The organism is Streptomyces sp. NPDC047981, from assembly GCF_040653315.1.
Lineage (GTDB): Bacteria > Actinomycetota > Actinomycetes > Streptomycetales > Streptomycetaceae > Streptomyces.
Genome location: NZ_JBEZNQ010000025.1, coordinates 55,645 through 103,586, shown reverse-complemented (window position 1 = coordinate 103,586; position 47,942 = coordinate 55,645). Strand labels below are relative to the sequence as shown.

Below are 47,942 nucleotides of genomic sequence, written 5' to 3'. Positions count from 1 at the left end.
CTTCGGCGAGGACTACCGGACGTCGAACGCCCTCGGCCACACAGGCTCGCTCCCCGACTGGTGGAACGAGCTCGACGCCGAGGCCGTGTCCGCCCGCTGCCTGGCCACGGTGCTGCGCCAGGTCAGGGACACCGGCTGGACGCATCACATCCCACGGCTGATGGTGCTCGGGAGCTACGCCCTCCAGCGCGGCTGGGATCCCGCCGCCGTGACCGACTGGTTCCACCGCTGCTTCGTCGACGGTTACGACTGGGTCATGCTGCCCAACGTCGTGGGCATGTCGCAGTACGCCGACGGAGGCAGAATGACGACGAAGCCGTACACGTCCGGCGGGGCGTACATCCACCGCATGAGCGACCTGTGCGGCCCCTGCGTCCACCGCCCGGACCGCAGGGTCGGGGAAGACGCCTGCCCCTTCACTGCGGGCTACTGGAGTTTCCTGCACCGCCACCGCGCCAGGCTCGCACACAACGCCCGCATGACCAGGGCTCTGCACGGCCTCGACCGGCTCGACGACCTCCCCGCCCTCCTGGAGCAGGAACGCACCCGTGAAGAACGGTCGGGAGGCGCACGCAATGACTGAGGACATTGTCCGGTCCTCTCCACGACCGCCCGTGTCCTGCATCCACGGCAGGCGCCTGAGCCGAAACAGGTGCGAAGGAGCACAAGCAGGGTCCCTCCCCATCACGAGGTGACAGGAGTCCGCGCTCCTCGCGAGGCTCCCGTTCCTCCCTCTCCCCCACAGAGGTGAGCAGTGAGTGCACACGCCATCGCGGCAGACGCTCTGACGGAGACAGCCGGCGTCTGGCAGACAGGACTCGCGCAGGTGATCGGTGGGCTCGTCCTCGTCGCCGTCATCATCGGCGCCTTCGTCCTCGGCATGCGGGTCAGGGACAAGGAACTGCCGCCGCCCGACCCGGAGACCCAGCCGCACCGTCCTCGGACGGACCGTCTCCCCGGCGAGATGTCCGAGTACCGACGCCCCGCGGAAGTACCCCGAACCGACGGTGAGCACCGGCTCACTCCGCATCCGCTCAGGGGAGGCGGCACCACCGGCTCCGAAACCTCTCCCGAACCTCCCAGCGAGGAACGTCGCAAGTGGGGCGGTATCTCCAGCGGCGGCTTCGGCAGCGGTGGAGTCGGCCACGGAGACTGACTCGGCCATGAGCATGTCGTCGGGCCCGGCCGACGGTGAGCTGTGCGGTCTCGCATACTGTGATCGGTATGCCTCGAACCTCTCCCTCCGTCGCCCTCGACACCCTGCTCGCCGGCAACCGACGCTTCGTCGACGGCACCCAGGAGCACCCCAACCAGGACGCCGCCCGCCGCGCGGAACTCGCACCCGGTCAAGAACCGTTCGCAGTCATCCTGGGCTGCTCCGACTCACGCCTTGCCGCCGAGATCATCTTCGATCAGGGTCTCGGCGACCTGTTCGTCGTACGGACCGCCGGCCACGTCCTCGGTGCCGAGGTCCTGGGCAGCGTCGAGTACGCCACGAGCGTGCTCGGCTGCCGACTCGTCGTCGTCCTGGGCCATGACTCGTGCGGCGCGGTCGCCGCGGCCCGCGCGGCCGTGGAGGACGGGATGCCGGCGCCGGGGTTCGTGCGGGACGTCGTGGAGCGCGTCACGCCCAGCATCCTCGCCGCCCGTGCCGCCGGGCTCACGGAGAGCAGCGACATCATCGACACCCACATCCGACACACCGCGACCCTCCTCACCGAGCGCTCGCGCGTTCTGGCCGAGCAGGTGGCGACGGGCGAGGTCGCCGTCGTGGGACTGGGCTACGACCTCGCCGAGGGACACGCCAGGCTCGTGACGGCCCATGGTGTCGCGGCTCCGAAGTAGCGGAGGAAACGCGCGGTCCGCTCGCGCGAGATCGGAGGCGCCCGTCCCCCGCACACGGTGGGACGGGCGCCCTGGTGCCCCGGTGTGTCCCTTCACTGTTCGTCGTCCAGGCCGATGGCGCGGCGTAGTTCGTCGGCCGCTTCCTGGCTCGTACCCTCGCGCTGCTCCAGCAGTGCTGCGGCGATCGAGTCCAGCTTGCGCTGGAGCGCGTGGGTGTCGCGCCGTTCGGTGTTCTTCAGCAGGGCGAGCAGCAGGAGGTTGACGGACGCCATGACGTCTCCGGCGAAGATCAGCCAGGACAGCGGTGCGTGCGCGAAGTGCAGGGCGACCGTGCCGAGCACCAGGAGTACGCACAGTCCGTAGAACAGCGGGGAGCTGGTGACGTTCGACGCCCGATCCGAGAACGCGGCGAACCGGTCGCGTCCTGGACCGCCCCGCTCGGCGGGATGATCTGTGGCCATGTCTCCCATGTTCCCCGGCCATGACCGATCAGCTGCGGATCACGGGCCGACGGGCGCGCCCTGGACGCCAGGTGGCCGGGCCGCCGGCCCGGCTGGGGGCGAGGGTCAGACGTGACGGCGCCGCCCGCCGCTGAGGAGGCGGTAGAGGGCGAGCACGATCATCGAGCCGATGATGGCCGCGATCCAGGTCGAGAGGTCGAAGAAGCCGTCGATCGAGTCGACGCCGAGTATCACCTTGCCGAGCCAGCCGCCGAGCAGACCGCCCGCCACGCCGATGAGGATCGTGACGATGACCCCGCCGGGGTCCCTGCCCGGCGTCAGGGCCTTGGCGATCATGCCGGCCAGCAGGCCGATGAGGATCCACGCGATGATTCCCATGGTGCGCCTCCAGTTCGTGGTTCTCTCGTGGTTCAAGTGGGTCTTGATAGCCGCCTGTTCCGATCCGGCACCGCCAAACCCTCTGTCTCGGCTGACGGGCGTGGCGCTCGATCCCGAGCGCTCGTACGCCGTGTCCAAGCAGCGCGGTCTGCTCGACCGGCTGGGTGACCTCTTCTCGGACGGACCCCGCGAGCGAGCAGGCCGTGAACACCCTGGCCGCCCAGCGGATGGCTCCTCCTCGGCCTCGGCTTCGAGCGGGTGACGGTCACCTGCGCATGAAGCGGGCCGCCCGCCCTCGCCACCGCGGGAGCGGTGCGCGAGGCACGGGCGGCCCGTTCGGCCGTCCCTAAGGGCGGGACCGGGGCCGGTCGGCCCAGCGGGTCACCCGCCTGCCAGCAGGCCCGCGCGCAGGCGCTTCACACTGCGGGAGAGCAGACGCGAGACATGCATCTGGGAACAGCCGAGGTGGTCCCCGATCTCGGCCTGGGTGAGTTCCTCGACGAACCTCAGATGGATGATCCGGCGGTCACGCTCGTCGAGGTCGGCGATGAGCGGGGCCAGCGAGTGGAAGTCGACCACGAGTTCCATCGCGGGGTCCTCGGCGCCGATGACGTCGGCCAGCGACGCGCCGCCCTCCTCGTCCTCGCCGCTGAGGGCCGCGTCGAGCGACGAGGAGTTGTAACCGTTGGAGGCCAGCCGCGCCTCCGTGACCTCCTCCTCGGTGAGGCACATCAGCTCGGCGAGCTCCTTGACCGTCGGCGTCCGGCCGAGTCGGGTGCTCAGCTCATCGGTCGCCTTGGCCAGTTCCACCCGCGCTTCCTGAAGCCGACGGGGGACGTGCACCGCCCAGGAGGTGTCGCGGAAGAACCTCTTGATCTCGCCGACGATGTAGGGGACGGCGAACGTGGTGAACTCGACCTCGCGCGAGATCTCGAACCGGTCGATCGCCTTGATCAGGCCGATCATGCCCACCTGGACGATGTCTTCCATCTCGTCGGCACGGTGGCGGAAGCGCCCCGCGGCGTAGCGCACCAGGCTCATGTTCATCTCGATGAGGGTGTTGCGCGCGTACTGGTACTCGTGCGTCCCCTCTTCGAGTACCGCGAGTTCCCGGAAGAAGACCTTCGACAGGGTCCGTGCGTCCCTGGGTGCGATCGCCGACGTGTCCGGGATCCTCGGCAGCGTTTCCGCCCCGACCTCAACTCCTGTGGCCGACATCGTGGTGACCGTCACACCGTTCCCCTTTCACGTGTATCCCGAACCGGGATGCGTGGCCCTGTGTGGGCTCGCCTACCCGGAGTTCGCCTCTCCATACAGCCTTCCTTCGCCTCGGTCTCCGCGCGGCGATCCGGACTGCGGTGGCGCCGCGGCGAGTTCGTGTGCGGCACGTCGGCGCGTAAGGCCGGGCCGTCAGGTTCCTCCTCCGGTCGCCGGGCAGACGGTACGTACGAAGCCGTCGCCCGAAGACGAGTAAGGAGAGTGCGGAGAGTCATGACACGCGATCCCTCGATGAGAGCCGTCGGTTGGGCGAGATCGCTGCCCGTCGGCAGCAGTGTGAAGACCGCCAGGGACTGGACGCGCGAGCACCTGGAGACCCTGGGCTGGGAACGGAACGCGCCCGAGGTGGCGGACGCCGTGGTACTGGCCGTCTCCGAGTTGGTCACCAACGCCCACGTCCACGCCCACAGCGACGCGCAGCTCATCCTCACCTGGGACGAGGAGTGCCTGCACGTCACCGTGCACGACGCGTCGCCCCGGGTGCCCGAGCAGCGCAGCCCCGACGACGGCGCCCTGGGCGGGCGCGGCCTGCTCCTGGTCGGCGCCCTCGCGCACGAGGTGCGGACCCACCCCTGCCCGCGGGGCAAGGACGTGACCGCCTGCTTCCGGCCGGGCGGGGACGATGCGCCGTGAGAGGGCGGGGCGACACGGGGCTGGGACATGAGCTCCTCCGGCTGGGCGGGCATTCGGGGCGGAACGTGCGTGTACGTCTGTGACACGTCCCGTCTCTGTTACCCCTCGCATCGACGCGGCGGATGTGCCGGAGGTGTCGGGATTCCGTGAAGGCCGCGAGCGCGGCACGGGAGGCCGGGACGCCTTCTCCGACAAGGGCGTTTCGACGCCGTGTTCACGGTCGGCCGGAGGGCCGTACTCGGGCGCGCACGCCCGGGTTTCACGTACCGACGAGTGGTCAGGCGGACAGGAGGACGTATCCCTACTCATGTGCCAGGAGGCTCACATGAACAGCTGGCGTGCGGCCGCGGCCTGCCAGGAGGTGGACCCCGACCTGTTCTTCCCCATCGGGGTGGGATCCCCCGCTCTCGCTCAGGCCGAGGAGGCGAAGGAGGTCTGCAGGCGCTGCCCGGTACGACAGCAGTGCCTGCGCTCCGCGATGACACAGACCCAGCAGCCCGCGGGGGTGTGGGGCGGCCTCACCGAGGCTGAGCGACGAGACCTCCGACGACGGTCGGGACGCCGGGCGGCCACGCGGCGGTGAACGGTGAGGAGCCGCTCGACCGTCCGGTCCGCCCTCCCCGTACAGCCGCGCCTCAGCTCACGAGCCGGCCCGCCGGTTCCGCCGTGACGGTGTGGTGCGAGCGGAGCGAGAAGCGCGCACGGACCCTTTTCCCGCCCGGGTCGGGCTCCACGGCCAGGCTCTCGCAGACCGCGACGACGATCTCGACGCCGTGCTGCCCGATGCGACGGGGGTCGGGTCCGCGGGGCACCGGGGCGGCGGCCTCGGGGTCGAAGACGGAGATGTCCAAGGTGTCCCGGCGCAGCTCGAGGAGCAAACGGCAGGGGCCCGCCGTGTGCCGTACCGCGTTGGTCACCAACTCGCTGACCACCAACTGCGCCAGTTCGACGCGCTCGTCCGCGATTCGCTCGCCGCGCACGGACGGCGCGGCCGCGAGGAAGTCCGCCGTGAAGGCACGTGCGGAGGCGATCGCATCGCCACGGGCGTCTTCATAGACGACGGCGGCGGACAGCAGAGGCTCCGGTGTCGCTCGCTCCGCGGTGATCGCTTCCGTCATGGCGGTGGTACTCCCCTCGTCCGAGCGGGTCGGAACGGCTGGGCATCTCTTTCACCGCTTTTCCCCGCTTCATGGATCCCACACCGATCCCGCACGGGATCACACCGGGGCGCGCCACGGCCGCCGCGGAGTCCGGGGAAGGCGAACGGTGGCTGTGGGCCCGACATCACGGAAGGAGCGGGTTGCCGCGTGCGGGAGATGCGGTCTGCGGGGCCCGCGTCGTGCCCGGCCGCCATGAGAGCCTCGCTCGCGATTCCACACGTGTACGACGACGTCGGCGGGCAACACGGAGGGACAGACACCGGAGACCGGGGCACTCCCCCGGCGGCAGGAAGGGCATCCTGAAATGGCGCATGACATGTGGACCTACAGGGAGACCGCGTCCTCCGCAGCAAACCTGGACCTCACCGGCTACAGCGTCGAGGCGACCGACGGATTCGCCGGAACGGTCGACACGCACGAGCCGACGGCCGGGCGCGGCCACGTCGTCGTCGACACGAGCCCTTGGATTCCCGACCGTCGCGTCATCGTCCCCGCCGGCCTTGTCACCACCGTCGACCCCGGCACGAAGACGCTCCGCATCGGCTGCTCCCGCCGGCTGATCGAGCAGGCCCCACCGTTCGAACCCGGCCCCGACCTCGACCGGGACGACGACGACCAGCCGCACCGGATGAAGCTCGTCGACTACTACCTGGCGTTCGTCCGGTAGCCGAAGCCCGGCGGGCCGCGGCGCGGCGGACACCGCCCGCCGGGCTGCCGCCGATCCCCGCAGCGGCCCTCAGCGTTGGGCGTGTGCGCTCAGGAACCCGACCACGTGGAGGAACGCGTACGCGCCGATGACATAGAAGAGCACGCGCCAGGCGACGCCCTTCAGCTTCCATCGCTCGTTCGCACGGTCCATGGGGTGGTCCTCGCTGTTCGGGACCGTCTCCTTCCCCCTCCGGGACCGATCGACCACGTCACGCACGGGCATTTGACAGCTCCTCGCCGACCAACAGTACACTCGAATTCGATTCGACTTCGTATTCGGATTCTAGACCTGTCCGCCCCGCGCACACACCCCGGGAGCGATCGCGATGAGCACGGAAGCATGCGGCACCACGCGGCACGTACCCCTGGAGGGGTACTCCCGCCGGGCGCGCACCTGGCACAGGGCGAGCTGGAAGCGCGTGCTCCGCGAGGCGGCCGTCGGCAGCCTGATCATGCTCGTACCCGCCCTGCTCCTCGGCTTCTTCATCTCCTGGAAGATCGGCGCCGCCATCGTCGGCGCGACCGCCGCGACGGCCGTGCTCGCCGCCGTCTACTTCTCCCTCAGGGGGCACAGGTTCGGGTGCTCCGCCAAGAAGGGCCTCGTCCTGGCGCTGCGGTGGTGGGAGCAGATCTGAAGGGCGCCGCGCCGGGCAGGGCGCCCTTCAGCCGTTCTCCGCGGCGGCGATCCACTCGTCGTAGAACGGCGGCATCTCGGACGCGGGCCGAGTGAAGCGCGGGGCACGCTTCTCACGGAAGGCCGACACCCCCTCGACCCCGTCGCCGATGCTGGAGTAGAACATCGCCAGGGACTCCACCCGATGGGCGTCCTGCGGGCGTTCGAGGTTCGCGTTGCGGACGGTCATCTGACGGGTCAGCGCGGTCGCCACGCGCGAGCGGCCCAGCGTCCAGCGGTCCGCCAGCGCGCGGGCCTCCTTCAGAAGGCGGTCGGGCGCATGGACCGCGTTCGCGAGACCGGCGGCCGCCGCGGCCTCCGCGTCGAGGATCTCCGCGGAGTAGAGCAGGTCCAGGGCCCTGGGCAGGCCGACGAGGCGGGGCAGGAACCAGGTCGAGGCGGCCTCCGGCGTGATGCCGAGCCGACCGAAGACCAGGCCGAAGCGCGCGGTCGTCGACATCAGCCGTGCGTCCATCGCGAGCGTCAGGGTCGCGCCGATCCCGACGGCGGGACCGTTGATCGCGGCGATCACGGGCTTGCGGCAGGCGTGGATCGCCAGGGTGACCCGGCCTCCGGTGTCCCTGACCCGGCTGATGTCCGGGCTGTTGAGATCGTCCATGTCGGCGAGGGTGGGGGTGCGGGACTCGTCGAGCCCGAAGACGTTGCCGTCCGAGCCGAGGTCCATGCCCGCGCAGAACGCCTTGTCCGCGCCGGTGACGATGACGGCCCGTACGTCGTCGTTGTCGTTCACCTCGGCGAAGGTCCGTTCGAGTTCGCCGGCCATGGTCGGCGTGAAGGCGTTCAGGCGGTCCGGCCGGTCCAGGGTGACGGTGAGGACGCCGTCGTCGACGCGGTGATGGAGGGTGGTCCAGGTCATGAGGTGCTCGCTCCTGCGGGGCGGGTGAGGGCGGTGGGTGCGGCGGGGTTCATCCGCGGAGGTCGGCGAGCCGGCCGATGGCCTTCTCGGCGTCGGCCACGATGCCGCTGACGATCTCTCGGCAGGTGGCGACCGACTCGATGAGCCCCTGCGCCTGACCGGCCCACCACAGGCCGTCGTCCATGTGTCCCTGTTCGAGCACGCGGGTACGGCCCCGGACGCCCGAGGCCAGCTCGGCGATGTCCTCGAACGCGGCCCCGGGGCGCTTCGAGCGGGTGACGATCTCCTCGGAGATGGCGTTGCGCGCGACCCGGCCGGTGTTCCCGAACTCACGGAAGACCAGCTGGGTGGCTCGTTCGTCGTTCGCCACGATCTGGTCCTTGACGTTCCGATGCACCGGCGCTTCGGCGCTCGCGACGAAGCGGGTGCCCATGTTCACGGCACAGGCGCCGAGCGCGAGGGCCGCGGCGAGGCCGTCGCCGGTCGCGAAGCCGCCGCTGGCGATGACCGGGATCTCCAACCGCCGGACGGCGGCGGGGATGAGCACGAGGCCGGGGATGTCCTCCTCACCCGGGTGCCCCGCGCACTCGAAGCCGTCGATGCTGACCGCGTCGACCCCGAGCGTCTGCGCCTTGAGGGCGTGCCGCACGGCCACCGCCTTGTGGATCACCTTGACACCGTTGGCCTTGAAGTCGGCCACGTGCTCGACCGGGTTGCCGCCGGCCGTCTCCACGACCCGTATGCCGCTCTCGATGATCGCCGCCCGGTACTCCGCGTAGGGCACCGGCTTGAGGGTCGGCAGGACGGTCAGGTTCACGCCGAAGGGCCGGTCGGTCATCTCACGGCACCGCGCGATCTCCCTCGCCAGCGCCTCCGGCGTGGGCTGGGTGAGCGCCGTCAGGAACCCGAGGGCACCCGCCTCGGCCACGGCGGAGATGAGTTCCGCCGTGCCCACGCCGGTCATCCCGCCGCAGACGATCGGGTGGTCCACTGCGAACAGTTCGGTGAAGGTCGTCGAGATCATCATCGAGGCCGGCCAGGGCCCTCTCCGTTCTTCCGCCGTCGCCGTACGGGGATCCCACGGCGACCTCGTGTCGCGTCGGCGTGGCGGGCCGACGCGAGACTCGATTTCGAATCGAGTTTGAGTTTAGAGTCGTCCGGTGAGGAACTGTCAAGGTCCCGACGACCCCCCGGCCCACCCCGATCGACCGGCCCACCCTCCGCGTGTGGAGAAGCCGGGCCCGCCACCCGCCCCGCGCCCGTTGCTCGGACAGGCGGGCGACCGGGCCCTTGGATACGTTTCCTTCATGGAGAAGGACGTCTCCGCCTTCCTCGTCCGCCTGGCGCACGAACGGGGGCCGCGCTCGGACCAGTGGGTCGGCCTCGTGATGGAGCGGTTGCGCGAGGAGCTTCCCGGGCTCTGGCAGCACGAGGACCTCGCCCGGCGCGCGCTGGAGGAGACCTCCGCCCACGTCGCCGCCTTCCTCGACGCCCTGGAGCACGGTCGCGACGTCACCGAGGTCCAGGCGCCTCCCGCCGCCCTGGACGTCGCCCGCAGGTTCGCCGAGGCGGGCGTACCGCTCAGCACGCTGCTCCGCGCCTACCGCATCGGGCACGTCAACATGCTCCGGCTGCTCCAGGAAGAGGTCACACGGCTCACCGACGACCAGCAGCTGGCCAACACCGCGACGATCCGGCTGATCGAGACCGGATTCGCGTACGTCGACCACAACTCGGAACAGGTGGTCGCCGCCTACCAGGAGGTGCGCGACCGGCGGGTTCAGCACCGGCTCATGATCACCAGCGAGGCGAGCAGACGGATCGGGACCACCCTCGACACCACGCGCACCGCCGAGGAACTGGCGGAGGTCGGTGCCGACGGCTTCGCCGACCTCGTCACCGTCGACCTCCTCGGATCCCTCCTCCAGGGCGGCGAGCCCCACCCGCCGACGGAGCCGGCGGCGATGCGGCGCGTCGCCCAGCGGTCCACCCTGGACGGCTGCCCCGACTCCCCCGTCGCCACGGGTCAACAGCACGCCTACGCTCCGGGCTCGGCACCGGCCGAGGTGCTGGCCACCGGGCTGCCCCTGCTGCTGCGGGTCTCGGACTCGGACGTTCCTCCCTGGCTCGCACCGCCCGACCCACGCCGCTTCGGGTTCCACTCGGTCCTGCTGCTGCCCCTGTACGCGCGGGGAACCACCCTGGGCCTCGCGCAGTTCGTCCGCCATCGCACCCCCACCCCGTTCGACGACGACGACCTGCTGCTGGCCCAGGAGATCACCGCCAGAGCGGCGGTCCACCTCGACAACGCCCGCCGTTACACCCACGAGCGGACCACCGCGCTCGCGCTCCAGCACAGCCTGCTGCCCCAGCGCCCGGTGGAGCAGTCCGCCGTCGAGACCGCCGCCCACTACCTGCCGAGCGGCTCACGGGCCGGTGTGGGCGGGGACTGGTACGACGTGATCCCGCTGTCCGGCGGACGGGTCGCCCTCGTCGTGGGCGACGTCGTCGGCCGCGGGCTGCACGCGGCCGCCACCATGGGCCGGCTGCGGACCGCCGTACGCGCCTTCGCCGACATCGACCTGATGCCCGACGAGCTGCTCACCCACCTGGACGACGTGGTCATCCGCCTCCAGCGGGAGGAGGCCCACGAGGACGGCGAGATCAGCGCCACCTGCCTGTACGCGGTCTACGACCCCGCCACCCGCCTCTGCACCCTCGCCAGCGCCGGGCACGTACCTCCGGCCGTCGCGCCCCCTGCGGCCGGGGGTGGAACGGCCGGCACCGGGTCGACAAGCGGCAGTGGACCGGTTGCGGCCGGAGGTGGACCGGCCGGCACCGGGACGACGGCCGGCAGGGGACCGGCCGACGCGGGAGCGACGGCCGGGGGTAAACCGGCCGACACCGGAACCACGGCTGGGAGTGGACCGGCCGACGCGGGAACGACGGTCGGCGGTGGACCGGCCGACGCGGGAACGACGGTCGGAGCCGAGCCGCCCGGCCTGCCGGAACTGCCCATCGGCCCGCCGCTGGGACTCGGGGGCCTGCCGTTCGAGACCGTCCGCTGGGAGCTGCCCGAGGGGACGCTGTTGGCGCTGTACACGGACGGCCTCATCCAGAGCCGTACGCGCGATCTCGACGCCTCGCTGACGCTGCTGAGCGACACCCTCGCCCAGGCGTCACGGGCCTCGGCCTCACCGAACGAGTGCTGCGAACGGCTGCTCGCCAAGATGCTCCCGGCGCGCCCCGCCGACGACGTGGCCCTCCTGGTCGCGCGCACCCGGGCACTCGACCCCGGCCACGTCGCCACACTCGACCTCCCGTCCGACCCCGCCGCGGTGTCGGGGGCGCGCCGCTTCTGCGCCGACACACTGGGCACCTGGGGCCTCGACGAATTGTCCTTCACCACGGAACTCATCGTCAGCGAGCTGGTGACGAACGCGATCCGCTACGGCAAGCCCCCCATCCTCCTGCGGCTCGTCCTCGACTCGTCCCTGACCTGCGAGGTGTTCGACGGCAGCAGTACCGCGCCGCACATGCGCCGGGCCCGGACCTTCGACGAGGGCGGCCGCGGCCTGCTGCTCGTCGCCCAGTTCGCCGCGCGCTGGGGCACGCGGCCCGGCCGCGAGGGCAAGACCATCTGGGCCGAGCAGCCGCTCCCGTAGACCTACGGGCTCCGGCGGGCCCGGACCGGCTCCGGCGGCCCCCGGCTGGCAGTCGAGCCCCGCCGGGCCAGGGGGCGAGCAGGCCTCATCGAGGACAAGACCTTGACGGCACCTGACCGAGAGCTAAACTCGAACTCGATTCGACATCGAATCTCGCGCCTGCGGCTCTCCCTGCCGTCCGCGCCCAGGAGGTCGCCGCGCGTGCCCGGCGACGGCAACAGAACGGAGCGGGTCATGTCCCACTGCTACGACGTCACGGTGCTCACGGCCGGAGTCGTCGCATGACGGCGCGGCGGGTCGTCTTCATCGGCGCCGCGGGCGAGATGTGCAAGGTGGCCATCGAGCGCTTCGCCCGGGCGGGGGGCGACATCGAGCTCATCCTGTGCGACATCCGCCCCGAACTGCTGCACCCCCTGGTGAAGAAGCTCCCGTCCGGCCGGGCCAAGGCCCTCCGGCTCGACCTCTACGACCGGGACGCCCTCCTCGGAATCGTCGACGGCGCCGCCCTCGTCGTCCTGGGGGCGGGCCCCTACGTCCGCACCTCCGAGCCCGTGATCACGGCGTGCATCGAGCGGAAGGTGCCGTACCTCGACTTCGACGACGACGTCGAGAGCACCCAGCACGCGCTGAGCCTCGCCGACAGGGCCCAGGAGGCTGGCATTCCGCTCTACATCGGCTGCGGCGCCTCGCCCGGCATGAGCAATGTGCTGGCCGTGGACGCCGCGAGCGAGCTGGACACCGTCGAGGACATCGAGATGTTCTGGACGGTGGGCGACGAACGGCCGCACGTGGGCCGGGCCGTGCTCCAGCACCTCATGCACATCGCCGCGGGCGACTGCCTGACGTGGGAGAACGGCGGGCCGGTCACCCACCAGTCGTACGTCGAGACCGGATCGGCGCCGATGGGCGGCGGCCTGGGCGAGACCCTGCTGTACGAGACGGCCCACCCGGAGCCCGTCACCATGCCCCGCCGCTTTCCCGGGGCGCGGCGCATCCGCTGTCTGGGCGGCATGGACCCGGCGCCGGTCAACGGCCTCGTCAAGGGCCTCGGCCAGGCCATCGAGTCGGGCCGGATGACCTCGGACGAGGCGGTCGACTTCATGACGGCGATCGTCAAGAGCCGCTTCGGCTCCCCCGCGGGCTGGCGCCACGCCCTCGGCGGCATGATCGGCCAGGTCCGGCGCCGTGAGAGCGGGGCGGGCGAGCTGCTCGCCTTCCTCGGGGCTTCGGCCGTCCGTCGCCGCTACACGTGGCGGGGCGGCCTGCTGGCCCGCGTCAGCGGTACCCGGAACGGGCGCCCGGCCGTGGCCGTCCGTCGTACACCGGTCAGCGGGCCCGGGTCGTACCTCGTCGCCAGCATGGCGACGGTGACGGGGACCGCCTGCGCCGCGTTCATGGTCCTCGCACTCGACGAGGCCGGGAAACGCGCCGGCTCGTTCGCCCCGGAGGACTGGGCCGAGCCGGAGGCCTTCTACAACGCCCTGGAGCGCGTGGGGACTCCGCGCCACGAGATCGTCGAGTCGATGCGCTAGGGACGCTCCCGACTCGACCCTGATCAGGGCATCGCCGCGACCGCGTCCTCGGGAGGTCCCGGCGCGGCGATGCCCTGGTCGACCCCCTCACCCCTCGCGTGCGCCACGCGCCACGCCCTTGCCCTGGAGCCGCCGAGATGCCCCGCCCCCTCACTCCTGTCCCGCGTGCGCACAACCCCTTCCCCCAGGACGACCTGGTGAGGGACATGAACGGGCTCGCCCGATACCCCGACGCGCCCCCGACACTGCTCGACGCGCTCCGTACGCACGTCGAGCAGCGCCCCGAAGCCGAAGCGGTCGCCGAGCTCGGTGGGGAGCGGCTCACGTACGCGGAGCTGTGGCGGCGCGCGACGCGCGTGGCCGGAGGGCTGCGGGCCCGCGGCGTGACGGCCGGGGACCGGGTCTCCGTGCGGTACGAGGCGGGCACGGACTGGGCCCTCGCCTTCTGGGGCACCGTGCTGGCCGGGGGGATCGCCGTGGCGGTCAACACCCGGTCGGCGCCGCCCGAAGTGGAGGTGGTCCTCGCCGACGCGGGCGTGAAGGTCGACCTGCCGGAGGGCGCCCCGCTGCCGGACGGCGATCCGTTCGTCGCCCCGGATCCCGACCCCACCGACGTGGCCGCCCTCTTCTACACCTCGGGCACGACCGGGCGTCCCAAGGGGGTGCCGACCACGCACGAGGCGTTCGTGACCAACGCCGAGAACCTGATCCGCTGTCTCGGCATCCCCCGGGACGCCGGCCCCGAGCTGCGGACGCTGGTCTCCGTGCCGCTCTTCCATGTCACCGGCTGCAACGCGCAGTTCGTCGTCGCCGCCGTCCTCGGCGGTACGTCGGTGATCATGCCGACGCTCGATCTGCCGCGCCTCACGGCGGCGTTGGCGGAGGAACGGATCTCGTTCCTCGTGACGGTGCCCGCGGTGTACTCCCTGCTGCTGCGGCACCCGGCCTTCGCCGGCGCCGACGTCTCCGGGGTGCGCTGGCTGGCGTACGGCGGCGCCCCGATCGCGCCGTCACTCGTGCGCGCGCTGAAGGACGCCTTTCCGGCGGCCACGGTGATCAACGGCTACGGCATGACGGAGACGGCGTCGCTGATCACCGTCCTGCCGGACCGGGACGCCGCCGAGCACGCGGACTCCGTGGGCTACGCGGTGCCGTCGGTGGAGCTCGGCGTCGTCCCGATCGGCGACGACCCTTTCACGGGCGAGCTGGTGGTCCGCGGGGTCACGGTGACGACCGGCTACTGGCGCAGGCCGGAGGCGACGGCGGAGGCGCTCACCGGTGGATGGCTGCACACCGGGGACATCGTCCGGGTCGACGCGGCCGGGCGCGTGCACATCGTCGACCGGATCAAGGACATCATCAACCGCGGTGGCGAGAACATCTCGAGCGCCGAGGTCGAGGGGGTGCTGCTCTCCGCCCCCGGAGTCGCCGACGCCGCAGTCCTCGCCGTGCCCGACGAGGTCATGGGCGAGAAGGTCGGAGCCGTCCTCTTCGGCGACCGGGCGGAGCTGGACCTCGCCGCGGTGATCGCGCACTGCCGGGAGCGGCTCGCCGACTTCAAAGTTCCGCAGTACGCCACCGTCGTCGGCGAGGCGCTGCCGCGCAACGCAGGAGGGAAGCTGTTGAAGAACCGGCTGCGCGAGCAGGTGCGGTGGGGCGATCCGCTGCGTTAGCTTCCGCCGCCACGCCCCGCCCACACCCCGACCGTCACGCCACGCCACGCCCCACCCCGGCTGTCACACCCCGACCACGTGTCCGCCGACGAGCCGCACGCGCGCGTCCGGCCGCACACCCGCCGAGGCTCGTGCGCGCCGGTCGCGGTCACCCCGTCGCTTCGGAGCCGTAGGTCTCCAGGTACGCGGTGACCATGCGGCGCGCCTCGTCGATCGTGGCGTCGTCGCCGGCCGGCGAGCGCCGGAAGGCGCTGTCGAAGAGGCGGGTGCCCGCCTCGAAGGCGAGGAGCAGCGCGAGCAGGGGCGTGTCGGCCGACACGAGGCGCTGCTCGACGAGGTGGCGCCAGAGCCGTTCCGCCTGGGCCTCGTCGAACGCGCGCACCAGCTCGTCGAGCGTGGCGTGCTGGCGTCCCGCGAACCACAGCTCCGTGCAGCTGCGATGGCCGCGCATGTAGTCGAGGAGCAGGTCGATCATGACGTCGACGGCCTCGCGCAGCGTCTGCGCCCTGGGTTCGGCCAGGGCGAGGCCGATGAGCCGGTCCAGCTCGCCCAGGTGCCGCCGCAGCAGCTCGGCGTCCACCTGGTACCGGTCGGCGAAGTAGTGGTACATCGAGGCGATCGGGATGCCGGCCCGCTCGCCAGTCGCCTTCAGGGTGGCGGCTTCGTACCCCTGCTCGGCGAGCAGCGCCTCGGCGGCGTCGAGGATGGCCTTCCTGCGCTCCATCCCGCGGCGCTGGGCCGCCGGGCGGGCCGGGGTCCGGCTTGTCGCATTTTTATCGAACACGATTCGAGATCGTATCAGCCGCACGGCCCGACCTTCCCCTTCCGCGCGTATTGACACACCTCGGACACTCCCTAAACTCGAACTCGAATCGACATCTACTTTACCAATCGAGCAAGCGCGCCGAACGGAACGGAGAAGCCCATGGCCCACAGGTGGGACGTCGCGGCCGAGAGATTCGCGGGACGGACCGCGATCGTCACGGGCGCCAGCCGCGGCATCGGACTGGCCATCGCCGAACGGCTGGTGGCGGAGGGCGCGAAGGTGGTGATCACCGGGCGGAAACCGGACGCCCTGGCCGCGGCCGTCGCCGCGCTCGGCGGCTCCGACCACGCGCTCGGTGTCGCCGGCCACGCCGCTGACACCGCCCACCAGGACGAGGTGATCGCGAAGGCGGTCGACACCTTCGGCAGCGCCGACCTGCTGGTCAACAACGCGGGCGTCAACCCGGTGTACGGGCCGCTGATGGAGCTCGACCCCGACGTGGCCCGCTCCGTCGTCGAGGTCAACGCCCTCGCCGCGCTGTCGTGGGTCCAGAGGATGCACAAGGCGTGGCTGTCCGGCCACGGCGGTGCGGTCGTCAACGTGGCCTCGCTCAGCGGCGTGCGGCCGGAACCCGGCATCGGGATGTACGGCGCGAGCAAGGCGATGCTGATGCATCTCACCAAGGAGCTGGCGGTCGAGCTGAGCCCGCGCGTCCGGGTCAACGCGGTCGCGCCGGCCGTGGTGAGGACGAGGTTCGCCGCCGCCCTCTACGAGGGGCGGGAGGAGGCCGTCGCGGCGGAGTACCCGCTGGGGCGGCTCGGCGCCCCCGACGACGTCGCCGGCGCCGTGGCGTTCCTGCTCTCGGAGGACGCGGCGTGGATGACGGGGCGGACTCTCCTCGTCGACGGCGGTCTCGCCGCGGCGGGCGGTGCCTGATGGAGACGCACGAGGCCGGGGCGACTCCGGGGCTCGACCTCGCCCGGCTCCGGCCGTGGTTCGCCGAGGCCGTGCCGACGGCCCGGGTCGGCACGCTGTCGGCCACCCTGATCACCGGCGGCAAGTCCAATCTGACCTACCGCCTCACCGACGGCGCGTCCCACTGGATCCTTCGCCGGCCGCCCCTGGGCCATGTGCTGGCCACGGCCCACGACATGGGGCGCGAGTACGCGGTGACGGCGGCGCTCGCCGACACCCCGGTCCCGGTGCCGCGGCTGCACGGCCTCTGTCTCGACACCGGGGTCCTCGGCGCCACGTTCTACGTCATGGAGGCGGTCGACGGCCGGCCGTACCGGACGGCGGCGGACCTGGCGCCTCTCGGCCCCGCGCGGGTGCGACGGATCTCCGGCGCCCTGGTGGACACCCTCGCCGACCTCCACACGGTCGACCCGGAGGCCGTCGGTCTCGGCGGCTTCGGCCGCCCCGAGGGCTTCCTCGGCCGACAGGTGACGCGCTGGCGCAGGCAACTGGCCGCCTCGTACTCCCGCGACCTTCCGGCCGCCGTCACGCTCCACGCCGAACTGGAGGCCCGCGCACCCGCGATGGACGCCGTCGCCCGCCCGGGCATCGTCCACGGCGACTTCCGGCTCGACAACGTGCTCGTCGACGGCGACGACCGGATACGCGCCGTCATCGACTGGGAGATGGCCACCGTGGGCGACCCGTCCACCGACCTGGCGCTGATGCTCCTTTACACCCGGCTTGCCCGGCTGATCGGCCCGGAGGTCGCCCCGGACGCGGGCGACGCTCCGGGCTTCCTCAACGAGTCCGAGATCGTCTTCCGTTACGCCGCCCGCAGCGGGCGCGACCTCGGCGGCCTCGGCTTCCACCTCGGGCTCGCCGCCTTCAAACTCGCCACGATCCTCGAAGGCGTCCACTACCGCCACCTGGGCGGACAGACCGTCGGCCCCGGCTTCGACCGTGTCGGCGAAGCGGTCCACCCGCTGCTCGACGCCGGCCTCGCCGCACTCAAGGAACACTGATCATGCACTTCGCCTTCGACCCCCGCACCGAACTGCTGCGCGAGAACCTGCTGGATCTGATGTGGAGTCACATCCACCCTGCGGAGCCGGTGTTCGCGCGGCAGCTGGGTGCTCTCGACGACCGCTGGGCCTGGGACGCGGTCCCGGTGCTCGGCGAACTCCGGGCCGAGGCCCGCCGCCGTGGCCTGTGGAACCTGTTCCTCCCCGGCGAGGACGGCGCCGGCCTCTCCAACCTGCAGTACGCGCCCCTCGCCGAGATCACCGGCCGCTCGCCGGAACTCGCGCCCGCCGCCCTCAACTGCGCGGCGCCCGACACCGGCAACATGGAGGTGCTGTCCCTCTTCGGCACCCCGGCGCAGCGCAAGGAGTGGCTGGAGCCGCTCCTCGCCGGGGAGATCCGCTCGGCCTTCGCGATGACGGAACCCGAGGTCGCCTCCTCCGACGCCACCAACATCGCCACCTCGATCGTCCGCGACGGCGGCGACTACGTGATCAACGGCCGCAAGTGGTGGATCACCGGAGCGATGAACCCCAACGCCCAGGTGTTCGTCGTGATGGGCAGGACCGACCCCGACGCCGACCGGCACCGGCGCCAGTCGATGATTCTCGTACCGCGCGACACCCCCGGCCTGGAGATCAAGCGCGCCATGGAGGTCTTCGGGTACGACGACCACGACCACGGCGGTCACGCCGAGATGGTCTTCCACGACGTACGGGTCCCGGCCGCCAACCTCATCGGCCAGGAAGGCGACGGCTTCGCGATCGCCCAGGCCCGCCTGGGCCCCGGACGGATCCACCACTGCATGCGATTCATCGGGGTCGCCGAACGGGCCGTCGAGCTGATGTGCGCCCGCGCCGAGGAACGCGTGGCCTTCGGCAAGCCGCTCGCCCGCCAGGGCGTGATCCGCGACTGGATCGCGGAGTCCCGGGTGAGGATCGAGCAGCTGCGCCTCCTGGTGCTCAAGACCGCCTGGCTGATGGACACCTTCGGCAACAAGGGCGCCCACACCGAGATCCAGGCGATCAAGATCGCCACGCCCAGGACGGTCCAGTGGATCCTCGACAAGGCGATCCAGGTCCACGGAGCCGGCGGCCTCTCCCAGGACTTCCCCCTCGCCCGCGCCTATGCCGGCATCCGCTCCCTGCGCTTCGCCGACGGCCCCGACGAGGTGCACAAGAACGCCCTCGCGCGCGCCGAACTGAGCCGGCGGGCAGCGGCGGGCGACTGCCGGCCGGCAGGAGCCGACCCCGTACAGCCCCTCCCCACCGCGGCCAGGAGCCAACCGTGACAGAAACGACCACCGGCCGCACCGCGTCCACGGACGTCGACGTGCTGATCATCGGCGCCGGGATCTCGGGCATCGGTGCCGCCGCCCACCTCACGACCCGCCGACCCGGCACGTCCTTCGCGATCCTGGAGGGCCGTGAAGCGGTCGGCGGCACCTGGGACCTGTTCCGCTACCCCGGCATCCGGTCCGACTCCGACATGCCCACCTTCGGCTACGGCTTCAGGCCGTGGACCCACCGCAAGTCCATCGCCGACGGACATCTCATCCTCGACTACCTGCGGCAGACGGTCACCGAGCACGGACTCGCCCCCCACATCCGTCTCGGACACCGGGTCGTCGGCGCGGAGTTCTCCTCCGCGACGGGCCGGTGGACCGTCACCGCCGAGCGGCCCGGCAGCCGCACGAAGGCGCGGTACACCGCGCGCTTCCTGTTCCTCGGCACGGGCATGTACGACCACGAGGCGGGATTCACCCCGGAGTTCACCGGCATCGAGGACTTCGCGGGCACGGTGGTCCATCCGCAGCACTGGCCCGCCGACCTCGACCACCGGGGCAAGCGGGTCATCGTGATCGGCAGCGGCGCCACGGCCGTCACGCTCATCCCCTCGATGGCCCGCACGGCCGGTCACGTCACGATGCTGCAGCGCTCGCCGAGCTATGTGTTCTCGGTCCCGGCCCACGACGCCGTGGCCCACGCCCTGAGGAAGCTGGTCGGCCACCGACGCGCGCACCGGATCGTCCGGCGCAAGAACATCCTGTTCACCCGGGGCGTCTACAAGGCCAGCCGGCGCATGCCGCAACTGATGCGCAGGCTGCTCATCGCCGACGTACGCCGGCGACTGCCCCGTCACTTCGACGTCGACACCCACTTCACCCCGCGCTACGCCCCGTGGGACCAGCGGCTGTGCGTGGTGCCGGACGGGGATCTGTTCAAGGCGATCTCGGCCGGGCGCGCCTCGGTCGTGACCGACCACATCGACCGGTTCACCAAGGACGGCATCCGGTTGACGTCGGGCCAGGAACTGACCGGAGACATCGTCGTGACCGCGACCGGGCTCACCATGGCGCCCTTCGGCAGGATCCGGCTGCGCGTCGACGGCCGCGAGACGAAGCCCTCGGACACCATGGCGTACAAGGCGATGATGCTCTCCGGCGTGCCGAACCTCGCCTTCGCGCTCGGCTACACGAACCTCTCCTGGACGCTCAAGGTCGACCTGGTCTGCGAGCACTTCTGCCGCCTGCTCGACCACATGGACGCCCACGGCCACGACATCGTCGAGCCCGTCCTCGACGACCCGACCGTCGAGCGGGTGCAGTACATGAACCTGACCTCGAACTACGTCCTGCGGGGCATCGGCGCGTTCCCCCGGGCGGGGACGAGCGGCCCGTGGACGGTGGAGATGGCGTACGAGAAGGACGTCGAGCGGCTGCGTGAGGGGCCGGTCGAGGACGGCGCGCTCCGGTTCACCGCACGCGGCGCCACGCCCTCGGGTTCGCGGCCCCGCCCCGGGGCCGCCGGATGAGACGCGACATCACCTTCCTCAGCCAGGGTGTCCGCTGCGCCGCCTGGCACGTGCCCGCGACCCACGACGCCCTGGCCGGCCCCGGCGGACGGCCCTGCGTGGTCATGGCCCACGGCTTCGGCGGCACCCGCGACAGCGGACTGCTGCGCTACGCCGAGGGCTTCGCCGAGGCCGGCATCGACACGTTCGTCTTCGACTACCGCGGTTTCGGGGACTCCGGCGGCAGGCCCCGTCAGGACGTCTCCGTCCGCCGCCAGCGCCAGGACTACCACGCGGCGCTCGCGGCCGCCCGGCGGCTGCCCGGCGCCGACCCGGACCGGATCGCGCTGTGGGGCGTGTCGTACGCGGGCGGCCACGCCCTCGTCGTCGCCGCCCAGGACACGCGGGTCGCGGCGGTCGTCTCGCTGACCCCGGTGACCGACGGCCTCGCCTCACTCGCCCACGTCGTGCGTCACGCCGGGGTCGGCCGGCTGCTGCGCCTCGCGGGGCACGGGCTGCGTGACGCGGCGCGCTCCGTCACCGGGCGGCCGCCGCACCACATACCCGTGGTCGGGGAGCCGGGCGCACCGGCGATGATGGGTGTCCCCCGCGCGCGGGAGATCTGCGCGTCGTTCGCCGGACCCGGCTTCCGCAACGAGGTGCGCGCCCGTGCGGCGCTGAAGGTGGGTCTCAACCGGCCCACCACCTTCGTCGGCCGCCTGGCGTGCCCGATCCTCGTGCAGATCGGCACGGAGGACCGCATCGCACCCCCGGACGCGGCGCGGCGGACCGCCCGCGAAGCCGGCCGGCTCGCGGAGCTGCGCGAGTACCCCGTGGACCACCTGGACGTCTACGCGGGACCGGGACAGCGGCACGCGCTCGCCGACCAGCTCCACTTCCTCACGCGGGTCCTGGGTCACCACGGATCCCCCACCCAAGGGACGGGATGAAACATGTACGACTACGTCATCGTCGGCGCCGGGTCCGCGGGCTGTGTCCTCGCGGCGCGGCTCTCTGAGGACCCTGGCGTGCGGGTGGCGCTGATCGAGGCCGGCGGCCCCGACTCCGCGCAGGAGATCCACGTGCCGGCGGCCTTTCCCCAGCTCTTCAAGTCGGACCTGGACTGGGACCTGGATTCCGAGCCGGAGCCGGGCATCGGCGGCCGGCGGGCGTATCTGCCCCGGGGCAAGGTGCTCGGCGGCTCCAGCTCGATCAACGCGATGATCTACGTCCGGGGCAACCGCGCCGACTACGACGGCTGGGCCGCTGCCGGGGCGACCGGCTGGTCGTACGCCGACGTGCTGCCGTACTTCCGCCGCTCGGAGGACAACGAGCGCGGCGCGGACCTCTACCACGGGGTGGGCGGCCCGCTGACGGTCAGCGACGGCAGGTCCCGGCATCCGCTCGCCTCGGCCTTCGTCCGGGCGGCCGAGCAGGCCGGGCACAAGTCCAACGACGACTTCAACGGCGAGACGCAGGACGGCGTCGGGCGCTACCAGGTGACGCAGCGCGGCGGACTGCGGTGCAGCGCCGCCGTCGCCTATCTGCATCCCGCCCTCGACCGGCCGAACCTGACCGTGCTCACCTCGGCCCGCGCCCACCGCGTGGTGATCGAGGGCGGCCGTGCCACGGGGGTGGAGGTCGAGCGGGGCGGCGCCGTCGAACGCGTCCGGGCCGAGCGGGAGGTGATCCTGTCGGCGGGGGCGTACGAGTCACCCAAGCTGCTGATGCTCTCCGGCATCGGCCCGGCCGCCGCCCTGTCCGCCTTCGGCATCGGCGTCGTCCGCGACCTGCCGGTCGGCCAGGGCCTGCAGGACCACTACATGGCGCTGCTCAACTACCGTACGGACACGGAGTCACTGCTCGGCGCGGCGACCGCGGAGAACGCGGCGCTGCTGCGGAGCGAGGGGCGCGGCCCGCTGACCTCCAACGTGGGTGAGGCGGGCGGGTTCTTCCGCAGCCGCCCCGAACTGGGCGCCCCCGACGTGCAGTTCCATGCCGCCCCGGTACTGTTCCACGACGAGGGGCTCGGTGCGCCGACCGGGCACGGCTTCGCGTTCGGCCCGTGCGTCCTCGCCCCGACGAGCCGCGGCGCGGTGACCCTGCGTTCGCCGCGCCCCGACGCGACGCCCCGGATCGTCCACAACTACCTGACGACGGCGGAGGACCGGGCCGCCCTCGTCGCCGGTCTCCGGATCGCTCTGGAGATCGCCGCCCGGCCCGCGGTGGCCGACCTCGTCGCGGACCCCTTCGACGCGCCGGTCTCGCACTCCGACGCAGGCCTGCTCGCCTGGGCGCGGCGATCCGGGCAGACGCTGTTCCATCCGACGTCGACGTGTGCGATCGGCTCGGTGGTCGACCCCGAGCTGCGGGTGTACGACGTGCCGGGCCTGCGGGTCGTCGACGCCTCCGTCTTCCCGTTCGTACCCCGTGGCAACACCAACGCGCCCACGATCATGGCCGCGGAGAAGGCGGCCGACCTCATCAAGGGAGCCGTCCGATGACGACGTCCCCGCCGACCACCGAGCAGGTGTGGGAGATCGACCGTGCCGTCGAGGACCTGGTCCGCGGCGAGGCGGTCTGGGCGGCCTGCGACCGGGCGAGACGACGCGAACTCCTGGAACGGGTGCGGGCGGCGACCGCCGCGCACGCGGCGGACTGGGTGCGCGCGGCCACCGCGTACAAGGGACTCGCGCAGGACGGCCGGCTGGTCGGCGAGGAGTGGATCACCGGCCCGTACCCGGTCCTCACCGGCCTGGGCGCGCTGGCCGCGAGCATCGAGGCCCTGGAGGTGAGCCGGAGCCCCGTCGACGGGTTCTCCTTCGGCCGGGCGCCGGGCGGGCGCGTCACGGTACGCGTGCTGCCGCACAGCGTCTGGGACCAGCTGCTGCTGAACGGTTTCAGCGCTGAGGTGTGGATGCCGCCGGGGGTCACGAAGGAGGCGGTGCGCGCCCGCGCGGGCCTCGCGCTCCTGCGTCCGGCCGAGACGAACGGTGTGGGCGTGGTGCTCGGCGCGGGGAACATCACCTCGATCCCCGTCCTGGACGTGCTGTACGAGCTGTACGCGAACAACCGGGTCGTGGCCCTCAAGCTCAATCCGGTCACCGACGGTCTCCTCGATGTCTTCGGCGCGGTCCTCGCGCCGCTGATCGAGCTCGGCGCGGTACGGATCCTCACCGGCGGCGCCGATGTGGGCGCGTACCTCGTGCACCATCCGAAGGTCGGCCACGTCCACATGACGGGGAGTGCCGCGACCCACGACGCGATCGTCTTCGGTACGGGAGAGGAGGGTGCCGCGCGGAAGAAGGCCCGGACGCCACTGCTCGACAAGCCGGTCACCAGTGAGCTGGGCGGCGTGTCCCCGACGATCGTGCTGCCGGGCGGCTGGTCCGAGGCGGACCTGCGCTACCAGGCCGAGCACGTCGCCACGCAGAAGCTGCACAACGGTGGCTACAACTGCGTGGCGAGCCAGGTGGTCGTCGTCAGTTCCGACTGGCCGCAGAAGGACCGCTTCCTGGCCCACCTGCGCGCCGCCCTGGCCGACGCGCCCGCCCGCCCCGCGTACTATCCGGGCAGCGACGAACGGGTCTCCCGGGCCCTCGACACCTACGGCGGCGTGGCCGAGCGCATCGGCGGAGGCCGGGTCCTCATCACGGGGCTCGACCCGGCGCAGGCCGGACCGGCGCTGACCGGCGAGTACTTCGCCCCGGTCCTGGCCGTCCTGGAACTCCCCGGAGATGTACGCCAGTTCCTCGCCGCGGCGGTCCGCACGGCGAACGAGGAGTTCACCGGCACGCTCGGCGCGAACCTGATCGCACACCCGGGCACCGTGGCCGTCCTCGGCCCCGCCCTTGACGAGGCGATCGCCGAACTCCGCTACGGCACGATCGCGTTGAACGCCTGGACGGGAGTGGGCTACCTCACCGCGACGGCCCCCTGGGGCGCGTTCCCCGGCCACACCCTCGACGACGTGCAGAGCGGCATCGGCGTGGTGCACAACGCCCTGCTCCTGGACGGGCCGGAACGCACCGTCGTGCGGGGCCCGTTCCACCCCGCGCCCCGGGCGCTGCTGCACGGGCGGACCACCCTCTCCCCGAAGCCCCCGTGGTTCGTCACCCATCGCACCGCGGCCACCACGGGCCGGCTCCTCGCCGACTTCGCCGCCGCGCCCCGCTGGACCGCGCTGCCGAGGATCTTCGCCTCGGCGCTGCGCGGCTGACACTGTCACGCGGCCTCGGGGCTCCGTACGCTGCGTGCCCGGGAAGGAGTTCGACCTTGCTCGACACCGGATACACGGAGACGGCGTACGGCGGCGGAGTCACCGTACTGGCCGGGGCGGAGCGGGGTGCCTACCCGTTCGCCCACTCGGTTCTCGTACGCGGCACCGCCGAGACGCTGGTCATCGACCCGTCGCTGTCGCTCGTCGGGGCCGCCCCACTCGCCGATGTGGTCCTCGTGAGCCATGCCCACGAGGACCACATCGCGGCTCTGGCCGACTACGAGGCGTCCGTCCCCGTCCACGTCCACGGGGCGGACCTGGCCGCGGTGCGCTCCCGCGCGGTCATGGTCGAAGGCTTCGGCCTCCCTCCGGACGCCGCCGAGGACACCGACCTGATGCTGCGCGACCGCTTCCACGTCCAGGGCCGCCCCGGGGCGACGGGGTTCGAGGACGGCACCGTCTTCGACCTCGGCGGGCGTACGGTGACGGTCGTGCACCTGCCCGGCCACACCGCGGGCCACTGCGGGTTCCTGATCGAGCCGGACGGGTTCCTCTTCGTCGCGGACATCGACCTGACGTCGTTCGGCCCCCATTACGGGGACGTCGGCAGCAGCCTCACCGACTTCGAGGCGTCCCTGCGCCGCTGCCGGGAGATCGAGGCCCGCTGGTACGGCACGGCCCACCAGAAGGGTGTGATCGAGGGGACCGCCGAGTTCTCCGCGCGCCTCGCCGCCTTCGCCGGCGTGATGGCGAACCGCGACGCGAACCTTCTGTCGTTCCTCGCCGAGCCCCGGACCATCGAGGAGATCGCCGCGCGGAGACTGGTCTACCGCGCGCACGTCGAAGGCCCCCACGTGCTGCCGGTCGAGCGCAGGACCGCGGTGCAGCACGTGACCCGGCTGACCGGCGCGGGCCGGGTCACGGAGGTCGAACCGGGACGGTTCCGCACGGTGTGACGCCCGTGCTCCCATGACGGCGCCAGGCGCACGGAAGGCCGGCCTCTCACTCCGGAGAGGCCGGCCTTACGCGCGCCCGTGTCCGCGTCCGCGCGGGGTGTCAGCGGCCCAGGCTCGCGAGAACCGCCTGCGCCGCGTTCTCGCCCGACGTCGCCGCGTCGGCCAGCGACGGCATGTCGAGCTGGTAGTCACCGGCCAGGTGGATCGGCCCCAGGGGATCGCGCAAGGTCGGCAACGACGCGCGCCCGCCGGGTGCCCAGAACGGCACCACGCGCTGGTGGCGCCGCACGATCCCGTCCCCGAGCTTCCCCGCGAGCTGGGGGTGGACCGTGAGCAGGTCCGCGGAGAACCGGGCGACGATCTCCTCGTCGGAGAGCTCGAACAAGGCGTCGGCCGAGGCGCCTCCGGCGAAGCACGCCAGCGCGCCGCCCGGCTCGCGGGGGCCGTGTTTGCGCAGGGCCGCGGCGTGGTTGAACACCGCCTGGAAGGCGAGTTGCGGCGTGGACACGCCGAGGAGCCCGTCCCAGGGCTGGGGCCCCTCCTCCTCGGTGAAGAAGCCGACGACGACGTACCGGCCGTAGCGGATGTCGTCCAACGCCTGACGGTGCGTCGGCGGAAGGCCCGGAAGGATCTGCGTGGCGACGTCGCCGGGAACCGTGACGATGGCGCGTCGCGCGCGGATCCGCGCCGGGCGCCCGGCGTCGACATAGTGCACGACGACCCCGTCTCCGCTCTGCTCCACGGACCGGACGGTCGCCCCGAGCCGGAGACGGTCGCCCAGGTCCGCGGCCAGAATGTCGGTCAGGGTCTGGTTGCCGCCGACCGGGAGGGCGAAGTTCGGTACCTTCGCAGGGTCCGTGAGGGCGATGCCGATCGACACCACCAGCTGGGTCGCCGCCGTCTCCTCCGGCTCGCACCCCATCCACTGCCCCGACCAGGACCGGACCACGGCCCGGGCGACCTCGGAACGAATACCGCGCAGCAGGTCCGACGCGCGCCTTCGGTCGAGCCCGGCGCGCACCCTCGCCGCCAGGCGGCCGTGCGACGTCAGGAACGGGACCGCGGAGAGGACGCGGGCACCGACCATCGCCATGCCGACCTGGTCCATGAAGCGCATGCGCGTGCGGAACATGAGGGCTGGCACGTCGGACGTGTCGACCATGACTCCGTTGAGGACGAGCGCCACGCTCGTGTCGGCGAGGGACCCCATCTCCACACCGTGCCGATGGAGGGCGTCGATCAACGGACCGGTCCCCTCGGTGAACTGCGTACCGAGATTGATCCAGTACTCGCCCTTCCGGACCGTCTCGACGCGCCCGCCCGGCCGGTCCGCCGCTTCGAGCACCACGACGTCGGCCTTGCCCGCGAGGGTCGTGGCCGCCATCAGACCCGCCATTCCGGCGCCGATGACCACGACATCGCGGGTTTCCTCGTCCATGTGCGGCAATGCGGCCATGCTCTCCGGCTCCTCCCAGCAAACTGAAACTCGAATCGTTTTCGAGTCTACAATAGCGGTCGCACACCCGGCGCCGACCTTCGCCGACGGCGAGCCGACGCGGAGTGTCCGCGGCCGGCGTCCTCCCTCTCTTGCGAGGATGGGAAAGCCTGGCGTCGGCCCGTCCCGCTCCCCCACCGCCCCTCCTCCACCGCCCCCTCCGCCACTCCTCCCCCGCTCCCGCCTCTCTGCGAGCCGCCTTGATCGCTCTCCTCGTCCTGCTGTCCCTGCTCTTCCTGTGGACCGTCGTGTCCGACCGGATGGCACGGTGGAGCATCACCGCCCCGATCACCTTCGCCGCGGCCGGCATCCTCCTCAGCGGCGGCGAACACCCGGTCGTTCCGCTCGACATGGACACCCACACCTTCCAGCGGGCCATCGAGCTCGTCCTCGCGGTGATGCTCTTCACCGATGCCACCGAGGCACGGGAGTACGCGCGGCTGCGAGGCCCGGTCGGCGGAGGCAGACTGCTGGGGATCGCCCTGCCGGCCTCGCTCGTACTCGCCACACTCGTGGGCGCGCTCGTCTTCCCCGGGCGAAGCTGGTGGCTCCTCGCGGTCGCGGCCCTCGTGGTGATGCCCATGGACCTCGCCCCAGTCCTGATGATCCTGCGCGACGAGCGCGTACCCCTGCGCGTGCGCGCCGCACTCAACGTCGAGGGGGGCTTCAACGACGGGTTGATCTCCCCGCTGTTCGTCTTCTGCGTCGCCAACCTCGTCTCGGCCGAGGGCGAGAGCTTCGGCGACCTCCTGCTCAACGCCCTCAAGGGCGCGGTGTACGCCGCCGTCGTCGGCAGCGTGCTCGGCTTCCTCGCCTCCCAGGCGGTGCGGCGGGCCCTCGAGTCCGGGTGGGCCAAGCCGACGAGCCTGCGCATGGCGGCTCTCGCCCTGCCGTTCATGACGTACGCGGCCTCTGTGCTCGTGGGCGGCAACGGCTTCGTCGCGGCCTTCGTGGCGGGTCTCTGGTACGCGACCACCGTCTCCGTGATCGGGCGGGGCTCCCTCGATCTGGTGGAGGACTCCAGCCACCTGCTGGCCCTGGCCGCGTGGTACGCGTTCGGCGCGCTCGTCGCCGAGGCGTTCGCCGACGGGATCGCGCTGCAGGTCCTCGTCTACGCGCTGCTGGTCCTGTCCGTGGCCCGGTTCGTCCCGGTCGTCGCAGCGCTCACAGGGTCCGGCTTCACCCGCTCCGAACGCGTCGCGATCGGCTGGCTCGGGCCACGCGGCGTCACGTCCATCGTCTTCGCGGTCCTCGCCTACACCCAGCTCGGCAAGGACGAATCGGACTTCGTCGTGAACGTGACCGCCGCGACCGTGCTGCTCAGTGTCGTCCTGCACGGGGTGACCGCGGAACCGGTCGCGCGCTGGTTCGCACGGCACGCGAACCCGGAGGAGACGGCGCCGACGACACCGAGGACCGGCGCGTGAGCACCGCCGGACGCGTCAGGCGGCCGTGTTCAGGGCGGAGACGACACTGGCCACCGTGATCGTGTTGAACACGAACGCGATGACGGAGTTGGCCGCCACCGTCCGGCGCATCTCCCGCGACAGCACCGTGACATCGGTCGTCCCGAACGTCGTCATGACCGACAGGGCGAAGTACACGTAGTCACCCCAGTCGGGTTCCTCGCTGCCGGGAAACTCCAGCGCGTGCCCCCGCTCCACGAGATCGTCGGCGTTGAAGGCCACGGCGAACGCGACGACCACGCAGATCCACGCGACGACCACGAGAACGAGGGCGACCGCCCCACGCACCCCCGTCGTCAAGGAAGAACCGATGTGCCCGGGGAACCACACGACCGCCACGACGAGGGCGGCGGCCGCGATGAAGAGGGAGACCCCCGGCCCCGGAGCCGTACCGAGGACGTACCGCTGGAGCAGCGTCCCGCGCTCGGAGCGCCGGGCCCACACACGCACCCGCTCAGGAGGCGCGGTGGAGAAGGCGACCGAGGTGAGCAGGAGGTACGGAAGCAGATAGGCCAGCAGCACCAGCACGCCCACGTCGGCCGCCGACATCCGCGCCCAGCTGCCGTCGACGGCCACGAGCAGGGCCGCCGATCCGACGGCGATCGCGGCACTCACGGAGGACCGGCGGCGCTCGGAGAGCCACCGGTTCCGGGCGCGTCGAGGAGCATCCTGCACGGGCGATCTCCTTCTCCCCGATCGACTGCCGACCGGGGAGAAGCTACGCCATCACGCCCCTCTCACCGGGGACGACAGCCTCGTCGTCGCACAACGCGTTCTCAGGACGCCCCGCATGCGTCAAGACCGTCGACCGCTGCAGTACCCCTGCTGGAAGGCGGCCCAGAAGTCGTCGTCGATGCCCGTGTCGGTGAACGAGTTCCAGTTGGTGTGGGCGACGAGCTGGTGGCGCCCGTCGCGGGTGTTGAGGGCGAAGGTCAGATAGCCGGGTGCGGCGCCGCCATGGCCGTAGGCGGGGCCGCATTCGGTGGCGTAGACGTACAGGCCGAGGCCGTACGCGACGACGGGCGGGGCGCTGCCGGTCGCGGGCACGGTGTCGGTGACCATCGCCCGCAGGAGCGTCTCGGGGAGCAGACGTCCTTGCAGCAGGGCGCGGTAGAAGTGTGCGAGGTCGGAGGCGGTGGTCACGAGAGCACCCGAGGCGCCGGCCTCGGAGGGGCTGAGCGCGGTGACGTCGAAGCGTGTGGCGTCCGGCGCGTTCGGCAGCAGGGGCGAGACGTCGGCGTAGCCGTGGACGTGGGCTCCGTCGATGACGGTCCGGGCCAGCGGGTAGGAGGTGTCGCGCAGCCCGAGAGGCTCGAGGACGCGGCGTTCGAGGTTGGTGCGCAGGTCACGGTCGGTGATCCGCTCGACGATCAGGTCGAGCAGCAGGTAGTTGGTGTTGGAGTAGCGGAATCGGGTGCCGGGGGTCGGGAAGTACCGGGGTTCCCCCAGGCCGATGCCGATCAGCTGCTCGCGGGGCCAGTACTGGTCGATGCCGCGGAAGTGCGGAAGCAGTCCGTCGAGGTAGTCGGACAGGCCGCTGGTGTGGTTGAGCAGCTGACGGACCGTGATGGGGGCGCCGGAGAGCGCGTTGTCCGTGCGGACCTGGTCGGGCAGGAGGTGCTGGACGGTGTCGTCGAGCCGCAGCCGGCGCTCGGCGACGAGTTGCAGGACGACCGTCGCGGTGAAGGTCTTGGTGACGCTCCCGGAGCGGAACTTCAGCTCCGTCGCCATCGGTGCGCCGGTGGCCCTGTCGGCGAGGCCGGCCGCGCCGAAGCGGTCGGTCCGCCCGTCGCGCGCGAGCAGGAACGCGCCCGGATTGGGGTTCGGGGCGGCCACCACCTTGTCGGCCAGGGCCTGCAGCGCCGGGTCGCGATGGCCGACGACCGGCGGCCCTTCGCCGGGCCGCCCCGCGGTGGCCGTGCCGGCCGTCGGCAGGAACGCGAGGGCAAGTGCCAGCCCTAACAGGCGGGTTGAGTATCGACGGAACATCGGAGACTCCCTCCCTATAACCATATTGGCGTACGGTTATAGCACGCGGTACCGTCCTGTCGTGCCGAGAGTCGCCGATCACGAGGCCCGCCACGGGCAGATAGCCGACGCCGTCCAGCGCCTGATCGTGCGGGACGGCCTGACCGCCGTGACCGTGGCGCGGACCGCCGCCGAAGCGGGCATGTCCGTGGGCCTGGTGCAGCACTACTTCACGGCGAAGGACGAGATGCTGTTGGCCACGTTCACCCGGGTCAACGGGCGTTTCACCGCGCGGGTCGACGCGTTGGTGGACCGGGGCGAGGCGGAGGGGCGCACCATCGGCGAGATGTTGCGGCAGGCGCTGGCCGAACTGATCCCGTTCGACGACGCGCGCCGCGCGGAGTTCCTGGTCCGCCTCGCCTTCGTAGGGCAGGCCGCACACGACGCGCGCCTCGCCACCGTCCAGCGCGAGACGCTCACGGGCATCCGTTCGCGTGTCGCCCGGGCCATCGGCAACGGTGTGGCCTGCGGCGAGGTCGCCCCGGGCGTCGACGCCGACGACCAGGCCCGACGGATCGTCGCGTACGCGGAGGGGCTCGCGCTGCACACGCACGTCGACCCGGACCACACCCCGGAAGCGGCGGTCCTCGCCGCACTGGACGAGCAACTCGGCCGCGTGTTCACCGGAAGCTGCCGACGCGCCGACTCGCGCGGGAACGGTCGGGCACCGTCTGACGCAGGATGACCTCGCGCCCTGCGCACAGATCCTGCCCCGCCGCCAGGGATGCTGCCGCACGCCACCGTAGCGGCGCTGCCACCGACGAAGAGGAGCCACCGATGACGACCACCGCCCGAGCCACCGTGCAGCACGAGGACGAGCGGGTACGCGTCACCCGCTGGGACTTCGCGCCCCGGGAGAGCACCGGCCGCCACGTGCACGCGTACGACTACGTGGTCGTGCCCGTCACCGACGGTCAGATCGAAGCGATCACCCCCGACGGCACCGCCACCCCCTCCCGACTGCGCGCGGGCGAGTCCTACGCCCGCCCGGCCGGCGGCGAACACGAGGTGGTCAACACCGGCGACGCCCCGCTGGCCTTCGTCGAGATCGAGCTGAAGTAGCCGCCGCACCGGACCGATCGCCACGGCCGGCGATGTGCTCCCTCGGCTCCGACGTCGCTGCCCTCGGGCGCCCCTTCAGCGCGGATTCCACCCGCTCACCGCACGAAGAGGGGGTATACGGAGCGTCAATGCGAGCCGTGGTGCCGACGCCCGTGGCGGCCATGGGACGGGCCCTCCGCCAGCTCGACCGGGGCCTCCGGGACGGGGCCGGCCTCAGCGCTCAACCCAGCCAGAGTCACGGCGACGAGCCGCTGCAGGGCTGCCTTCGACGGCAGCCCCGCAGCCGCGCCGAGCGCGTGGAGGCAGTATGCGGCGAGCTCGTCGGGTGCGACATCGGAACGCAGGGCTCCACTCGCGGCACCCTCACCCACGAGGTCCCGAACGAGCCCTAGGAGCCGCTCATGGGCCTGAGTGATGGCCGGCCCTTTGTGGAGCAGGGCGGCCATGTCGCTTCCGTGGTGGCCGTGGCGCTCGTAGGAGATGAGCGCGTACGCCTCCAGAACGGCATGAAGCCGCCGGCCAGGGTCCGCGACGCGGTCCCGTGCCGCTTCGAGCTGTTCGAGGTGGTGAGCGACCTGGCGCTCGTGCCAGGCGACGAGGATCGACTCGACGTCCGGGAAGTACTTGTAGAGCGTCGCCCGTCCGATGCCCGTCTCCTGAGCGATGCGCGACATGGTCACCGACATCAGACCGTGCTCGGCCACCAGCGTCCCCGCCGCATCGAGCGTCGCCTCCCGCACGCTGGCGCGATGCGTCTCGATGGTCTCGTTCCACAGCTTCGGCATCCCCACAATGTACGGGACGACGACAGCGTGACACTATGACTTGACAGAGACACTCTGTATCGAAAAAGTAGGGCAGGCCCGGCACCTCGCAGCCACCCACATTCCCGCACGCACCGGAGCCCTCATGTCCGACCAGACACCTCCCTCGCACGCTCCCCGTCCCCGTTGGGTGACCGCACTCCTGATCGGCGCCGCGATCCTCTCCGTGGCCTTCCTCGCCCTCCACCTCGCGGGCGGCGGCATGCGGGGCCACGGCTGATGCCGATGCCGCCGCGCATACGCAAGCCGGCCCTCACCGCCCATGTGGCCACCTCCGTAGGATGGTTCGGCGCGGTCGTCGTCTTCCTCGCTCTCGCCGTGACGGGCCTTACCACGAAGGATGCGCTCACGGCGCGGTCGGCGTACATCACGATGGGCGTGACCGGCTGGTACGTGATCGTTCCGCTCTGCTTGGCCTCGCTGGTGACCGGCGTCGCGTCCTCGCTGGGTACCACCTGGGGCCTGCTGCGCCACTACTGGGTGACGGTCAAGCTCGCGATCACGGTCCTCGCGACCGGCGCCCTGCTCCTCCACATGCCGCCCATCAGCCACATCGCGAACGCCGCGGCGGCGCCGACCTGGTCGAGCGACACCCTGACCGGCCTGCGAGCGCAGCTCGTCGTCCAGTCCGCCGCAGCCCTCGTGGCACTCCTGCTGGCGACCGCCCTGTCGATGTACAAGCCGCAGGGCCGGACCCGCCATGGACAGCGCCGACAGCAGAGGAGCCCCGCGGTGCCCGCCCTTGCCGACCGGACCCGAAGCTTCACGGGCTCGGGGTGAGGGGCGCCCCCTCGTAGGCAAGGCCGTGGCTGCCGGGTGGTCTCACTCGAAGCCGCCGACCAGTCCGGCCCACATCGAATCGTCGGTCCGCAGGGCCATGGGGTCCAGCTCCCGCAGCCTCTCCCGTACGGTTCGGCAGAGGTTCCGGTACGGCGCGGCAACGTCTGGGACGGGCTCTCGGGAACCTGCTGCCCGCGACTGCTTCCATGCCACCATCTCGGCTGCATCGGCGGCCATCTCCTGTTCCGCCAGCACCGGGGCCAGCCACATCCAGCGCCAGGCGAAATCCACAAGCCGGCCCGCACTCGAGTTGATCGTCTCGTCCTGGATCCCCTCCGGAGCCAGATGCGCGAGTTGTGGAATCAGTTCCCGCGCCTCCGGCACGGCCAGCACGACGCCCGAGGTTTCCTGAGCGACGATGCGTGCGCTGCCGCACACGCCGATCACATAGCCCCGCGCTTCGGGGCTCCGGTATTCGGGCTGCTCGGAATGCTGAAACATCCCTCGGACAGCCGTGCACTCCTCGGCCCGGGCCGGGTCCGGAAGCCCGTAGGAGAAGAGGGCGGACGTGTCCTCCCCGGGCAGATTCCAGGTGCGGGCGGCGCTCGGCGGAAGAACCGACGGAGGCCCGTCCGTGACGAGGCCTCTCAGGTCGGCCGCGAGGATGCGCGCCACTTCGGAGCGCGCTTGCTCGAATTCCATGGCTTCACCCCCATGTGCGCGATGACGAGAATCGGCACGTCGACGCGGCCCACCGGGCCGCGTCACCCAGATCACGGCCACCGCCGCCTACAAGGCTCCTGCGTAGTAGTCGCCGATTCCCACATCGTGAACGAATGACGCCCAGAAGGCGTCCGCAGTGCTCACGCACTCCGGATCGACGGAGCGGAAGAATTCCAGGGCTCGCGACCCGGCCGCCGACTTCACCGCCGAGTCGTCCTCGGACGAATAGAACGGAAACTCATCGTCAACCCATCGCAGGCACTTCACGAAATCGGCCAGGCTCGAATTCGTGAAGGATGGTGCAGTGTCCTGGTCCAACCCGAACAGAACCTCTCCCGAATTGATGTCGACAAAAAAGTTGAAGTCTTCGTCGAACGATCCGATGCTCATCACCTCCGCCCCCGAATCCGTCGCAAAGGCACTCGATTCCTCGTGATCGGCCTCGAACAGGAGCGACCCGTCCGGCAATCCGTGATCCATCAAGAACCGCTTCGCTCGAACATCGGGCACGGCATCCGCCCGCTCCGCGCTCCATCGAATTACGTCGAACATCACATCTCTCGATCAGAATAGAAACGGGGTCGGCGGATCAGGTGATCCGCCGACCCCTGGCGACTGCTACCTAGAAGAGCTCTCCCACTGCTGCCTTCCTGGCAGCCTGGGACGCTTCAGCGAGAGGCGTCCCCGACTTGTCCCAGTCCCAACTCCATGTCGTCTCCTTGAGGTTCGGGAGCTTGTCCATGAGCTTGGAACACCGAGAGGAGCACGGCTGAAACTCCGAGTACATCTTGGAGATGTAGGTTTCATCGACTCCCGGAAGGCTTCCGTTCTTGAGCGACTCTATGATCGTCTGCTCGGCATGCTTCTTTCCGGCAGATCGAGCAACGATAACGCCTACCTCGACGCCCGTGTTCGGATCGACCAACAATGCTGACGCATAGTTGTTGTCCTTGTTCTTCTCAGCCTTACGGGCGTTCTGGACGGCCTCGCTCAACCGCGTGGAACCGTAGGGTACCTGTCCACAGTTGTGAACGAGCAGTGCCTCGCTGCCGGCGACGACGTAGTACGTGTGCTGGCCCTCGACGGTGAGGTTGTGCACGCGCTGAGTGCGATGCGACGTGTCGACTGCCGTGACCTGGGCCCACGTACCCGCCGCGGTCTGGAGCCACATGCCGGGCTTGAGCCGGCCGGCGTCGACCCACTTGCCGAAGTCGGGGAGCCAGAAGGCGTGGTTGGCCGTGGCAGTGATCTTGCCGGGCTTGGCCTTGCCCTCCCGACCGTCCGGGTCGACGGTCAGGGTGACCAGATCCTTCGGCCCCTCACCGGTGATGGTCTCGGTGACCTTGCGTGCCTGGAGTGCGCCGGTCTCCGGGTCGGAGGCCAGGACGTAGTCGCCCGCCTTCAGGTCCTCAATGTTCCTCGAGGTGCCGTCGGCCATGACGACCTTCGTGCCGGGGACGAAGCTGTTCTTCTTCGTCTTCGGGCACTGGCAGTCACACTTCTTGCCCTTGGGCTTGGCGTGCTTGGCGCCGCCCGTGGGCTTGGGCTTCGCCGCGGACTTCGACGAGGTCGCCTGCGTAGCCTTCGAGCCCTTGCCGGCCTTCGAGCCTCCCTTGACCGCGTCGACCGCCTTGGCGCCCTTCTTGGCGTACTTGGCCGCCGTGGCTGCCAAGCCCACGCCCGGGATCGCCGCCGCCATCGACAGTGCGGCGTCGGCGTAGTTGCCCTCCGCCGCGTACCAGATGCCGTTGGCGACGTCCGCGGCCTCGCCGATGACCGGGACCATGCCCGCCACGTCGAGCGCGGCGTGGCCGATGTCCGACAGGGAGATGTCCATGCCGAACAGGTGGCCGTCCAGCTCCACGAAGGAGATCGGATTGCCGCCGGCGAAGGCGTAACGGTTGCCGGTGTACGGGTCGGTCGCCAGGGACATGTCGTCCAGGGCACCGCCGTACATGTCACGGGTCAGGAAGCGGTTCAGACCCGGGCTGTAGTTGCGGAAGCCCATGTCGTACGTGCCCGAACCGTCGTCGTACCGGTGTGCGTTGTACCGGTACTCGTTGTACGACTCCTTGTCCGGGTTCGCCGCATCCGGCTTGTCCGCGCCGGTGAACTTCGACTCGTCGTCCGAGCCGTACGCCGTGTAGCCGTACGTCGCCCGGGTGTTGCCGTCCTCCTTCGTGATCGCCTCCACGTCACCCTTCGGGTGGTAGAGGTACTGCGAGTACTCGTGCGGACCGGTGTCCTTGTGCTTGATCTGCGTGAGCTTCTGGCCCCACGGGCTGTACTGGTAGGACTTGGTCGCCTTGCCGGCGACCTCCTCCCGCAGCACCTTCGACTCCATGCCCAGGTAGGTGAAGAGCGTCGTCTTCCCGCCCGTCCCGGACGTGGTCTCCTGCGCCGTGCGGTCGAACGCGTCGTACACGTACGTCGTCGACTTCGCCGACGCACCCGTACCCGCCGAGTGCTTGGCGATCCGGTCGAAACCGTCGTAGGAGTACTTCTCCTGCGTCGATCCGTTGGACGACACCGTGTCCAGACGACCCAGCGGGTCGTAGTTGTACGTGGACGCGACACCACCCGCCTCCGTCTTCAGCAGACGGTTGCGGTCGTACGTCGACGTGGACGTGACCCCGGCGGTCGTCTGCTCGACGATGTTGGAGTTGGCGTCGTAGACGTACGACTCCGTGCCCGCGCCGTGACCGGTCTTGGTGACCTTGGTGATGCGGTCCTGCGGGTCGTAGTCGAACGTGGAGACGGTGTCGAGGTAGTCCGCCGCGTTGTCGGCGTTCATCAGCTTCGCCGTGTCCTTGGAGCGGTTCCCGTTCGGGTCGTACTCCAGGTCGTGCGAGGCGACGACCGCGCCGCCGGACTTCTTCTCCACCTGCGACTTGACCGCGCCGTTGAGCCAGTAGCCGTAGTCGACGGTGTTGCCGTTCGGCTTCGTCTGCTTCAGCGGCTGGCCGCGGTCGGTGTAGGTGAAGGTGGTGATCTGCTGGTTGCCGGCCGTCGGCGTGTCCGCGTCGGTGATCTTGTTGATCATGTCGCGGACGTCGTACTCCGCCTTGGACCACGTCACGTCGTGGGTGGTCTCCAGCGGGTTGCCGTTGGCGTCGTAGGTCAGCGCGGTCGTGTTCTTGACCGTGCCGGCCAGCTTCTCCTCGACCTTCGACAGCTGGTTCAGCTCGTCGTAGGTCATCGCGTACGAGTCCGCCTTGGCGCCGGGTGCGAGGTCCTTGACCTCGGTCAGCTGTCCGTTGGCGTCGTACGTGTAGGTGAAGTCCTTCTTCTCGTTGTCGGTCTCACCGGTGTTGGAGCGGACCAGCTTGACGCCGTCGGCGACGACCGTGCCGTTGGCGTTGTCGCTGAGCGTGATCTTCTGGGTGCCGGACTCGGTGAAGGAGTACAAACCCAGCGAGATCCACGTGCCCGACCCGGTGGACTGGTCGACCGGCTTGGTGGTCTCCCCTCCGCCGTGCGTGATCTTGAACGGAGCGTTCGTGGCCGCGCCGGTCACGCTGCCGTGCCGGACGAAGACCTCGTACGTCCCGTCCTGCGGGATGTTCAGCTGCCAGGTGAGGGTGTCCGCACCCGTGCCCGCCGCGCTCGTACGGACGTCGTAGCCCCACTGCGCCACGGCCTGGGGCGCGTCCCAGCTGCCCTGCGCCGCGGTGTTGTGGACGTCCGACGAGTCGACGACCACGACCTGCTTGCCGACCGGGATACCGTCGTCGGAGCGGGCCTTCTGGTTGCCCGACGGGTAGAAGTCCCACGACATCGTCCGCTGCGACGAACCGCCGGCCGAGGTCAGCGTGTTCTTCGTCTGCTGGCCCAGGGCGTTGTAGTCGTACGCGGTGGTGATGTCGAAGGGGTCCTTGGCCGACTTGGTCCAGCCGTTGTCGTAGTAGTCGTACTTGGTCGTGTTACGGACCGACTGGCCCCGCGACGGCGGAGCCGAGACCTCGGACAGCTGGCCGACCGCGTCGTACGAGAAGATCGTCCGGTCGGGGGTCGAGTACTGGGCGTCGTCCTTGTCGAACGGAGTGAGCTGCTCCTTGACCCGGTTCAGCTCGTCGTAGATCGTCTCGGACGTGTAGTCGGTGGTGTCGGACGTCGTCTCGACACCGCGCGGACTGATCGTCTTGGTGCGGTTGCCGACCTCGTCGTACTCGAACCGCGTCGTGCGGTACGTGATGACACCCGAACCGTCCTTCGAGTACGGGACCTTGACCTCCTTGGTCAGGCCACGCCGGTCGAAGGCGGTCTCGCTGGTGTTGCCCTCGGGGTCCGTCGCCCTGTCGGTGCGGCCGTCGAGGTCGTAGCGGACGATGGTGAACTCGCCCGCCGCGTCGGTCGTCTTCACGGCCCGGCCGTCGAGGTCGTACTCGAACTTCTTGGTGAAGTCCGTCGCGTCGGCTGTGGCGTTCTTCCTCGGGTCGACGACGGTGATCAGGTTGCCGACGTTGTCGTACGTGGTGGAGACCGTGTCGCCCTTGGCGTTCCGCACCGCCACCGGCTGATAGACCGGGTCGTACGTGTACGTGGTGGTGTAGTCGCCGACCGTCGCCGTCAGGTTGCCCTTCGGCTCGGTGACGGTCTTGACGTTGCCGACCTTGTCGTACGTGGTGGTCGTCCGCCGCTCGGGGTCGGTCGCCTCGTCCTTCGGGGAGAGGGAGTCGGTGACCTGGTCCGCTGCGTCGTAGACCGAGGAGGTCTCGGCGCCGTTCGGCCCGAACGCCTTCAGAGTGTTGTTGTTGGCGTCGTACTCGGGGGCCGGGGTGGTGATGAAGACGCCGGCCGCCTGGTCCTTCGGCGACTTCTGGTCCAGCGGGCGGCCGAAGTAGTCGTAGTTCTGGGTGACCTTGGCGCCCTTGGCGTTGACGACCTCCTTGGTGTTGCCACGCTCGTCGTAGACGAAGGTCGTGCTGTTGTTCAGCGCGTCCTTGATCGTCGCCGGGTAGCCGTGCGGGCCGTAGTTCGCGTAGGTGGTGGCGTGCCCGTTGGCGTCGGTGTCCGTCAGCGGCTGGCCGTACGCGTCGTACGTGGTGGTCGACTTGTAGTCGTCCGCCGTCGCCGAGGCGACGCCCTCCGGGTCGGTGACCGACGTCTGGTTGCCGAACTGGTCGTAGCCGAACTCCCAGACGTTGCCCAGCGGGCTGGTCTTGCGCCACAGGTCGGCCGAGTAGCCGTCGAGACGCGTCTGGTACTCGAACTTCGTCGCGTTGGCCGGGTGGGACGCGGGGTTGCAGTAGTCGGTCGGGTTGAACGACGACCACGCCTTGGTGACCTCCGGGTCCCACTGGCGCAGCGGGTAGCCGGTCTTCTGGTCGTAGCAGAACGCCGCCTTGGCGCCGTTCGCCTGCTCCATGTAGACGACGTTGTTGTCCGCGTCCCAGCTCATCTTGCTGGTCTGGGACTTGGCGTCGGTGATCTGGACCGGACGGTAGAAGTCGTCGGTCACGTGTGTGGTGGCGTGGTTCTCGGCGTCCGTCACCGTGGTGTCGGTGAAACCGGTGCTCCCCGTGTTCGCCTTGTACGCGTAGCCTGTGGCGAAACGCAGACGGTCGGTGATCGTCTTGGTCCACCAGTGGTACTTCGGGTCGTCACCGGTCTGCGGGGCGTAGTAGGCCAGGTCCGTGGCGTTGCCGCGCGGGTCCGTGGCCTTGACCAGCTTGACGTTCTTGTTCCCCTGCGTGGCGTCGTAGGTGAACTTGAACACCTTGGGCTGGGACCACGTCTCACCGTCGGCGATCTGGCCGAGCAGTCCCTTGTCGGTGTAGTAGAAGGTGATCTTGCGACCGGAGATGTCCGTCATGGACTTCACGTGGTCGTAGATCTTGGAGTTGGTCAGGTTGGTGCCGCTGACCTTGACGCCCGAGTCGTTGATGTACGAGTAGCCGGCGTCACCCTTCTTGTAGTACTCGACCGTGAGCGACTGCCGGCCGGCCGGGTCCGTGATGTACGTCAGGAACTTGGTCGGCTTGTTGTTGGACTTGCGCTCCTCGTACGTGAACGTCTGTGTGTTGCCGTCGTTGTCCACGGCCGACGTCATGTAGCCGTCGCAGCCGAACAGGAACCGCGTGCCGTCGGGGCGCGTGAGCGTCCAGGCGTCGGGGACCGGGTCCTTGGTCGGCTTGCAGTCCAGGCCGGCCATCATCGTCAGCTTGTAGTGGACACCCGCCGGTGCCTTCCAGACGCTGTTGGCGGCGTCCCAGCGGAAGGTGTGGGTCGTGCCGTCGCCGTCGGGGAGACGGACCTCGGTCGGGTTCGGGTTCGGGTGGAAGTCCAGCGGCGCGCCGAGGCGCGTCGGACCGGAGACCTGTGCCGACCAGCCGTGGCCGAGGACCGTGTCCGAGGTGTCCAGGCTGTTGTAGGCGAGGCGGGCGAAGGTGTTGAGCCCGCGGCCCGGGTTGTTGATGGCGTTGTACTGCCACACGGTGTTGCCCGAGGCCAGGTTGTTCATGACCGTCGAGCCGGCGCCGGCGTTCTTGCCCGAGTAGGAGTAGAACTTCTCCAGGCCCAGCGTGTTGGAGGTCGGGTCCTCGACCGTCACGTTCTGCTTGAGTGACGGGATGCCACCGGTGCCCGCGGACAGCCAGGTGCCGTCGGCGACCTTCTTGATGTCCCAGCCGAGCACGTAGTTCAGGCGCTTGTTGCCCTCGTCCGAGTTGATCGGCGTCTTGACCTGCGCCTGGATCGTCGCCGACTTGCCCGGCAGCAGGGCCGGGATCGCGGTGGACAGCTGGTTGCCGCCCGTGGTGACGTCCGTGCCGTCGGGCAGCTTCCAGGTGTACGAAAGCACCCGCTCACCGGCCGCCCACGCCGTGGACGTGGTGTTGGTGACCGTGAACTCGACCGTGTACTGCGAATTCGGCGTCATCCGGGCCGGAGTCGTCGGGGCGTAGTACGTGTCCTCGGTCGTCGCGTCGACGTAGATGACCTGCATGTACGGACGCAGCTGCGGGTCCGAGGCCTCGGACGACAGGAACAGGGTGCGCTCCTGCGGGCCGGTGGTGGTCTCGTCCTTCAGCTTGACCAGGACGCCCTTGTTGTTGGCGGGAGTCCTGACCCAGGACTGCATGAGTCCGGTGGCGTCCCACCAGTGGCGGCCGACCTCGTCGGTGATCTGCGGAACGGTGTCGGAGACGGTGGCGGAGAAGTCACCGCCGGCGGTGGTCCACGGGGTCGTCGAGTTCGCGTTGTTCCACGTGGCCTGGGTCTCGGTGAAGTCCCGGGTCAGGGAGTGGAGTTCGTAGATCGCACCGTTGGTCGTGCTGGTGGTCTCCGCGCCCCACATGTACATCTTGTTCTCCAGCACCGTGGCGGTGGTGGGGATGTCCGTGGTGGGGAACTTCACGACGGCACGGGTCTTGCCGTACGTACCGGAGTTGTTGCCCACGCTCAGCCAGGTCTGCGCCTTGCCGGAGACCAGACCGTCGTGGTTGACGGTCGGCTGCTGCGAGGAGAGCGTGGTGTCGGTCTGGCCCGCCTGGATGATCTTCATCGTCCGGCCGGCCTTGGGGATGCCCACGATGCGGGTCGGCGACCCGAGGAGCTGGCCGTTCTTGGTCTTGACCGCGAGCTGGTAGTAGTACGACTTCCCGATCTCGCTGGAGCTTGAGTCCGGGGTCGGCACCGCCGTGGTGTCCGTGTAGGCGGTGGCCGTGGACACGATCGGGGCGATCAGCGTCGCGGCGGACGGCGTGAAGGCCTGCTGCGTGGAGCGGTGCAGCTGGTACTCCACGATGTCCAGGCCGGTGTCACCGCTGCCGTTGGCGTACGCCGGCCACGAGAGTTCCGGGCCGGTGGAGTGGACCACCGTCGGCGAGTTCAGCGACGTGCCGACGGCCCCGTAGGTCACCGTCAGGCGCGGGTACGTGGAGGTCTCGCCGCCGTAGGTGTTGCCGTCGGCCGCCTCGTAGCGCGGGCCGCCGGTCGGCGCGGTGCCCGACTCGTCCTTGGCCTTGAGCACGAAGCCGTGGTTGGTCGCCGTGCCGGAGACCCACTTCTGGACCGTGTCGGCGACGGGGAAGTCGTGCCACTTGTTGTAGTCCCAGGCGGCCTTGTTGATCTCGGCGGGGTTCACCAGCCGCACCGAGTCGGCCAGCGTGCGGGTCGTGGACGAGCCCGTGTCGCCGAGGACGACCTTCCCGGCGTTCCCCTTGGCGAAGCTCAGCTCCGCCGCGTCCAGGGTCTTCCAGACGCCGCCGCTGCCGGTCTGGTTGACCGTGTAGTTCTTGGTGCCGCCGTTGTGGGTGACCGTGTACGGGGCGGCCGTGGCCGCGTCCGCCGCGGCCGGGTAGTGCACGTCCACCCGGTACGTGTCGGTCTCGTGGACCCTCGGCTGCCAGGTGTACGACTCGCCCGTGAGCGCGTTCTTGTTGTAGGCGTAGTCGTCGTTGGTCGCCGCGCCACCGGTCGTGGTGGATCGCGGCCACTCGCCGACCGCCGCCGTACCGGCATCGCCGTCGTCCAGGGACACGGTGGTGCCGGACAGTTCGCCCACCAGCGCGCTGGTGTTGGACCAGGTCGCGGGCGTCGCGCCCGCCTCGCTCCACGCCCCGGTGGCCCGGTGAGCTTCGAGGGCGACGGCATTGCCGTTGGTGGTGTGCGACTGGTCGTAGTACAGACTCAGCCGGGCCGCGTCGACCTTCACCCCCGCCGGGATCTCGCTCATCGGGAACTTGATCAGCGAGCGGGCGATGCCGGTGTCCGTCTTGCCGACCGACAGCTTCCAGGTGTTGTTGAAGTTCACCGCCGGCTGGTCCGAGAGGACCATCGTGTCCTCGGAGACCGAGGCGATCGGCGTGATCGTGATCGTCGGGTCGATCACGACCGGGTACTGACGCTCCTTCGCCGCGAGCCACGTGGCGTCCGGCGTGACGGTCAGCTTCCAGCCCTTGCCGTCGGCGTCCCTGGTCAGCTTCTGGGTGACCTTGGTGCTGTACGTACCGCCGGTGACCGACTGCGGATCCTTCTTGGCGTCCGTCATGTACGGAGCCGGGATCACCATCACCGGAGTGCCCGGGGCCTCGCCGAAGAAGGCGATCGAGCCGTCCTTGCGGGTCTCCGGCGTCAGACCGCCCTCGGTGTCCAGGGTGAAGGTGAACGACACCGGACCGGCCGGGCGTTCGGAGAGGACGATGTCCTCCTTCACCTGGCCGTTGCCGACCCGGTACGACAGGTCCGCTCCGGGGACGGCGTCCTTGTAGACGACCCTGTCGCCCTTCGCCTCCGGCTTGAGCGCACCGGCACCGGTCAGGCCGAACGTGACGGCCCCGCCACCCTCCGCCTCGAAACGCATGAACCGGCCCGCGTCGGAGCCGAACCAGCTCTTGCCGGCGTTCGCGGTGTTGGCGAAGTCGAAGCCCTTGTCCTGGGTGGCGCGCACGGTCGTCTCGACCGGCTTCCACGACGTCCCGGACCTGTACGACGTCGGCACCGCCGTCAGTTCGGCCTCGACCCGGCCGTCCGAAAGCTGCCAGAAGCGCGCCTGCGACGTGCGCTTGGCCGTGAGCTCCTTGACCCGCTTCGCCTTCGGAAGCTTCTCGCCCTTCGGCAGCTTCTCCCGGCTGGGTATGTCCAGGTTCCCGCCGACCGGGGGCTTCGTCTCACCCTCATCGTCCGAGAACCAACCCGCGATCGTGTCGACAACACCCTTGTCGTCGTCATTCGTCGCCGGTGATTCGGGAGCCGCATAGGCGATCTGCGGCAATAGCGTGCCCGCTACCGCCGCCACGACCAGACAGGAGAGAAATCTCCCGTACGGAACTTTCACCTCAATACCTTTCGCTATCGGCGCGCCCGCAACGCACGCGAAATGGGCACGCCGAACGAGCCGGAGCAGATGTCTCCGCCCGGCTTGGAGCAATGCGAGCCGACCGCGAGAAGCAAGAAAGCACGAGCTCACGGGAGTCGCGGTGGGCTTTCTAATCAGTCTCCTGATGCTTGGTCAACCCTGGTTACATACAGGACAATTACGCGACCTCAGATGCGCTGTTCGCCCGATTCTTCCGCTCGCTCGCGCCCGGTCGGCGGCGTGGTGTATAACCGCCCAGTTCATCTGTCAGCTCACCGAAAGCCGGGCTCTTTCATGTCTTCCAATGAACTAGCGGAAAACGCCGTGCGGGAGGAGAACGAACCCGAGGGCGCCGAAGGCTCGCCGGACCGACAGGGGCTGCTGGTCGCGGGAATCGTCCTGCTCGCCTGCCTCGGGCTCGTCGGCTACGGCATGCTCGACACGGACGAGCAGCCGAAGCCGCGAGCCGTGCCGACGGCCGAGGTGACGTACGAGGTCACGGGGACGGGGACCGCCGAGATCTCCTACCTCGCCCGCAGCGAGGACGGCACGGCCAGGGTCGAGAAGGGCATCACCCTTCCCTGGAAGAAGTCCGTCCAGGTGCCCCTCGGCAAGGCCCCGACCGTCGCTGTCGTACTCGACGGAAAAGGCGGACAGGCGGCCTGCACCTTGGCGATCCGCGGGCAGCACGTCCAGCGCGCCACCGCCATCGGCGAGTTCGGGCGCGCCACATGCTCCGGCCAACTGCTTGCCGGCGACGACGAGAAGTGACGCATCTCCCCTCAGAACACCTGCTGTCCGGTTCGCCCGCTCGGGTGTGCACATGCTCCCCGAAGCCATTCGCGCTGAAGGGAAGGTCCGTGTCGCCACCGACATTTCCTCCCTCCCTTCGAGATGTACGCCGCTGAGGTCAGTACCAGTGCTCCGGTGACCGTTCGGGACGTCGCAGGGCCGGCCGGCGATCGCCGCCAGTGGGCCTCCGAGCTGTTCCACGGCCGGGCGAGAATGCACCTGCTCGACTTCAGCCTTGCCCACGTGACCTTCGCCGCGGCAACGTCGATACTGCCCGGGAGAGGGATCACGACTACCCCCTCCATCCGCCACGGCATGACCTGCGAAGACCCAGCAAATGAACCCTTCCGCCGGAATCCCGAGGAGACACTCGTGAGGATGCTGATCAACGTTCCGGAGACCGTCGTCGCCGACGCGCTGCGGGGTATGGCCGCCGCGCATCCCGAGCTGACCGTCGATGTCGAGAACCGCGTGGTGCTGCGGCGGGACGCGCCCGTCGCCGGGAAGGTGGGGCTCGTGTCCGGGGGTGGGTCCGGGCACGAGCCGTTGCACGGGGGGTTCGTGGGGCCCGGGATGTTGGCGGCCGCCTGTCCCGGGGAGGTGTTCACCTCGCCCGTGCCCGATCAGATGGTGCGGGCCGCCGCCGCGGTCGACAGTGGGGCCGGGGTGCTGTTCGTCGTCAAGAACTACACCGGTGACGTCCTCAACTTCGAGATGGCCGCCGAACTCGCCGAGGACGAGGGCATCCAGATCGCCAAAGTGCTGGTGAACGACGACGTGGCCGTGACGGACAGTCTGTACACGGCCGGGCGGCGCGGCACCGGGGCGACGCTCTTCGTGGAGAAGATCGCCGGGGCCGCTGCCGAGGAGGGGGCACCCCTGGAGCGGGTCGAGTCGATCGCCCGGCGGGTGAACGAGCGGTCGCGGAGCTTCGGTGTGGCGCTGAGCGCGTGCAGCACGCCGGCCAAGTGCAGTCCGACGTTCGAACTGCCCGAGGGAGAGCTGGAGTTGGGGATAGGCATTCACGGTGAGCCGGGGCGCGAGCGACGGGCGATGATGACCTCGCGCGAGATCGCCGACTTCGCCGTGGACGCCGTCCTGGAGGATCTGCGGCCGTCCGGTCCTGTGCTCGCCCTGGTGAACGGGATGGGGGCCACGCCGCTGCTCGAACTGTACGGGTTCAACGCCGAGGTGCAACGGGTGCTGGCCGAGCGCGGTGTGCCCGTCGCCCGCACGCTGGTCGGCAACTACGTGACCTCGCTCGACATGGCCGGTTGCTCGGTGACGCTCTGCGAGGCCGACGAGGAACTGCTGCGGCTCTGGGACGCGCCGGTGCAGACGGCCGCCCTGCGCTGGGGCCGGTGAGGGAGATGTCCGGGGTGCACGAGGAAGCGGGTCGTGACATGAGCCAGGGTGGGGACGACGAAGGCGGGGAAGGCGTGGAGCTGTTCGACGGAGCCTTCTTCCGTCGCTGGCTGGCGGCAGCCGCCGTCGCCGTGGACCGGGAGGCCGACCGGCTCACGGAGCTCGACTCGGCTATCGGCGACGCCGACCACGGCGCCAATCTGAAGCGGGGGTTCGCCGCCGTGACGGAGATCCTCGGCAAGGAGCAGCCGGAGACCCCGGGGGCCGTACTCGTCCTGGCCGGGCGACAGTTGATCTCCACCGTCGGCGGCGCGTCCGGGCCGCTCTACGGGACGCTGCTGCGCCGCACCGGCAAGGCGCTCGGCGAGGCCGGGGCGGTGACGCGGGAGGAGCTGGCGGCGGCGCTGACCGCAGGGGTTGCCGGCGTCGCTCAGCTGGGCGGGGCCCAGCCGGGCGACAAGACGATGCTGGACGCGCTGGTGCCCGCGGCCGAGGCCCTCGGCGACTCCTTCGCCGCCGCCCGGGAGGCGGCGGAGGCCGGCGCCCTGGCGACCGTACCCCTGCGGGCGCGCAAGGGCAGGGCGAGCTATCTGGGCGAGCGTTCGGTCGGGCACCAGGACCCCGGGGCCACCTCGTCGGCGCTGCTGATCGCCGCGCTCGCGGAGGTGGCCGCCGCATGACCGGTCAGGTGGGCATCGTGCTGGTCTCGCACAGCGCGGCGGTGGCCGACTCCGTCGCCGCCCTCGCCCGGGGCCTCGCGGGCGGCGGGGCGACCGCGCCGGTCGCCGCCGCCGGAGGCACCCCGGACGGAGGGCTCGGCACCAGCTCCGAGCGGATCGTCGAGGCGGCCAAGGCGGTCGACGGGGGCGCCGGGGTGGCTCTCCTCGTCGACCTCGGGAGCGCCGTACTGACAGTGAAGGCGCTCATCGCCGAGGGCGACGAGTTGCCCGAGGGCGCGCGGCTCGTGGACGCGCCCTTGGTGGAGGGCGCCGTCGCCGCGCTCGTGACGGCGAGCGCGGGCGGGGACCTGGACGCGGTGTCGGCCGCGGCGGCGGAGGCGTACACGTACCGGAAGGAGTGAGCGCGCACCAGGGGCAGGAGGGGCGGGCAGGGGGCGCGCGGGAGATCCGTCACACACCGTCCAGGGGCGCACCCGTGTTGTGATGTACCTGGTCAACCCACTAATGTCACAGCGCCTTGGTGTACGGGAAACCGGTGCGGTACCGGTGCGGCCCTCGCCACTGTGATCGGGAAGTCCGGCTCCATCCCTCCGGGGAAGCCACTGGACCGCCGTGGGAGACCACGGTGGTGTGGGAAGGCGGAGCCGCGGCGGCATGACCCGTCAGCCAGGAGACCGGCCAAGGTGCGTTGTCCATCCACGAGGTGCTGGAGAGGGTCTCCCAACCATGCATATAGCCGAGGGGTATCTGCCCCCTGTGCACGCGGCCGCCTGGGGCGTCGCGTCCGCTCCCTTCGTCGTCCACGGCGTTCGCGCGCTGACCCGCGAGGTCAAGGCCAACCCCGAGTCCACCCTGCTGCTCGGCGCGTCCGGCGCGTTCACCTTCGTCCTGTCGGCCCTCAAGATCCCGTCGGTCACGGGCAGTTGTTCGCACCCGACCGGCACGGGCCTGGGCGCGATCCTGTTCCGTCCGCCGGTGATGGCGGTCCTTGGCACGATCACCCTGCTGTTCCAGGCGCTGCTGCTCGCGCACGGCGGGCTCACGACGCTCGGCGCCAACGTCTTCTCGATGGCGATCGTCGGGCCGTGGGCCGGATTCGGTACGTACTGGCTGCTGCGCCGGTTCGACGTGCCGCTCATGGTGAGCGTGTTCTTCGGCGCGTTCGTCGCCGACCTGTCGACGTACTGCGTCACCAGCGTCCAGCTCGCGCTGGCCTTCCCCGACCCGGGCAGCGGTGTGGTCGGCGCGCTGGCCAAGTTCGGTTCCATCTTCGCGGTCACGCAGTTGCCGCTCGCCGTCAGCGAGGGTCTGCTGACCGTCCTCGTGATGCGGCT

Annotated in this window: 41 protein-coding genes, 2 pseudogenes and 1 riboswitch (1 of these 44 running past the window's edge); of the genes and pseudogenes, 28 read left to right on the top strand and 15 right to left on the bottom strand. The window is 70.5% G+C overall.

The window, feature by feature from the left end; genetic code table 11:
- From AB0E14_RS17335 to AB0E14_RS17325, 3 genes and pseudogenes are all read left to right on the top strand, one after another.
- Nucleotides 1–583 (top strand): annotated as a pseudogene (locus AB0E14_RS17335) (cryptochrome/photolyase family protein); the annotation flags it as partial.
- A gap of 171 nt (nucleotides 584–754) precedes the next feature.
- Nucleotides 755–1,156 (top strand): DUF6479 family protein, encoded by a 402-nt coding sequence (locus AB0E14_RS17330; RefSeq protein ID WP_362417938.1) that lies wholly within the window; start codon nucleotides 755–757, stop codon nucleotides 1,154–1,156.
- A 68-nt stretch (nucleotides 1,157–1,224) separates the two neighbouring features.
- Nucleotides 1,225–1,845: a carbonic anhydrase gene (locus AB0E14_RS17325; RefSeq protein WP_362417935.1), complete on the top strand. Its 621-nt coding sequence runs from the start codon at nucleotides 1,225–1,227 to the stop codon at nucleotides 1,843–1,845.
- A gap of 92 nt (nucleotides 1,846–1,937) precedes the next feature.
- Here AB0E14_RS17325 and AB0E14_RS17320 read toward each other — a convergent pair whose 3' ends face one another.
- The 3 genes from AB0E14_RS17320 to AB0E14_RS17310 form a co-directional block, all read right to left on the bottom strand.
- Entirely contained in the window at nucleotides 1,938–2,306 is a 369-nt protein-coding gene (locus tag AB0E14_RS17320; protein WP_362417932.1) for a hypothetical protein, read from the bottom strand.
- Between the two features lie 105 nt (nucleotides 2,307–2,411).
- Nucleotides 2,412–2,684, bottom strand: a complete 273-nt coding sequence (locus AB0E14_RS17315) for a GlsB/YeaQ/YmgE family stress response membrane protein (protein ID WP_362417929.1) — start codon at nucleotides 2,682–2,684, stop codon at nucleotides 2,412–2,414.
- Nucleotides 2,685–3,065: 381 nt separating this feature from the next.
- Nucleotides 3,066–3,917 (bottom strand): RNA polymerase sigma factor SigF, encoded by an 852-nt coding sequence (locus AB0E14_RS17310; RefSeq protein ID WP_362417926.1) that lies wholly within the window; start codon nucleotides 3,915–3,917, stop codon nucleotides 3,066–3,068.
- A gap of 258 nt (nucleotides 3,918–4,175) precedes the next feature.
- On the opposite strand from AB0E14_RS17310, the gene AB0E14_RS17305 reads away from it, so the two are divergent.
- Both AB0E14_RS17305 and AB0E14_RS17300 read left to right on the top strand, forming a co-directional pair.
- Complete coding sequence (locus AB0E14_RS17305) at nucleotides 4,176–4,595, top strand: ATP-binding protein (protein ID WP_362417923.1); 420 nt, start codon at nucleotides 4,176–4,178, stop codon at nucleotides 4,593–4,595.
- 325 nt (nucleotides 4,596–4,920) lie between these two features.
- Nucleotides 4,921–5,178 carry a WhiB family transcriptional regulator gene (locus tag AB0E14_RS17300; protein WP_362417920.1) on the top strand — a complete coding sequence of 86 codons (258 nt, stop codon included), beginning with the start codon at nucleotides 4,921–4,923 and terminating at the stop codon, nucleotides 5,176–5,178.
- Between the two features lie 52 nt (nucleotides 5,179–5,230).
- Here AB0E14_RS17300 and AB0E14_RS17295 read toward each other — a convergent pair whose 3' ends face one another.
- The gene (locus AB0E14_RS17295; RefSeq protein WP_362417917.1) at nucleotides 5,231–5,713 is read right to left on the bottom strand and encodes an ATP-binding protein; all 483 of its coding nucleotides are present in this window, start codon (nucleotides 5,711–5,713) and stop codon (nucleotides 5,231–5,233) included.
- A gap of 358 nt (nucleotides 5,714–6,071) precedes the next feature.
- On the opposite strand from AB0E14_RS17295, the gene AB0E14_RS17290 reads away from it, so the two are divergent.
- On the top strand, nucleotides 6,072–6,422 hold the full coding sequence (locus tag AB0E14_RS17290; protein ID WP_362417914.1) for a PRC-barrel domain containing protein: 351 nt from the start codon (nucleotides 6,072–6,074) through the stop codon (nucleotides 6,420–6,422).
- Between the two features lie 69 nt (nucleotides 6,423–6,491).
- On the opposite strand, the gene AB0E14_RS17285 is transcribed toward AB0E14_RS17290, so the two are convergent.
- Nucleotides 6,492–6,614, bottom strand: coding sequence for a hypothetical protein (locus AB0E14_RS17285; RefSeq protein ID WP_362417911.1), 123 nt, complete (start codon nucleotides 6,612–6,614; stop codon nucleotides 6,492–6,494).
- Nucleotides 6,615–6,789: 175 nt separating this feature from the next.
- On the opposite strand from AB0E14_RS17285, the gene AB0E14_RS17280 reads away from it, so the two are divergent.
- Nucleotides 6,790–7,098: a hypothetical protein gene (locus tag AB0E14_RS17280; RefSeq protein WP_362417908.1), complete on the top strand. Its 309-nt coding sequence runs from the start codon at nucleotides 6,790–6,792 to the stop codon at nucleotides 7,096–7,098.
- Between the two features lie 27 nt (nucleotides 7,099–7,125).
- On the opposite strand, the gene AB0E14_RS17275 is transcribed toward AB0E14_RS17280, so the two are convergent.
- Complete coding sequence (locus tag AB0E14_RS17275) at nucleotides 7,126–8,013, bottom strand: enoyl-CoA hydratase-related protein (protein ID WP_362417905.1); 888 nt, start codon at nucleotides 8,011–8,013, stop codon at nucleotides 7,126–7,128.
- Between the two features lie 49 nt (nucleotides 8,014–8,062).
- Nucleotides 8,063–9,040, bottom strand: coding sequence for a nitronate monooxygenase (locus AB0E14_RS17270; protein WP_362417902.1), 978 nt, complete (start codon nucleotides 9,038–9,040; stop codon nucleotides 8,063–8,065).
- A gap of 280 nt (nucleotides 9,041–9,320) precedes the next feature.
- Between AB0E14_RS17270 and AB0E14_RS17265 the strand changes: the two genes are divergently transcribed.
- From AB0E14_RS17265 to AB0E14_RS17255, 3 genes are all read left to right on the top strand, one after another.
- Nucleotides 9,321–11,678, top strand: a complete 2,358-nt coding sequence (locus AB0E14_RS17265) for a SpoIIE family protein phosphatase (protein ID WP_362417899.1) — start codon at nucleotides 9,321–9,323, stop codon at nucleotides 11,676–11,678.
- Between the two features lie 281 nt (nucleotides 11,679–11,959).
- Nucleotides 11,960–13,210 carry a saccharopine dehydrogenase NADP-binding domain-containing protein gene (locus AB0E14_RS17260; RefSeq protein ID WP_362417896.1) on the top strand — a complete coding sequence of 417 codons (1,251 nt, stop codon included), beginning with the start codon at nucleotides 11,960–11,962 and terminating at the stop codon, nucleotides 13,208–13,210.
- A gap of 137 nt (nucleotides 13,211–13,347) precedes the next feature.
- Nucleotides 13,348–14,883, top strand: a complete 1,536-nt coding sequence (locus AB0E14_RS17255; protein WP_362417893.1) for an AMP-binding protein — start codon at nucleotides 13,348–13,350, stop codon at nucleotides 14,881–14,883.
- Nucleotides 14,884–15,031: 148 nt separating this feature from the next.
- Here AB0E14_RS17255 and AB0E14_RS17250 read toward each other — a convergent pair whose 3' ends face one another.
- Nucleotides 15,032–15,667 (bottom strand): TetR/AcrR family transcriptional regulator, encoded by a 636-nt coding sequence (locus tag AB0E14_RS17250; RefSeq protein ID WP_362417890.1) that lies wholly within the window; start codon nucleotides 15,665–15,667, stop codon nucleotides 15,032–15,034.
- A 141-nt stretch (nucleotides 15,668–15,808) separates the two neighbouring features.
- Here AB0E14_RS17250 and AB0E14_RS17245 point away from each other — a divergent pair, with 141 nt between their 5' ends.
- The 8 genes and pseudogenes from AB0E14_RS17245 to AB0E14_RS17210 all read left to right on the top strand — a co-directional run bounded on the left by AB0E14_RS17245 (nucleotide 15,809) and on the right by AB0E14_RS17210 (nucleotide 25,594).
- Nucleotides 15,809–16,585 (top strand): SDR family oxidoreductase, encoded by a 777-nt coding sequence (locus AB0E14_RS17245; RefSeq protein WP_362417887.1) that lies wholly within the window; start codon nucleotides 15,809–15,811, stop codon nucleotides 16,583–16,585.
- Nucleotides 16,585–17,628, top strand: coding sequence for a phosphotransferase family protein (locus tag AB0E14_RS17240; RefSeq protein ID WP_362417884.1), 1,044 nt, complete (start codon nucleotides 16,585–16,587; stop codon nucleotides 17,626–17,628). Before AB0E14_RS17245 ends, AB0E14_RS17240 begins: the two co-directional genes overlap by 1 nt.
- 2 nt (nucleotides 17,629–17,630) lie before the next feature.
- Nucleotides 17,631–18,836 (top strand): annotated as a pseudogene (locus tag AB0E14_RS17235) (acyl-CoA dehydrogenase family protein); the annotation flags it as partial.
- 77 nt (nucleotides 18,837–18,913) lie between these two features.
- The gene (locus tag AB0E14_RS17230; RefSeq protein ID WP_362417881.1) at nucleotides 18,914–20,440 is read left to right on the top strand and encodes an NAD(P)/FAD-dependent oxidoreductase; all 1,527 of its coding nucleotides are present in this window, start codon (nucleotides 18,914–18,916) and stop codon (nucleotides 20,438–20,440) included.
- A complete protein-coding gene (locus AB0E14_RS17225; protein ID WP_362417878.1) occupies nucleotides 20,437–21,369 on the top strand; it encodes an alpha/beta fold hydrolase in 933 nt (310 codons plus the stop codon). Before AB0E14_RS17230 ends, AB0E14_RS17225 begins: the two co-directional genes overlap by 4 nt.
- A 3-nt stretch (nucleotides 21,370–21,372) precedes the next feature.
- Nucleotides 21,373–22,923: an FAD-dependent oxidoreductase gene (locus AB0E14_RS17220; protein ID WP_362417875.1), complete on the top strand. Its 1,551-nt coding sequence runs from the start codon at nucleotides 21,373–21,375 to the stop codon at nucleotides 22,921–22,923.
- Nucleotides 22,920–24,638 carry an aldehyde dehydrogenase family protein gene (locus AB0E14_RS17215; protein WP_362417872.1) on the top strand — a complete coding sequence of 573 codons (1,719 nt, stop codon included), beginning with the start codon at nucleotides 22,920–22,922 and terminating at the stop codon, nucleotides 24,636–24,638. The genes AB0E14_RS17220 and AB0E14_RS17215 overlap by 4 nt, the downstream gene beginning before the upstream one ends.
- 56 nt (nucleotides 24,639–24,694) lie before the next feature.
- A complete protein-coding gene (locus tag AB0E14_RS17210) occupies nucleotides 24,695–25,594 on the top strand; it encodes an MBL fold metallo-hydrolase (RefSeq protein ID WP_362417869.1) in 900 nt (299 codons plus the stop codon).
- A gap of 100 nt (nucleotides 25,595–25,694) precedes the next feature.
- Here the strand turns inward: AB0E14_RS17210 and AB0E14_RS17205 are convergent, their stop codons facing one another.
- Complete coding sequence (locus AB0E14_RS17205) at nucleotides 25,695–27,050, bottom strand: NAD(P)/FAD-dependent oxidoreductase (protein ID WP_362417866.1); 1,356 nt, start codon at nucleotides 27,048–27,050, stop codon at nucleotides 25,695–25,697.
- 239 nt (nucleotides 27,051–27,289) lie between these two features.
- On the opposite strand from AB0E14_RS17205, the gene AB0E14_RS17200 reads away from it, so the two are divergent.
- A complete protein-coding gene (locus tag AB0E14_RS17200) occupies nucleotides 27,290–28,516 on the top strand; it encodes a cation:proton antiporter (RefSeq protein WP_362417863.1) in 1,227 nt (408 codons plus the stop codon).
- 15 nt (nucleotides 28,517–28,531) lie between these two features.
- On the opposite strand, the gene AB0E14_RS17195 is transcribed toward AB0E14_RS17200, so the two are convergent.
- Both AB0E14_RS17195 and AB0E14_RS17190 read right to left on the bottom strand, forming a co-directional pair.
- Entirely contained in the window at nucleotides 28,532–29,170 is a 639-nt protein-coding gene (locus AB0E14_RS17195) for a DUF1345 domain-containing protein (RefSeq protein WP_362417950.1), read from the bottom strand.
- A gap of 180 nt (nucleotides 29,171–29,350) precedes the next feature.
- Nucleotides 29,351–30,544, bottom strand: coding sequence for a serine hydrolase domain-containing protein (locus AB0E14_RS17190; RefSeq protein ID WP_362417860.1), 1,194 nt, complete (start codon nucleotides 30,542–30,544; stop codon nucleotides 29,351–29,353).
- 61 nt (nucleotides 30,545–30,605) lie between these two features.
- Between AB0E14_RS17190 and AB0E14_RS17185 the strand changes: the two genes are divergently transcribed.
- Nucleotides 30,606–31,268: a TetR/AcrR family transcriptional regulator gene (locus AB0E14_RS17185; RefSeq protein ID WP_362417857.1), complete on the top strand. Its 663-nt coding sequence runs from the start codon at nucleotides 30,606–30,608 to the stop codon at nucleotides 31,266–31,268.
- Nucleotides 31,269–31,360: 92 nt separating this feature from the next.
- Nucleotides 31,361–31,645: a cupin domain-containing protein gene (locus AB0E14_RS17180; protein WP_362417854.1), complete on the top strand. Its 285-nt coding sequence runs from the start codon at nucleotides 31,361–31,363 to the stop codon at nucleotides 31,643–31,645.
- Nucleotides 31,646–31,770: 125 nt separating this feature from the next.
- Here the strand turns inward: AB0E14_RS17180 and AB0E14_RS17175 are convergent, their stop codons facing one another.
- Nucleotides 31,771–32,430, bottom strand: coding sequence for a TetR/AcrR family transcriptional regulator (locus tag AB0E14_RS17175; RefSeq protein ID WP_362417851.1), 660 nt, complete (start codon nucleotides 32,428–32,430; stop codon nucleotides 31,771–31,773).
- A 124-nt stretch (nucleotides 32,431–32,554) separates the two neighbouring features.
- Here AB0E14_RS17175 and AB0E14_RS17170 point away from each other — a divergent pair, with 124 nt between their 5' ends.
- Both AB0E14_RS17170 and AB0E14_RS17165 read left to right on the top strand, forming a co-directional pair.
- Complete coding sequence (locus AB0E14_RS17170; RefSeq protein ID WP_362417848.1) at nucleotides 32,555–32,689, top strand: hypothetical protein; 135 nt, start codon at nucleotides 32,555–32,557, stop codon at nucleotides 32,687–32,689.
- Between the two features lie 5 nt (nucleotides 32,690–32,694).
- The gene (locus tag AB0E14_RS17165) at nucleotides 32,695–33,249 is read left to right on the top strand and encodes a hypothetical protein (protein WP_362417845.1); all 555 of its coding nucleotides are present in this window, start codon (nucleotides 32,695–32,697) and stop codon (nucleotides 33,247–33,249) included.
- A gap of 42 nt (nucleotides 33,250–33,291) precedes the next feature.
- On the opposite strand, the gene AB0E14_RS17160 is transcribed toward AB0E14_RS17165, so the two are convergent.
- From AB0E14_RS17160 to AB0E14_RS17150, 3 genes are all read right to left on the bottom strand, one after another.
- A complete protein-coding gene (locus AB0E14_RS17160; RefSeq protein ID WP_362417842.1) occupies nucleotides 33,292–33,951 on the bottom strand; it encodes an SUKH-4 family immunity protein in 660 nt (219 codons plus the stop codon).
- 87 nt (nucleotides 33,952–34,038) lie between these two features.
- On the bottom strand, nucleotides 34,039–34,524 hold the full coding sequence (locus AB0E14_RS17155; protein ID WP_362417947.1) for an SUKH-4 family immunity protein: 486 nt from the start codon (nucleotides 34,522–34,524) through the stop codon (nucleotides 34,039–34,041).
- Between the two features lie 70 nt (nucleotides 34,525–34,594).
- A complete protein-coding gene (locus AB0E14_RS17150) occupies nucleotides 34,595–43,711 on the bottom strand; it encodes a DNRLRE domain-containing protein (protein WP_362417839.1) in 9,117 nt (3,038 codons plus the stop codon).
- Between the two features lie 384 nt (nucleotides 43,712–44,095).
- On the opposite strand from AB0E14_RS17150, the gene AB0E14_RS17145 reads away from it, so the two are divergent.
- The 5 genes from AB0E14_RS17145 to AB0E14_RS17125 all read left to right on the top strand — a co-directional run.
- Nucleotides 44,096–44,542: an MmpS family transport accessory protein gene (locus AB0E14_RS17145; RefSeq protein WP_362417836.1), complete on the top strand. Its 447-nt coding sequence runs from the start codon at nucleotides 44,096–44,098 to the stop codon at nucleotides 44,540–44,542.
- 393 nt (nucleotides 44,543–44,935) lie between these two features.
- Entirely contained in the window at nucleotides 44,936–45,928 is a 993-nt protein-coding gene (gene dhaK, locus AB0E14_RS17140; protein ID WP_362417833.1) for a dihydroxyacetone kinase subunit DhaK, read from the top strand.
- A gap of 80 nt (nucleotides 45,929–46,008) precedes the next feature.
- Nucleotides 46,009–46,608 carry a dihydroxyacetone kinase subunit DhaL gene (dhaL, locus tag AB0E14_RS17135; RefSeq protein WP_362417944.1) on the top strand — a complete coding sequence of 200 codons (600 nt, stop codon included), beginning with the start codon at nucleotides 46,009–46,011 and terminating at the stop codon, nucleotides 46,606–46,608.
- Nucleotides 46,605–47,009: a PTS fructose transporter subunit IIA gene (locus AB0E14_RS17130; RefSeq protein ID WP_362417830.1), complete on the top strand. Its 405-nt coding sequence runs from the start codon at nucleotides 46,605–46,607 to the stop codon at nucleotides 47,007–47,009. Before dhaL ends, AB0E14_RS17130 begins: the two co-directional genes overlap by 4 nt.
- A 72-nt stretch (nucleotides 47,010–47,081) precedes the next feature.
- A riboswitch (cobalamin riboswitch) is annotated at nucleotides 47,082–47,306 on the top strand.
- 28 nt (nucleotides 47,307–47,334) lie between these two features.
- On the top strand, nucleotides 47,335–47,942 hold the 5' portion of the coding sequence (locus tag AB0E14_RS17125; protein WP_362417827.1) for an energy-coupling factor ABC transporter permease. Its footprint extends 91 nt past the window's final position; 608 of the gene's 699 nt are visible here — the first part of the coding sequence; its start codon is at nucleotides 47,335–47,337; the stop codon falls past the right edge of the window.

Bases quoted from the DNA above. Each gene is read 5' to 3' on its own strand.
- AB0E14_RS17175 (WP_362417851.1), bottom strand. From the start codon at position 32,430: ATGCCGAAGCTGTGGAACGAGACCATCGAGACGCATCGCGCCAGCGTG.
- AB0E14_RS17240 (WP_362417884.1), top strand. From the start codon at position 16,585: ATGGAGACGCACGAGGCCGGGGCGACTCCGGGGCTCGACCTCGCCCGG.
- AB0E14_RS17285 (WP_362417911.1), bottom strand. From the start codon at position 6,614: ATGGACCGTGCGAACGAGCGATGGAAGCTGAAGGGCGTCGCCTGGCGC.
- AB0E14_RS17325 (WP_362417935.1), top strand. From the start codon at position 1,225: ATGCCTCGAACCTCTCCCTCCGTCGCCCTCGACACCCTGCTCGCCGGC.
- AB0E14_RS17190 (WP_362417860.1), bottom strand. From the start codon at position 30,544: ATGTTCCGTCGATACTCAACCCGCCTGTTAGGGCTGGCACTTGCCCTC.
- AB0E14_RS17160 (WP_362417842.1), bottom strand. From the start codon at position 33,951: ATGGAATTCGAGCAAGCGCGCTCCGAAGTGGCGCGCATCCTCGCGGCC.
- AB0E14_RS17270 (WP_362417902.1), bottom strand. From the start codon at position 9,040: ATGATGATCTCGACGACCTTCACCGAACTGTTCGCAGTGGACCACCCG.
- AB0E14_RS17155 (WP_362417947.1), bottom strand. From the start codon at position 34,524: ATGTTCGACGTAATTCGATGGAGCGCGGAGCGGGCGGATGCCGTGCCC.
- AB0E14_RS17165 (WP_362417845.1), top strand. From the start codon at position 32,695: ATGCCGCCGCGCATACGCAAGCCGGCCCTCACCGCCCATGTGGCCACC.
- AB0E14_RS17295 (WP_362417917.1), bottom strand. From the start codon at position 5,713: ATGACGGAAGCGATCACCGCGGAGCGAGCGACACCGGAGCCTCTGCTG.
- AB0E14_RS17180 (WP_362417854.1), top strand. From the start codon at position 31,361: ATGACGACCACCGCCCGAGCCACCGTGCAGCACGAGGACGAGCGGGTA.
- AB0E14_RS17315 (WP_362417929.1), bottom strand. From the start codon at position 2,684: ATGGGAATCATCGCGTGGATCCTCATCGGCCTGCTGGCCGGCATGATC.
- AB0E14_RS17220 (WP_362417875.1), top strand. From the start codon at position 21,373: ATGTACGACTACGTCATCGTCGGCGCCGGGTCCGCGGGCTGTGTCCTC.
- AB0E14_RS17130 (WP_362417830.1), top strand. From the start codon at position 46,605: ATGACCGGTCAGGTGGGCATCGTGCTGGTCTCGCACAGCGCGGCGGTG.
- AB0E14_RS17215 (WP_362417872.1), top strand. From the start codon at position 22,920: ATGACGACGTCCCCGCCGACCACCGAGCAGGTGTGGGAGATCGACCGT.
- AB0E14_RS17275 (WP_362417905.1), bottom strand. From the start codon at position 8,013: ATGACCTGGACCACCCTCCATCACCGCGTCGACGACGGCGTCCTCACC.
- AB0E14_RS17205 (WP_362417866.1), bottom strand. From the start codon at position 27,050: ATGGCCGCATTGCCGCACATGGACGAGGAAACCCGCGATGTCGTGGTC.
- AB0E14_RS17320 (WP_362417932.1), bottom strand. From the start codon at position 2,306: ATGGCCACAGATCATCCCGCCGAGCGGGGCGGTCCAGGACGCGACCGG.
- AB0E14_RS17305 (WP_362417923.1), top strand. From the start codon at position 4,176: ATGACACGCGATCCCTCGATGAGAGCCGTCGGTTGGGCGAGATCGCTG.
- AB0E14_RS17225 (WP_362417878.1), top strand. From the start codon at position 20,437: ATGAGACGCGACATCACCTTCCTCAGCCAGGGTGTCCGCTGCGCCGCC.
- AB0E14_RS17245 (WP_362417887.1), top strand. From the start codon at position 15,809: ATGGCCCACAGGTGGGACGTCGCGGCCGAGAGATTCGCGGGACGGACC.
- AB0E14_RS17170 (WP_362417848.1), top strand. From the start codon at position 32,555: ATGTCCGACCAGACACCTCCCTCGCACGCTCCCCGTCCCCGTTGGGTG.
- AB0E14_RS17290 (WP_362417914.1), top strand. From the start codon at position 6,072: ATGTGGACCTACAGGGAGACCGCGTCCTCCGCAGCAAACCTGGACCTC.
- AB0E14_RS17260 (WP_362417896.1), top strand. From the start codon at position 11,960: ATGACGGCGCGGCGGGTCGTCTTCATCGGCGCCGCGGGCGAGATGTGC.
- AB0E14_RS17280 (WP_362417908.1), top strand. From the start codon at position 6,790: ATGAGCACGGAAGCATGCGGCACCACGCGGCACGTACCCCTGGAGGGG.
- AB0E14_RS17265 (WP_362417899.1), top strand. From the start codon at position 9,321: ATGGAGAAGGACGTCTCCGCCTTCCTCGTCCGCCTGGCGCACGAACGG.
- AB0E14_RS17255 (WP_362417893.1), top strand. From the start codon at position 13,348: ATGCCCCGCCCCCTCACTCCTGTCCCGCGTGCGCACAACCCCTTCCCC.
- AB0E14_RS17300 (WP_362417920.1), top strand. From the start codon at position 4,921: ATGAACAGCTGGCGTGCGGCCGCGGCCTGCCAGGAGGTGGACCCCGAC.